The sequence below is a fragment of the Microcoleus sp. T3_A4 genome (assembly GCF_036700465.1).
GTDB lineage: Bacteria > Cyanobacteriota > Cyanobacteriia > Cyanobacteriales > Microcoleaceae > Microcoleus.
The window spans coordinates 1-57,671 of the sequence record NZ_JAUBOY010000013.1 but is presented as its reverse complement, the minus strand read 5'-3'; the positions used below and the strand labels follow the sequence as shown (position 1 = coordinate 57,671).

Annotated in this window: 46 protein-coding genes and 1 tRNA gene (1 of these 47 running past the window's edge); 30 read left to right on the top strand and 17 right to left on the bottom strand. The window is 45.7% G+C overall.

Features of this window, described 5'->3' with window-relative positions; all coding sequences use genetic code 11:
• The 3 genes from QUA07_RS09590 to QUA07_RS09580 form a co-directional block, all read right to left on the bottom strand.
• On the bottom strand, positions 1–1,307 hold the 5' portion of the coding sequence (locus QUA07_RS09590) for a branched-chain amino acid ABC transporter substrate-binding protein (protein WP_333086166.1). The gene continues 55 nt to the left of window position 1, outside the view; only the first 1,307 of its 1,362 coding nucleotides appear in the window; it begins with the start codon at positions 1,305–1,307; its stop codon lies off the left edge, out of view.
• A gap of 190 nt (positions 1,308–1,497) precedes the next feature.
• Positions 1,498–1,764 (bottom strand): type II toxin-antitoxin system RelE/ParE family toxin, encoded by a 267-nt coding sequence (locus tag QUA07_RS09585; protein ID WP_333324460.1) that lies wholly within the window; start codon positions 1,762–1,764, stop codon positions 1,498–1,500.
• 83 nt (positions 1,765–1,847) lie between these two features.
• Positions 1,848–2,102, bottom strand: coding sequence for a hypothetical protein (locus QUA07_RS09580; RefSeq protein ID WP_333324458.1), 255 nt, complete (start codon positions 2,100–2,102; stop codon positions 1,848–1,850).
• 165 nt (positions 2,103–2,267) lie between these two features.
• On the opposite strand from QUA07_RS09580, the gene QUA07_RS09575 reads away from it, so the two are divergent.
• From QUA07_RS09575 to QUA07_RS09565, 3 genes are read left to right on the top strand one after another with little or no spacing between them, the layout of a single operon-like run.
• On the top strand, positions 2,268–2,615 hold the full coding sequence (locus QUA07_RS09575; RefSeq protein ID WP_333324456.1) for a nucleotidyltransferase domain-containing protein: 348 nt from the start codon (positions 2,268–2,270) through the stop codon (positions 2,613–2,615).
• Entirely contained in the window at positions 2,593–3,027 is a 435-nt protein-coding gene (locus tag QUA07_RS09570) for a HepT-like ribonuclease domain-containing protein (protein WP_333324454.1), read from the top strand. The genes QUA07_RS09575 and QUA07_RS09570 overlap by 23 nt, the downstream gene beginning before the upstream one ends.
• The gene (locus QUA07_RS09565) at positions 2,981–3,202 is read left to right on the top strand and encodes a hypothetical protein (protein ID WP_333324452.1); all 222 of its coding nucleotides are present in this window, start codon (positions 2,981–2,983) and stop codon (positions 3,200–3,202) included. Before QUA07_RS09570 ends, QUA07_RS09565 begins: the two co-directional genes overlap by 47 nt.
• 142 nt (positions 3,203–3,344) lie before the next feature.
• Here the strand turns inward: QUA07_RS09565 and QUA07_RS09560 are convergent, their stop codons facing one another.
• Positions 3,345–3,659 carry a hypothetical protein gene (locus tag QUA07_RS09560; RefSeq protein WP_333324450.1) on the bottom strand — a complete coding sequence of 105 codons (315 nt, stop codon included), beginning with the start codon at positions 3,657–3,659 and terminating at the stop codon, positions 3,345–3,347.
• Positions 3,660–4,460: 801 nt separating this feature from the next.
• Here QUA07_RS09560 and QUA07_RS09555 point away from each other — a divergent pair.
• The gene (locus QUA07_RS09555) at positions 4,461–4,907 is read left to right on the top strand and encodes a hypothetical protein (protein WP_333324447.1); all 447 of its coding nucleotides are present in this window, start codon (positions 4,461–4,463) and stop codon (positions 4,905–4,907) included.
• A gap of 225 nt (positions 4,908–5,132) precedes the next feature.
• On the opposite strand, the gene QUA07_RS09550 is transcribed toward QUA07_RS09555, so the two are convergent.
• Complete coding sequence (locus QUA07_RS09550) at positions 5,133–5,687, bottom strand: cyclic nucleotide-binding domain-containing protein (RefSeq protein WP_333324445.1); 555 nt, start codon at positions 5,685–5,687, stop codon at positions 5,133–5,135.
• Positions 5,688–6,016: 329 nt separating this feature from the next.
• Entirely contained in the window at positions 6,017–7,000 is a 984-nt protein-coding gene (locus tag QUA07_RS09545; RefSeq protein WP_333324444.1) for a DUF1517 domain-containing protein, read from the bottom strand.
• A gap of 300 nt (positions 7,001–7,300) precedes the next feature.
• On the opposite strand from QUA07_RS09545, the gene hemB reads away from it, so the two are divergent.
• Complete coding sequence (hemB, locus tag QUA07_RS09540; protein ID WP_333324442.1) at positions 7,301–8,284, top strand: porphobilinogen synthase; 984 nt, start codon at positions 7,301–7,303, stop codon at positions 8,282–8,284.
• Between the two features lie 627 nt (positions 8,285–8,911).
• Complete coding sequence (locus QUA07_RS09535) at positions 8,912–9,400, top strand: GNAT family N-acetyltransferase (protein ID WP_190656314.1); 489 nt, start codon at positions 8,912–8,914, stop codon at positions 9,398–9,400.
• 192 nt (positions 9,401–9,592) lie between these two features.
• Here the strand turns inward: QUA07_RS09535 and QUA07_RS09530 are convergent, their stop codons facing one another.
• From QUA07_RS09530 to QUA07_RS09505, 6 genes are all read right to left on the bottom strand, one after another.
• Complete coding sequence (locus QUA07_RS09530) at positions 9,593–10,528, bottom strand: HAMP domain-containing sensor histidine kinase (protein ID WP_333324439.1); 936 nt, start codon at positions 10,526–10,528, stop codon at positions 9,593–9,595.
• A 25-nt stretch (positions 10,529–10,553) separates the two neighbouring features.
• Positions 10,554–11,147, bottom strand: coding sequence for an L-threonylcarbamoyladenylate synthase (locus QUA07_RS09525; RefSeq protein WP_333324437.1), 594 nt, complete (start codon positions 11,145–11,147; stop codon positions 10,554–10,556).
• 53 nt (positions 11,148–11,200) lie between these two features.
• Positions 11,201–12,181, bottom strand: coding sequence for a HemK/PrmC family methyltransferase (locus QUA07_RS09520; protein WP_333324435.1), 981 nt, complete (start codon positions 12,179–12,181; stop codon positions 11,201–11,203).
• A gap of 140 nt (positions 12,182–12,321) precedes the next feature.
• On the bottom strand, positions 12,322–13,182 hold the full coding sequence (locus QUA07_RS09515) for a Tic22 family protein (RefSeq protein ID WP_333080993.1): 861 nt from the start codon (positions 13,180–13,182) through the stop codon (positions 12,322–12,324).
• 152 nt (positions 13,183–13,334) lie between these two features.
• Positions 13,335–13,408 (bottom strand) — tRNA-Pro (locus QUA07_RS09510).
• Positions 13,409–13,734: 326 nt separating this feature from the next.
• A complete protein-coding gene (locus QUA07_RS09505; protein WP_172187348.1) occupies positions 13,735–14,286 on the bottom strand; it encodes a GNAT family N-acetyltransferase in 552 nt (183 codons plus the stop codon).
• 246 nt (positions 14,287–14,532) lie between these two features.
• Between QUA07_RS09505 and QUA07_RS09500 the strand changes: the two genes are divergently transcribed.
• From QUA07_RS09500 to QUA07_RS09440, 13 genes are all read left to right on the top strand, one after another.
• On the top strand, positions 14,533–14,709 hold the full coding sequence (locus tag QUA07_RS09500) for a hypothetical protein (protein WP_333324432.1): 177 nt from the start codon (positions 14,533–14,535) through the stop codon (positions 14,707–14,709).
• Between the two features lie 110 nt (positions 14,710–14,819).
• Positions 14,820–15,911 (top strand): RNA-guided endonuclease TnpB family protein, encoded by a 1,092-nt coding sequence (locus tag QUA07_RS09495; RefSeq protein WP_333324430.1) that lies wholly within the window; start codon positions 14,820–14,822, stop codon positions 15,909–15,911.
• Between the two features lie 152 nt (positions 15,912–16,063).
• Positions 16,064–16,789: a hypothetical protein gene (locus tag QUA07_RS09490; RefSeq protein ID WP_006631881.1), complete on the top strand. Its 726-nt coding sequence runs from the start codon at positions 16,064–16,066 to the stop codon at positions 16,787–16,789.
• A 127-nt stretch (positions 16,790–16,916) separates the two neighbouring features.
• On the top strand, positions 16,917–17,786 hold the full coding sequence (locus tag QUA07_RS09485; RefSeq protein ID WP_333324428.1) for an alpha/beta hydrolase: 870 nt from the start codon (positions 16,917–16,919) through the stop codon (positions 17,784–17,786).
• 251 nt (positions 17,787–18,037) lie between these two features.
• Positions 18,038–19,183 carry a heat-inducible transcriptional repressor HrcA gene (gene hrcA, locus QUA07_RS09480; RefSeq protein ID WP_445305880.1) on the top strand — a complete coding sequence of 382 codons (1,146 nt, stop codon included), beginning with the start codon at positions 18,038–18,040 and terminating at the stop codon, positions 19,181–19,183.
• 386 nt (positions 19,184–19,569) lie between these two features.
• Positions 19,570–19,698, top strand: coding sequence for a hypothetical protein (locus tag QUA07_RS09475; RefSeq protein WP_333324424.1), 129 nt, complete (start codon positions 19,570–19,572; stop codon positions 19,696–19,698).
• 321 nt (positions 19,699–20,019) lie between these two features.
• Entirely contained in the window at positions 20,020–21,612 is a 1,593-nt protein-coding gene (gene metG / locus QUA07_RS09470) for a methionine--tRNA ligase (protein ID WP_333324422.1), read from the top strand.
• 105 nt (positions 21,613–21,717) lie between these two features.
• Positions 21,718–22,323, top strand: coding sequence for a LabA-like NYN domain-containing protein (locus tag QUA07_RS09465; protein ID WP_006631885.1), 606 nt, complete (start codon positions 21,718–21,720; stop codon positions 22,321–22,323).
• A 176-nt stretch (positions 22,324–22,499) separates the two neighbouring features.
• Positions 22,500–23,696, top strand: a complete 1,197-nt coding sequence (lptC, locus tag QUA07_RS09460; RefSeq protein ID WP_333324420.1) for an LPS export ABC transporter periplasmic protein LptC — start codon at positions 22,500–22,502, stop codon at positions 23,694–23,696.
• Between the two features lie 85 nt (positions 23,697–23,781).
• Positions 23,782–24,012 (top strand): hypothetical protein, encoded by a 231-nt coding sequence (locus QUA07_RS09455; protein ID WP_333324418.1) that lies wholly within the window; start codon positions 23,782–23,784, stop codon positions 24,010–24,012.
• Between the two features lie 19 nt (positions 24,013–24,031).
• Positions 24,032–24,364, top strand: a complete 333-nt coding sequence (locus QUA07_RS09450; RefSeq protein ID WP_333324416.1) for a Uma2 family endonuclease — start codon at positions 24,032–24,034, stop codon at positions 24,362–24,364.
• A 1,166-nt stretch (positions 24,365–25,530) separates the two neighbouring features.
• Positions 25,531–28,326, top strand: coding sequence for an ATP-binding protein (locus QUA07_RS09445; protein ID WP_333324414.1), 2,796 nt, complete (start codon positions 25,531–25,533; stop codon positions 28,324–28,326).
• Between the two features lie 4 nt (positions 28,327–28,330).
• Positions 28,331–30,223 carry an EAL domain-containing protein gene (locus tag QUA07_RS09440; protein ID WP_333324412.1) on the top strand — a complete coding sequence of 631 codons (1,893 nt, stop codon included), beginning with the start codon at positions 28,331–28,333 and terminating at the stop codon, positions 30,221–30,223.
• Between the two features lie 70 nt (positions 30,224–30,293).
• On the opposite strand, the gene QUA07_RS09435 is transcribed toward QUA07_RS09440, so the two are convergent.
• Both QUA07_RS09435 and ffh read right to left on the bottom strand, forming a co-directional pair.
• The gene (locus QUA07_RS09435) at positions 30,294–30,428 is read right to left on the bottom strand and encodes a hypothetical protein (protein WP_333324410.1); all 135 of its coding nucleotides are present in this window, start codon (positions 30,426–30,428) and stop codon (positions 30,294–30,296) included.
• Between the two features lie 167 nt (positions 30,429–30,595).
• Positions 30,596–32,044, bottom strand: a complete 1,449-nt coding sequence (ffh, locus tag QUA07_RS09430; protein WP_333324408.1) for a signal recognition particle protein — start codon at positions 32,042–32,044, stop codon at positions 30,596–30,598.
• Between the two features lie 447 nt (positions 32,045–32,491).
• Here ffh and QUA07_RS09420 point away from each other — a divergent pair, with 447 nt between their 5' ends.
• Positions 32,492–32,719, top strand: a complete 228-nt coding sequence (locus QUA07_RS09420; protein ID WP_333324406.1) for a type II toxin-antitoxin system HicB family antitoxin — start codon at positions 32,492–32,494, stop codon at positions 32,717–32,719.
• Positions 32,720–33,241: 522 nt separating this feature from the next.
• Here the strand turns inward: QUA07_RS09420 and QUA07_RS09415 are convergent.
• Positions 33,242–34,024: a calcium-binding protein gene (locus QUA07_RS09415; RefSeq protein ID WP_333324403.1), complete on the bottom strand. Its 783-nt coding sequence runs from the start codon at positions 34,022–34,024 to the stop codon at positions 33,242–33,244.
• 538 nt (positions 34,025–34,562) lie between these two features.
• Here QUA07_RS09415 and QUA07_RS09410 point away from each other — a divergent pair.
• The 3 genes from QUA07_RS09410 to QUA07_RS09400 all read left to right on the top strand — a co-directional run bounded on the left by QUA07_RS09410 (position 34,563) and on the right by QUA07_RS09400 (position 43,401).
• On the top strand, positions 34,563–36,947 hold the full coding sequence (locus QUA07_RS09410) for a GAF domain-containing protein (RefSeq protein WP_333324401.1): 2,385 nt from the start codon (positions 34,563–34,565) through the stop codon (positions 36,945–36,947).
• Positions 36,948–37,249: 302 nt separating this feature from the next.
• Positions 37,250–42,709 carry an AAA family ATPase gene (locus QUA07_RS09405; RefSeq protein WP_333324399.1) on the top strand — a complete coding sequence of 1,820 codons (5,460 nt, stop codon included), beginning with the start codon at positions 37,250–37,252 and terminating at the stop codon, positions 42,707–42,709.
• A 266-nt stretch (positions 42,710–42,975) separates the two neighbouring features.
• Positions 42,976–43,401 (top strand): hypothetical protein, encoded by a 426-nt coding sequence (locus tag QUA07_RS09400; protein WP_333219933.1) that lies wholly within the window; start codon positions 42,976–42,978, stop codon positions 43,399–43,401.
• A 41-nt stretch (positions 43,402–43,442) separates the two neighbouring features.
• Here QUA07_RS09400 and QUA07_RS09395 read toward each other — a convergent pair whose 3' ends face one another.
• Both QUA07_RS09395 and QUA07_RS09390 read right to left on the bottom strand, forming a co-directional pair.
• Positions 43,443–43,868, bottom strand: a complete 426-nt coding sequence (locus QUA07_RS09395) for a DCC1-like thiol-disulfide oxidoreductase family protein (protein ID WP_333324396.1) — start codon at positions 43,866–43,868, stop codon at positions 43,443–43,445.
• A 103-nt stretch (positions 43,869–43,971) separates the two neighbouring features.
• Complete coding sequence (locus QUA07_RS09390) at positions 43,972–47,043, bottom strand: PAS domain S-box protein (RefSeq protein ID WP_333324394.1); 3,072 nt, start codon at positions 47,041–47,043, stop codon at positions 43,972–43,974.
• A 532-nt stretch (positions 47,044–47,575) separates the two neighbouring features.
• Between QUA07_RS09390 and QUA07_RS09385 the strand changes: the two genes are divergently transcribed.
• From QUA07_RS09385 to QUA07_RS09355, 7 genes are all read left to right on the top strand, one after another.
• On the top strand, positions 47,576–48,769 hold the full coding sequence (locus tag QUA07_RS09385) for an NAD(P)/FAD-dependent oxidoreductase (protein WP_333324392.1): 1,194 nt from the start codon (positions 47,576–47,578) through the stop codon (positions 48,767–48,769).
• 178 nt (positions 48,770–48,947) lie between these two features.
• Positions 48,948–50,861: a S9 family peptidase gene (locus QUA07_RS09380; protein ID WP_333324390.1), complete on the top strand. Its 1,914-nt coding sequence runs from the start codon at positions 48,948–48,950 to the stop codon at positions 50,859–50,861.
• Positions 50,862–51,030: 169 nt separating this feature from the next.
• Positions 51,031–51,750, top strand: coding sequence for an HAD-IA family hydrolase (locus QUA07_RS09375; RefSeq protein WP_333324388.1), 720 nt, complete (start codon positions 51,031–51,033; stop codon positions 51,748–51,750).
• Between the two features lie 274 nt (positions 51,751–52,024).
• Positions 52,025–52,648: a DUF3859 domain-containing protein gene (locus QUA07_RS09370; protein ID WP_333324386.1), complete on the top strand. Its 624-nt coding sequence runs from the start codon at positions 52,025–52,027 to the stop codon at positions 52,646–52,648.
• A complete protein-coding gene (locus QUA07_RS09365; protein WP_333324383.1) occupies positions 52,649–54,382 on the top strand; it encodes an asparagine synthetase B family protein in 1,734 nt (577 codons plus the stop codon). It abuts the gene before it with no gap.
• A gap of 233 nt (positions 54,383–54,615) precedes the next feature.
• The gene (locus QUA07_RS09360) at positions 54,616–55,836 is read left to right on the top strand and encodes an alanine racemase (RefSeq protein WP_333324380.1); all 1,221 of its coding nucleotides are present in this window, start codon (positions 54,616–54,618) and stop codon (positions 55,834–55,836) included.
• Between the two features lie 243 nt (positions 55,837–56,079).
• Complete coding sequence (locus QUA07_RS09355; protein WP_333324378.1) at positions 56,080–57,399, top strand: hypothetical protein; 1,320 nt, start codon at positions 56,080–56,082, stop codon at positions 57,397–57,399.
• The last annotated feature ends 272 nt before the right edge of the window (positions 57,400–57,671 follow it).

Below are 57,671 nucleotides of genomic sequence, written 5' to 3'. Positions count from 1 at the left end.
CCTGACATTGTAGTCAAGCTCGTGTCGCCGTTGGTGTCAAAACTCCAAGTGCCGAGTACCCCGTTAAAATCTTTAGTTGCCAAGACAGCTTCGCGGATAGCAGCACGGTCATTTTTGCAAACTTTATTAATTGCGCCGATCGCAACTTTAGCAGCTTCATAGGCGTAAGCTGCATAAGCTTCCGGTTCAGCATTATATTTTGCCTTGTAACTTGTGTACCACTTCGCACCCGCACCAGTCAATTCTTGAGGAGGCAAGCCACCAAAAGTAGCGTAAACTCCTTCGGCATCTTTGCCTGCCGCGTCAATTAAAGCTTGCTCTTTAATGCCGTCGGGCCCCATGAACTTAACTGCATCAGGCGTCATTCCGACATTTCTCATGTCTTTAATTATTTGTCCCGCATTGCTTTGAGTAGTGCCTCCAAGGTAAATCATGTCGGGATTTAAAGCTTTGATTTTATTCATTAACGCCTTATAGTCGCTAGCTTTAATATCAATTCCCTCTCTTCCGAGGACTTGAATTCCCAACTTTTTAGAAGTTGCTTCAAAAACATCAGCGATGCCTTTGCCGTAGAGTTCTTGGTCGTCGAGAATGTAGACTTTTTGCACGCCCAAAGACTTCGCCCAGTTGCCAGCTACAGCACCTTGAAGGTCGTCAGCGGGGACAACGCGGGTGAAATTCCGAGTACCAGCGGGATAATAAACGTTGGGTTCTTTGGCTTCGCCTTTTCCTGGTTTAGTCAGTCCCGGATAAGTGTTAGCCGGACTGATCATGACGATGTTAGCTTGGTTGAGCACTGGAATGGAAAGTTTGGCTGCACCGGAGTTATAGTGACCGATGACGGCAACTACCGAACCGTCAGCCACGGCTTTGTTGGAGTTTGACGTTACTTGGGCTGGGTCCCATTTGCCGGCGGCGGCGGTGGCGTCATCATAAACTTCGTATTGGATTTGGATTTTGCCGTCGCAAGCTTTCGAGTTGGTTTCGGCGAGGGCTTGTTGGATGCCGTTGACCATTGTTTGAGCTTGACCCAGGGCGCTGCCTGTCATGGGCAGCATGGAGACAATTTTGACAGTATTTGGGTCGCCGGGGCTGCTGACTGCGACGGGAGTGGCTGCGGGACTGCTTCCGGGGCTGCCTCCGGGAGTTGTGGCGGTGGGTGCTTCAGGATTTTGACAGCTAGCGCACAGAGAGGCTATTCCGGCGGCAAAAAGTAATTTCCGTAATCCTGCGGCGGTGAGATTCTGTGTTGAGTTGATTTTTGGGGGTGTGGCACTTTTGCCGCCTGACTTCTGGGAAAAGTTCATAGGTTGGTTTGTTTGTTGCTTGCGTTTTTGCATATTTTTCACTCTAGTCAGTATGTAGTCAAGAGTTAGCACAAGTTTAAAAAATTTGTGTCAACTCTCAAAGATACACTGCTGCCGCAAGAAGTTCGGGACTTGGGCCATATGTGATATCAATGTCGGCGATATCCAAAGTTTAGACTTGAAAAATGTCTTATTCGCCTGGTTCTGCGTGGTATTGTGCGATCGCAGTTTGGATTTCCTCGGCCGAGACGTTTGCTTGTTCTGATTTCGAGTAAATCAGGTGTAAAACAACCTGAGTCGGTGATTCAACTTGATAAATCAAACGATAGCCACCGCTCTTACCAACTTGGGCATCGCTGTTTTTAGTCCGGACTTTGTAAACGGTGTATGGGGTGCCTGTAATCTGGTTTCCGATGAAGTTTCCTTGGATAATCTGAATCGAGGACGGGCTTAACATCGGTTTGAATTTGGCGATACTTTTTAGCGAGTCCTTTGAGGCGACATTTGAAGAGTGCGGTGAATTTGAGTTGGACTGGCATATCAGACATTGATGCCGTCCCAGAGCTCATCGATGGGGAAGGTTTGTCCCGCTTTGGCTTGGTGGAGGGAGGCTTTCAGGTCAGCGAGGATTTTGTCGTTGGAGTCGGTGTCTGAGTCAAAATCCGAGTCGAAGTCTGGGGCGAGGGCGGTCTGTGTCCGACTGGTCAAAAATTCCAGGAATGTCAGGGTTTGCTCTAAAAGCGATTCAGGAGTCCGTTCGATCGCTTCTAGAAGGCGTTGTTTTATCGGCGACATAAGATGACCTCTCAATCTAGCTCCTCTCATCTTATCAGTAAGTCTAGTAAATTTTGTTTGCATCGAAAACTTAAATGTGTCTGGGATGCTCAAGTGTGGTAAATTAGCGGCTGCTATAGCAATGCTTGGATTCTCTGAATTTTGTAGTCTGAGGTTGACTCGCCCATGATTGAGTTACAAGCGGATTTACAATATCTAGTGAGCGATCGCCTAAAAGTTTCTTTAGATGCGATCGCGCAATTTTGCCAGCGCTGGAACATTGTCGAGTTTGCCCTGTTTGGATCGGTGCTGCGGGATGATTTTCGCCCTGATAGCGATGTGGATGTATTAGTTACTTACGAGCCCTCGCACCGCCTCACGCTGTCTCATTTATTGAGTATGCAGGAAGAGATAGAGGATTTATTTCACCGTTCTATAGATTTGGTGGAAAACAAGCAGTTAAAAAATCCCTATCGGCGATCGAACATTTTGAAAACGCATCGAGTGATTTATGCCAGCGAACGATCGGGATAGCGCTTCACTTTGGGACATGGCGCAAGCAATCCGTCGGATTCAACAGTTTACTGCTGATGCTTCTTACGACACTTACCTGGAAAGTGTTTTTATGCAAAGTGCCGTAGAGCGGCAGTTGGGGATTTTGGGCGAAGCAGCTCGCAGAGTTTTGATCGAGTTTCAGCAGTTTCATCCCGAAATTGATTGGCGAAATGCGATTAACTTACACAATATTTTAGTTCACCGTTATGACCAAAGTCCAGGAGCTTCTAGCGAACGAGAAAATCACCTACGACCAAAGCATCTACACACCGATAGTCACATTGTGGGTGATGATATCCCAGGTACTCGCTCCCGACAAAAGTTTGAGTGGGGCCGTGAAGCGGATGAGTACGTGGCTCAGTGCCGCCGGAGTCCAGCCTCCTTCTTCTGATACCGGGGCATACAGTAAAGCTCGTCAGCGACTACCAGATAAACTCGTTCAACAGTTAGTACCCATAGTCGCAGAGGAAGAGAGAAAAGCAAGTTCCCATAGAACAACAATGGTGTGGACGACGGGTGCGGGTACTAGATGGGACAAAAGTGTTGATGAATCATACTGCTGCTAATCAAGCCGAGTATCCGCAACACAGCAATCAAAAAGCTGGGTGTGGATGAACCATCGCTAAAATAGTGGTACTCTTTTGATTGCTCACGCTTGGCTGTGGTATCCGCTGGCATAGCTGACGCAGGTGAGCAGTGAGATTGTGATCAGCCGTTTGATTTATGCAAATTTAGTTCCCGACGATGTGATATTGCCAGAGCAAGCTTAGGGTAATTATGTCGATTTATTTGTGGTGAAACAGCCAGGAGAATATGCTGTTTGCCGTAAAAATCATTTCCGTAAAACTGACTTAAGGGCGGGGAAAAAAGTTGGAAATTGGCGCTCAAAAAGTCGTCGGGAATCAGCCCCAACATTGTCCCAACCCACATGACTTTGGAGGAATTCGAGGCATTGCCGTCTAGTTTCATCGTCCGGAAAGTATGGCGAATTAAGCGCCCTGGCTTCAGAGCTGAGCCTATCATTGTAGTGACAATATTGGTGGATACCAAACGCTATACTGTTGAAAAGTTGAATTGTTTATCTGGGTTTCGTTTGTCGGCAGCAGCAGTTAATTGACCCTATCTCAAAACTACGTTAAAAATGGAGATTTTAACAGCTAAAACTCCGGTGATGGTGAGAAAAGAAATCTGGACATACTGATTAGCTTACACTTGATTACGTGCCATTATGTGGCAGGCTGTATCTTTGTCAGAAAATACAGTTTTTCAACTCTCATTCCAATCAACTTTCGCAGCAGTTTAATCTGTTATTGATGCTGTTGGCAACTACAGGAAAACGCCAACAGCGACAATGGCGTCAATTACTTTTGGAACAGGTGGCAACTAATTTACTCACGATTCAACCTGAGCGTTCTGAATCTAGTGTTTGGAAACCCAGGCCGAAACCGTATCCTCGAATGCAGGAACCTCCCTCTGTCTTGAAAGCTAAACGGAGGGCGTGATTAAGCCTTTTTCTGTGCCATTGGACTTTAGTCATGATAAAAATCTGAAGACCCAAGTCCTCACTACAAACCCCTTGATTAGAGGTAATTGACCTGAAAGGATATTATCTGTCTTTAGATAGATGTCAAAGAGTAGGAAAATGTAAAGTTTTCAATAAAAAGAGAAATTTATCAGTCTTGAGGAAGACTCACTAAATGTATGGGAGATTGCAGCAATTTCTCGCAAACTATAACCAAAGATAGTTTGTTAATGAGTTAGCTTACACTTATTATTTAAACATAAGCCAAAGACCTTTTTGAAAAGATAACTCAGGAATAAATCATGACTAATCGCCAACCAATACCCCCCAAAAAAGAAGTTAGCAAATCAACACCTGCCGACGAACAAATCGAAGCCAATATGGAAGCCCCCCACTACGACAGGGGCATTACTCCTGCTGAGACAGCAGCGCGGCAAGAACGGGAAGGTGCTAACTTCATGCACACAACCACCGAAGGGAAGCAGAAGAGTGCAAAAACTGATGACCAAACCGATGACGAAAGCATTCACACTACAGATGGTTATACAGTAGACAAAGAAGGTCTAGTTAACAATTACGCGATAGAACCGGAAATGTACATCAACGAACCGGGCGATTTGAGAGCAAAAGAAGAAGCCGAAGCTGAAGAACGCGCTCGAATTCTCGCAGAAATCAAAGATAAAAAAGGCGAAGAAGGAAAACTGACAATGGATGCAGACACCCGCGGCAAAGGGCCGGGCATTATCTAGATTGTGTGCTTGGTAGTTGCATTTGGGCGCGCGAGGTTGCAACGGCAAAGCACAGGGGCGGGTTTTTATAGTTCCGGCAATTATCGATCGATATTTCCGGTACGACCCGCCCCTATTTCGTTTTGCACATCTGTTTTTTGAGTTGAGAAGTTACATCGTACATCTCTCAATGACCGTATCAATCGGCAAGTTTTCAGACCCAGCTTAAAAACGCCTTAAAATTGCTTAAGCTTTAACATTTTCCCTCAGCCAATTAAACTTAGCCTCAGCTAGCGCCAAATTTTCCATAACGTTAGGATTGATATCCTCTCGTTCAAATTCTGGTTGATCTAATTCTATATTGCGACCATATTCTATATGTCGGATCGTACCGCGCATTCTGTCTGCCAGACACAGTGAAATTCCATAATAAAACCGGGATGCAAAGCCCATATCGTTTTGAAGTTTGATGACTAACTGCCGCCTAGGAATTGCCAGCAAGTGAGTTTCTTCTATTGCCTTCACCGTTGCCAAAGGAGGGCGAGCATCAATGAAAGAGACTTCTCCCACCAGTTCTCCGCTGGCTATTTTAGCGAGTTCTCTAGTCCGCTCAGCCTCGATTAAAACGCTCAAACTCCCATTCAAAACAATGTAGAGCGCATCTATCTGTCTCCCTTCATAGATCAAAATCCCGCCCGGATCTAGAACTTCCTTTTTGCCTTTTTGGACGATCCAGTTGATATCGTCATTATTTAACTGGCTCAAAATAAAAAGTGCTTTTTTTCTGCTGCTGTCGGCCATAAGTTTTAGCTCTCGATCGCTTCTTATTTATATAAAATTTAGATGACGCGCGAGCGCAACTTCTTCCGAAGCAGTCCTCGCTTAATACATTTTTTTTATCCTGCCTAACTTCTTCGCAAAACCCATATTGGGCAGGCTTTGCCAATAGCAGATGAATCACGCTGAAACATAATCTCTCAATACTAGCATTTGTTAAACAATCTTTTTTAACTCGATCGACCTCCCCAACATCCCGCGAAATTCCCGTCTCAAAAGCAATGGGGTTAACCCGCCCAGCTTGGCTCCAGGATGGGGCGCGGCAGACAATGCTCCGCGCCCAGTCTTGCTCACTAAATCGATCGCAAATCAGGATAGCCGGCCAACATATCGTCAGCAGTCAGAGTGTCCCCGTTGGCTTGAGGAGTCCACAGCACCTCAACCGCCAGCAACTGCTCGCTCGATACTCCCCCAATCTGACGCAAAGCTTGGCGCAAATCTTCAGAGTTTTTCACTGCTGGCAATTGCAATTTACCTTGAGTACCGACAATCACCGTCACCACAATAAATTCCCCAGGATCTGAATTCAAATCAGAAGCAACCAGCGCCCCATTTTCCTGCAAACCTGGCAGGATATTGCTGCTCCCTGCTTGCCGGAGCTGATTGTTATAATTCGAGAGCGTTTCTTCAGTAAATTTGCTGCGTTCTGCCAAAGAAAATTGATTAAACTTAGCTTCGGCTGCTTCCAAGCGAGTTTGCACAGATTCAGCGCCCGCGTAAGCCCAGTATTCAGGATGCCGCAGCAGCGCCAGAGTAGATTCTTGCAGCACTTGAGCGCGACCTGCTGCGGTATCGGTATCCGCTTTTAGCGCTAGGGAGTCGAGTTCGGTCTGCAAACCGCGGGCCTCTGCTAGCAAACCGACTTGCAAGCGGGCGACAGATACCGTGGTAGTGGAGGCGCTGTTGCCGAGTTCGTCAGTTCCGCCCCCGGCGCGGCGGAAGCTTTGGACGAGGAAATTAGCAATCGAGATAAAAATCAAAATCGAGAACAGGCCGCCAAACCCACCCCCAAAGCCAAAAAACGGCAGCAAGAACGGGAAACCGAAGCCACCTCCAAAGCCACCACCCGGATAGTAGCCCCCTCCCGACGGTGCGTAAGTGCGACTAGGAGACGAGTAACTGCGCGCCGGAGCTCCAAAAGATCCGCCCCCGATGCGTCCTCCGCTGCGGGCCGCCAGAGCTCCATCAGCGTTACCGAGGGCTAGCGTCAGTACCAGACCGATCGCAAATAGTGATTTCAAAAGCGGTTTGATCTTTGAAATTAGTTGCTTGTACATAAGACCGTTACTATTCGATACATTTATAATTTACAGTCTATCCTCGCTTCTGGGCAGCCTGGTTATAGGTATGAAGCCAGCGAGATATCCGTACCAACCCATCCAACCACAGTTAGGCCTGAGTCTGCAAACGAGAAACCCTAGAAAGGACTGGCATTCCTGACTACGAACAATGGACATCGCGGGTTTTACAGAAGTTTACTTATGTAAAGGGCGATCGGCCAACAATAAGCTCTAGACTTTTAAAGAAACGCCGCGAGTCCTCAAAAACAGGGCTTTATCTACCGTAAAAAAAACATTATGTTTCCAACTCACCGCCCCCGCCGCCTCCGCAACCATCCCCAACTCCGCCGGATGGTACGCGAAAATATCTTGACAACCAGCGATTTAATTTACCCCCTATTTGCTGTACCGGGGGAAGCTTTTGCTAAAGAAGTCACATCGATGCCGGGAGTTTACCAGCTATCGGTAGACAAAATAGTAGAAGAAGCAAAAGAAGTCTACGACCTCGGCATTCCCGCGATTATTTTATTCGGCATTCCCGCAGATAAAGATACAGACGCAACAGGTGCTTGGCACGATTGTGGCATCGTCCAAAAAGCGACGGAAGCAGTTAAAAAAGCCGTACCAGATTTAATCGTCATGGTCGATACTTGTCTGTGCGAATATACCAGTCACGGTCACTGCGGCTATTTGGAAGTCGGAGATTTAAGCGGCCGCGTCTTGAACGATCCCACACTAGAATTGCTGAAGAAAACCGCAGTAGCTCAAGCTAAAGCCGGTGCAGATATTATCGCACCTTCGGGAATGATGGACGGTTTTGTCGGCGCAATTCGCGAAGGATTGGACAGTGCTGGATTTGAAGATATTCCCATCATGTCTTACGCGGCAAAATACGCCTCAGCTTATTATGGCCCGTTCCGGGATGCTGCAGATTCTGCTCCGCAATTTGGCGATCGGCGCACCTATCAAATGGACCCCGGAAACGGCCGCGAAGCTCTGAAAGAAATTGCTCTCGACATTGCCGAAGGCGCAGATATGCTCATGGTTAAACCGGCTTTAGCTTACATGGACATCATCTGGCGCGTGAAGGAAGCAACTAACCTGCCAGTTGCTGCTTACAACGTTTCTGGGGAATATGCGATGGTGAAAGCCGCCGCCCTCAACGGTTGGATAGATGAAGAAAGAGTAGTGATGGAAACTTTGACAGGATTCAAGCGTGCTGGTTGTGATTTGATTTTGACTTATCACGCCAAAGATGCCGCCCGCTGGCTGCAAAACTGATTCACTTGATTAGAGATTAGAGATTAGAGATTTGACTCCACCGCACAATCTTCGGGTGTTTTCGTGGAGTCAATACCTCTATCGATAGATGGTTTTTGAGCAATTAGGCAAGACACTAGCTATAGCTTACGCTTACCGATACACGACGCATTGAAACCGGGTTTTTACCGTTTCAGTGGGCTGTAACTGAGATATGGCACCATTCTCAGGAACAGGCTTTCCCGCCTGTTCCCCAAGAAAATTCACTCTTTGTGGAACAGGCCGGAAAGCCTGTTCATAAAAAGCTTATTGAGAATGGTGCAACATTTTAGTTGTAACGAAGTATTGCTAGGAAAAAACCCGGTTTCTCTATAGACAAACTCCAAACCCCTAAAAAATCAGTCATTCCCATCTAAAATCTCAAATAGTATGAGTTATAAGTTGGGAATTTTGACTCAAAGACTTTTTTACAAAATTTACCCCAAAAAGTATTAATAATCACCGAAATTAGTTAGAAAATATGTATAACTAAAAATAGTTGTGTAAATGGGAATTCAACCATTGATCATTCCCAAGCAAAATCAACTTTCACTCCTGTAAAACAGTAAAAGTAACACAGTTTAGATACAACTTGAAGGCAGATTGAGCATGACATCAACGACTAGGGATTCCAGTCACATTCAATTTTGTATAGGTCGCGATCGCGCCGACATCGCACAGATCCAAGAACTATTTAAAGCCGCCGCCTTTTGGGCGAGGGAACGCAAGATAGAAGATTGGGAAATTGCGATCGCCAACAGCGAACCAGTTGTTACAGTTTGGGACGGCTCACGGGCGATCGGCTTTGCCAGAGCCACCTCAGATGGGATCTATCGAGCTACCATCTGGGATGTCGCCATTCACCCGGATTACCAAGGTGCAGGACTCGGCCGTAAATTAGTGCAAACCGTCTTGAGTCACCCTCGGATGTGCCGAGTAGAGCGAGTTTACCTGATGACAACTTACAAACAAAGCTTCTACGAGCGCATCGGTTTTCAACAAAACGCTAGCACCACAATGGTACTTGAAAATCAGCTTCTAGAAGAGAATCTCGAATTAGAAATTAGCAACGGCGAATTGCTAACTGCTAATTGTTAAATAATCACCAGATTGGCATCAAAATCTATAATATGTAGGGTGCGTAAGGGCGCACCTTACTCCCTATAAATAATTTCCTTCTTTCATCTTCCCTCGAACCTCTTCCCGCCCTCCCTTAAATCTGTTAATTTTTTTGCCCTCTTCCCCACCTCCGTTAGATCCCGTACATTGCGCGTGGCCGAACTTTCTTCATCACAAAGTTGCCAAAGGAATAGAACACTGAGTCCGGTTAAAATTGCACTCTTCGGACTCAGAAGGCACAGCCAGAACCTCCAACTTTCCGCTCATCAAACTTAAAAGAGTCTGATTCATCAATAACCTCATTCCAGAAGACACCTGAGAATTATCGCTGCTCTTAGTAACATCACACTCCAAATCGTGCTTCAGCAAATCCCAAGACTCGCTCCAAGCACTCACGGAACGCTGATCATCCACCCAAATGTGAACGTATCCAGATTCCGGCGAAGCATGGGCAGACACAGAAATACTCCCCTCCTCCATCTGAGCCACAGCAGTATCTACCAAATGGACTAAAACTTGCCTAAACCTCGGCAAATCTGCCAAGACATAAATCTCCGGATCAGGCGGCAATATCTCCAAACGAATGCCGCGATTAGCAGCTTGCAAGTAAGTTAAATCATCAACCTCGTCAAAAACCTTAGCTAACTGAATCGGCTCAATATCCATCCTGTCAGTGCCGTGTTCAGTTTTAGCAACAGAGATAATTTCATCTATCAATTTCACCAGCTTGAGTGCCGCGACGTGAGCTTGCTCGACAAACTCTCGTTCCTCAGCAGGATCGTCGCACAAATCCGAGAGAATTAATTGCAGCGTACCAATCATAGTGCTCAGGGGCGATCGCAACTCGTGAGAAGTTCGAGCCAAAAAACCCGCCTTAAATTGGCTCATCTCCGATGCCATCTGATAAGCCAATTGAGTTTGCTTAAGTTGCTCGGAAAGGGCATCAAACTTCTCTAAGTGAATTTCTTGAGGAGGTGGGGCTACTTTGGGCGCCGGTTCGGGCTGTTGCGAGCTTTTTTGCCGCAGGCGCCAAATCAAACTGCTTCCCAAACCCAGCCCCAGTCCCATACCTAAATATATAAAGTTGCTCCAGCCGATCGGCGCCATATTGCTTTGCCTTGGAGTTTAGCTTTTAGCATTCTAACTCGATCGCGCCTTGTCGCAATATTTCCCACTCGCTGCCCGTCCATTTAGCCACAGTCGAAGGCAAACTCGAAGCTGTTGTCACTGTTGCTAATTCCGAAGGAACTAATGTCAAGACTTCAGGAAACTGAGCCTCAATTTCTGCCACCGATTCCAGAGGCGGCTGGCCGGATAAATTAGCGCTGGTAGTAGCCAAAGGGCCTGTCTGCTCTAGAATCTTGAGCGCAAGGGGAAAGTCAGGCACTCGTACTCCGATTGTAGTTCGATCAATGGGATTGAGAGCCGCCGGGACTTTGGCTGAAGCCGGCAGCACCAAAGTTAACGCCCCCGGCCAATAGGATTCGGCTACTTGCTGCCACAAGTTTAACTCTGCTGGACTTCCCTGCACGTAAGGCCACAAGGCCCTCGCCGATGCTGCCATCAAAATCAGCGGTTTGTCTTGACTGCGACGTTTAGCTGCAAAAATCAACTCCGAGCGATCGGGACGCGCAGCCAAAGCGGGTACAGTATCTGTAGGAAAGCTGACGATATGATTGCCAGAAATTGCCCCTTGAATCAAGGAGTCGATCGAAACTTGTGTCATGCCATTTTAGATTTTAGATTTTAGATTTTTGAAGTACGACATATTCTTGAAACCTAAAGACGGTAGGCTAAGGCAAACCGATCGACTCCTGCTAAATCAGAAAATATCTGAACTTTGCCATAACTCCCGTGACTTTGCAGCATATCAGCTACCGCCTCAGCCTGTCCCGACATCATCTCAATCAACCAAACTCCCCCCGATTCTAAATAATCGGGAGCCGTTTCTACCAAATGCCGGATGTAATCTAACCCGTCAAAACCACCGTCTAAGGCCAGATGAGGTTCGTGCTTCAAAACTTCCGGTTGTAGAGTCAGAACCGTGTTGCTGGGGATGTAAGGCGGGTTAGACACCATGCCGCTAACGCGACCTTTGAGAAATTCTAGCGGTTCCCACCACGAACCTTGATAAAAATTAATTCGCGATTCAAAGCCCAAATTCTCAGCATTCAGTCGAGCCACTGCCAAAGCTTCCGAACTGCAATCTACCGCATAAACCCTAGCATTTGTCAACGCAGAAGCCAAGCCGATCGCGATCGCCCCGCTGCCCGTCCCCAAATCCACCCAATGCGATTTGGCAAATTCTCCCCCCCGAAGCTGGGAGAAGTTTAAATCTTCTCCCCCCCTTAGTAAGGGGGGGTTGGGGGGGGTAGATTTTTGATTGATATTTTCTGCTTCTAAACGGCTTTTAACAGCTTCTACAGCCAAATCGATCAGCAATTCCGTTTCAGGACGCGGAATTAGCACCGCCGGCGTTACTTTGAGCGAAAAATGCCGCCAATGTGCAACTCCCGTTAAATACTGCACCGGCACCCGTTCCTGTAAGCGCCGCTGCCACAATTGAGCAAGTTCAGATAAAGACAACTTTAATTCAATTTTTGGCAAATCTTTAAACGACTCCAAACGCAGAGCCAACCTATCCAAACCAGCCAGCTCTTGCAGCAGCCAGTCGATTTCTGCTAGGGGAATGTCATAGGTAATCGCCTCTGTTTTAGCTTGATTCACCCACTGCCAAAGCTCTAAACCAGAAACAAACATAATACTTTTTTGGAAGGGGTAATTGTTAATTGCTAACTGGTAATTAGTAATTAGTAAATAGTAGGTTGAGTCGAGAAACCCAACCTACTATTTCATGAGTAATAACTGATGACTGATGACTAATGACTGCTGACTAACTATTAGCGAGCCGGCCGAGCTGGAGCCGGAGCTGGAGCCGGTCGAGCTGGAGCCGGAGCTGGAGCTGGTCGAGCTGGAGCCGGAGCAACCTGTGGATTTTGGCCCGCACCGGCAGGTTGGAGCGATCGCACAAATTCCAGAGACTCCCGCGACGGAATCAAAATCATTTGGCTCAAAAACGGGTCGTTCTCAGTACGCAAAGCTTCCAAAACCCTCTCCAAGTTCACCACCTCAATCTTAATTGAAGTAGTTACATTCGGCTGCTGCTGCTTGAAAAGTTCCACCATTGCCTGCAATTCCTCCTTGTTAAAAAACAGGGGAATTTCCTCTTTCTGACCCTGCTGAATCGTCAAATAGCCATTTTCCGGGCCCCCAGTGGCAAAAAACAGAGGTACACCGTTTAACTCGTTAACTTGTTGCCCAGCTTGCTGGAGTACAGTTTTAGCCGACTGCACTTGCTGCGGAGTCGGAACAAAAGCAAACTGCACCTCATCCGGCTTGCCTTTATTTGCTTGAGCGATCTGATAAACTGCTCCCAGTGACAAGGGTCTCACGCGCGCCAACGCCCCCAACTGAGGATCTGTCGTTTTTAGTTTTTCGGCGTAAGCTTGAGCATCTTTCTGGCTGATAAAAATTACCACTACCGAAGTATTGCCGCTTTGACCTTGACCTTGTTTGGGGACAGAACCCGTCAGGAACGCACCCTGAGCATCCGTAATCGTAAATACCGGCACAGATTGCAACTTTTCCAAAATTTGCGCCTCGGGGATTGCTAGCGCCGACATATTGTCTGTTGCTAAGGAACCCAGCAGAGTGCTGCCGACAATTCCCAATATTGCGCCCAAACGAACTAATGATTTCATGTTTTTTCCATCAGGAGCGATCCTGAAACACATTAACGCAAAGACTGGCGACTTAACACGATCGGCAAAAACTGCCTCAATTTGTTTTCATTTTGACGAAATGTAAACATCAGAGACAGTTCTGCTTCAATCTATTCTTTAACATTGTGCGATCGGGATGACAGGATTTGAACCTGCGACATCCTGCTCCCAAAGCAGGCGCGCTACCAAGCTGCGCTACATCCCGGTGTTATAGTTAGCTAACCTCTAACAATTAACGCACAAAACCGCTTGCTTGTCAAGCTTTATTAAATATTTAGTTCTCGATGCAGCTAAGGCGAAGTTTTTTTTAGGTTGTGCGGTTTGATCCCACCCAAAAACCCATACCAGCCCCTAGCTCCTATCGTGCTCTGCTCAAATCGACTGACAATACTTGCAGAGCTTCATAACGGCCCTGATGCCGAGATACATCCACGCCTCACTGACCGCAGCGCACAGGTGCATTCGGTGTTGGCAGCGTCAATATTGTATTGTATATCCTCAACAAATCAACGCCGACCTGCACCTCGCTTGCTAATCTGGATACCAAAACATACCTTTAATCCCCTCTGGATCGGACATAAAGCCCAAATTGCGGTAAAAATCCACCACTTGAGGGTCAGCAAATAAGGTAATGTTGCTGATATCTTCACTGCGGAGTTTTTTAATGATGTATTTCATCAGCGCCTTGCCCATGCCTTTGCCCTGGTAGTCAGGATGAACTACCACATCCCAAAGCGTGGCATTAAAAGCGTGGTCTGAAGTCGCTCTGGCGAAACCCACCAGCCGTCGCTGGCTGCCCCGCATCTCCCACATAGAGACGACTAGGAAGCTGTGCTGAATAGCTTTTTTGACTTTACGCAGGGGACGGCGGGACCAACCCACTGCATTACAAAGTTCTTCGAGTTCGTAGAGGTCAATGTCCCGATCGCAACTGAAAAAGATGCGAGCGTTGCCGCTGGCGGGTTTGCGAAACGTTGGGGAAAGCGGATCGCCTAACCCAACAGCCACATCTTCCTCAAAATCCGCTGTTTGGGGTACAGAGGCAGACTCAGAACTACTAAATAAGTTTTTCCAAAAACCCATGCAGGCGCGGTTAAGGTAGTAGAAGTTGGACGACGAGAAAGAGAACCAGACAGATAAACCCACTCCGATCGGCGTAGGATCAATTGCCGGTAGCTTCTTGAGGAACAGTTTACGGTACACTCATCTTACGCCGAAAACAGGGATTTGTCGTCCAACATTGAGTCTGCGCTTTTTTGATTCTGTCAAGTTTGGTAGAACTGTTCTGCTAGCCAGTGCCCGGACAACCCGCTTTTAAGGTAAAATTTGTTGCCGAACCAGGACAGAGGCATTTTGGGAAATGCTTCTTTTGAGTGCCGCCGATCGCGCCGGAACTTATACCCTTGGTGGGAAATACCACTGGAATGGCGCCACGGTGACATTCTCGTGATAAGTTCTCTGACAGATTTGACTTTGGCTTTTAGTGAGGAGACGGGCACAATTTAAGTCGAATCGTCGAATCGAAAATCCCATTGCCATAAGGCATGGAAGAGCAAGACTTAAGTACCAAATAGTTCGCTAAAAATATCCATACTTAATCGTTGAGGAGAAGTTTTGTGTTTGCCGTCAAGCGAGCGCTCAAATTGAATAACCGGGAAGCGACCTTGATGGCAAAACACGCAGGATTTCGGCGGGTAGTGTTTAACATGGGGTTGAGCTTGCTGACTCAAATGTATGGCGAGGGACAATTCACAGACTCAAAGGTACTTAACGAAGTCAAAAAAGTTCTCACCAACTACGTCAAGAAACAGCCTGAATTCGCTTGGATGAATCAATTATCTAGTCGCGTTTATCAAAATGCTTTGATTGACTTGAAAGATGCTTTTAGTCGGTATCGCTCTGGAAAGGCAGGTCATCCAAAATTTGCTAGTCGCCGAGACGGTCAATCTTTTACAGTTGATTCGTCTAACGGCAAAGTTTTACTAAATGCTGGCAGCACTATCAAGATTCCTACCTTGGGAACTTTTCGACTCTACGAGGCCTTAGAATGCGGTTATGTGTCTCAAACTTTTACGATTTCCAAAGAAGGAAGTCGTTGGTTTCTTTCCTTTGGCGTTGATGCCGAACGTTTGCCAGTGCAACAATCTGAAAGCTCTGTAGGAATCGATGTAGGCATTAATTCTTTTGCCACGCTGTCTACTCAGCAGGTCTTTGATGCGCCGAAGCCGTTAAAACAAGCGAAAACCAAGCTTGCTACCTTGCAGCGCCAAGCATCAAAACAGGTAAGAGGCTCCCAAAATCAGCGCAAAACCTACCATAAAATCCGTCGGCTCCATGCACGGATAGCTCGTATTCGCTTAGACTTTCTTCACAAGCTAACAACTTATTTAGCCCAAACTTTTAAGCTAATTAAGATTGAAAGTTTGAACGTTCAGGGCATGATGGCGAATCACAAGCTGGCTGGGGCAATATCGGATCTAGGTTTTTACGAATTTAAGCGTCAACTCGATTATAAGTGCAAAATGTATGGGGCAAATTTAGTGCTGGTAGACCAATGGTTCCCCAGCACTAAAACTTGCTCGAATTGTGGCACTAAAAAAGATATGCCACTAAGCATTCGGACTTTTGACTGTCCTGCTTGTGGCATATCTTTAGATCGTGATTTCAACGCCAGCATCAACATTTTAAACTGGGAACCCTCGGCTTGAGGGGGATAGCCTACTTATCTTGGGATTAGCCGTCTACCCAACAGCGTAGGAAGTAAACTCCGAATTGTGTCTAAAGATGGCTTTAGGTAAGTTTAAATAAGTTTTACAAAGCAGTCCATACCTATTATATTTCCCGCACCTTCTCCTCAATTATGGCTTCGGGTTTAAAACCATCTACACTAGAACTTCTCAAGCGCTTTAACCGAGCGTTTCCGCAGTTTTATGAGCAATTTGTCAGCAGCGAAATCCAACTGCAAAACCTCAAATTAGCTTACCAACTTTACAAAACTCGGCAAGCAGTCATCGAAATCCGAGCCGAAGGTAATAAAAGTGCGCTGCATTTTGCTTACCGGAACCAGTCTTTTCTACTGAGCGATATTTTTGGAGTGCTCGCGGCCTACGGACTGACAATTCACAGTCTGAGTCTGTACGGTCAAATTTACCCGCCCATGCTGGTATTTATCAAATTGGTAGTATCTCGCGGTGGCAAGGTACTGGCAGATAAAACAGCAGAAAATGTCTGTAGAGCCGTTCGAGAGGCATTGGCGGGGCATTTTGAGGTTGAAGAGATGTTGGCGGTGGAATTTAATTTAGACGCGGGTTTGGAGGATGTGGCAACTGAATTCTACGTCGATCCGGTTTTCCACTTGCCAGCTTTGCTGATTGAAGCAGATAATCAACCTGGACTTTTTTACAAAGTTATGTATGCCATCTGGCAAGAGGATTTGTTGGTCGTAAATGCTAATTTGTTGGTTTGGCGGGGGCGAACTCGCCTGATTCTCTACTTGTTGGGACCCAATGAAAGTTTAATTCCTGAGTATCTGGGACAGAAAATCGCTGAGGGGGTGCGACAAAGATTGCTAGGCGAGCGATTTTAGGGATACCACTGACTAGGCGTGAAACCTGGTTTTTGGTCAAAACCTTAGTGTGGAGAAAGTTAAACCAAGCCGATCGCCCGATCGAACTACTGATACCTCTGTGTTGATTTCGGGATAGGATAAAATTATGGCAACCATCGACATCCTAGGGGTTCGGCACGCTTACGATTTGACGGCTCCGACTGCAACTTCCCCGGTTCTGGTATTTGTCCACGGCTGGCTGTTAAGCCGTCGCTACTGGCAACCTTTGACCGATCGCTTGGCATCAAACTATCAGTGTCTTACCTATGATTTACGGGGGTTTGGCGATTCTCAATCGGACTCCGGCGACGATCGCCCCTGTTCCGAACCGCTAAATTCCTGTTACACTCCCGCAGCTTACGCTCGCGATTTGGAACTTTTACTGGAAAAACTCGATATATCTTCTGCTTGGCTGGTGGGACACTCTCTGGGCGGTACGATCGCTCTATGGGGAGCCAGCAAATTGTCCGATCGCGTTAAAGGCGTGGTCTGCATCAATGCAGGGGGCGGCATCTATCTTAAGGAAGAATTCGAGCGATTTCGAGCGGTCGGCAAGCAGCTAGTGACAATGCGTCCCGGCTGGCTGCCTCGCTTGCCCTTAGCAGATTACGTGTTTGCCCGCGATTCTGTAGCCCGCTCGATCGGCAGATCCTGGGGACGGCAGCGCTTAATAGATTTCGTGGGAGCTCATCCAGAGGCAGCTTTGGGGGCTTTGTTGGATTCCACCACAGAAGCGGAGATTCACCTATTGCCACAAATTGTCTCCCAACTCAAACAACCTGTTTATTTTATTGCCGGTACTAAAGACAAAATTATGGAACCAAAATACGTGCTGCATTTGGCTAGCTTTCACTGGATGTTCCAAGGTTGTGGCGAGAATGTCCTTCAGCTTCCCGATTGTGGCCATTTGGCAATGGTGGAACAGCCGGATGCAGTGGCTAGTTATCTGCAAAATATTCTGAAAGAACATGATTAGAGGGCATGGGGCATGGGGCATGGGGCATGGGGCATGGGGCATGGGGCATGGGCATGGGGCATTAAAACTTACAAATAACCAATAACAAATAACCAATAACCAATAACCAATAACCAATAACCAATAACAACTGACTTCTTCCTTAATCTAAAATCTGTTATGTTAAATAGATAAGTCTGCCCGCTCGCCCTCTTCGGACAGACGTTTCAATTAAATAGTGGCTTTCAACTCTAAATTCTAATTCTGCTTAAATATCTGTGCGCGTTAACCTCACCGATCGGCAACAACACATCCTTTGGGCAACGGTTCGCCACTACATAGCTACAGCGGAACCCGTTGGCTCAAAAGCTTTGGCTGACGAATTCAACCTCAGCGTCAGCCCAGCTACCATTCGCAATGCGATGGGGACTCTTGAAAAAGCTGGACTGCTTTATCAGCCCCACACTTCGGCAGGACGAGTCCCCTCTGACTCCGGCTACCGAATTTACGTAGACCAGTTGATTCAGCCGTCTGATACGCTGGCCCGCAAGGTGGAACAGGTACTAGACAAACTCAATTGGTCGGATGGTCGCATGGACACGGCACTCCGTGGCGCTGCTCAAATCCTGGCAACTATCAGCGGTTACATAGCAATGATCACCATACCGCAAACCAATATGGCTTGCTTGCGCCACTTGCAACTGGTGCAGCTAGAGCCGGGAAAGGTGATGCTGATCGTGGTGACGGATGCCTACGAAACTCAGTCGGTTTTGGTGCAGTTGCCGAGGGACGCAGAAGGTAACACGCCTGATGTCGAAATCGTCGATCGCGAATTGCAGATTTTGTCAAATTTTTTGAACACCAAGTTGCGGGGACGATCGCTCTCGGAACTCTCGGCTGTAGACTGGAGCGAGTTAGACCGGGAATTTGAGCTGTACGCTGAGTGGATGGGAACCATGCTGACTGCTTTGAGCAGCCGCCAAAGCCATCCAACCTACACGCGGATTCTGATCGGCGGTTTGGCAGAAGCGCTGCGCTTGCCTGAGTTTTCGCAGTTGCAGCAAGTTCAAACCCTGGTGCAATTGCTCGAACAAGAGCAGGAACTGCTTTGGCCTTTGATTTTTGAATCGCCTGAGTTAGACACCCCCGGCAAGCGGGTAACTGTGCGTATTGGTTCGGAAAATTCCTTGGAACCAATTCGTGGCTGTACTCTGATTTCTTCGACTTACCGCCGGGGATCGGTACCGGTGGGTAGTGTTGGGGTTTTGGGGCCGACGCGGATGGTTTACGAAAATGCGATCGCGGTGGTGGAAGCTGCGGCCGATTATTTGTCAGAAGCTATTGGCGGAAATCGAGTTAGTTTTCCTGATGGAGATCGAGGAGGGCGATCGGATCATCCCTTGTTAGATGCACCCTAATGTGATAGCCCCAAGCTTAACTGGCTTGGGGTTTTATTGTCTGTGGATATACTCGCAACCTTTAAAAACCGGGTTTTATGACAAAAAACCTAGGCTTTTATCCCACATTCCACACCCTGGGATGTCATATAGCATAATTACGCAGAAAACTATATCTTCAAAGTAACAAATTATGTATTCAAAAAGTTCTTTATCCGTTAATCTACGGTATTATAGTATAATTTATAGTTTTATTGCTGGCTCAAAATAAGTAAAAACCGATAGTAACAGTTGAGGGTCCGGAATGCGGGTTTGATACTCTTTTTGGGGCAAGAAACTAAAGCTTCGCGCTTGACAAGAGAGTTTCGTAAACAACCCTGTTTCTGCGTCCATGAGCGGCTCGGAAAGTGGCAGGAGTTAGGGGGAAGCGACTTTCCGGCGATTGGGAGAAAAAGATTGCGATGGGGAGCGATCGCGCATTTACAGAAAGTGGTCGCGGAATGTTAGTAAAATGGCAGGTTGAGCAGCCGAACTGATGAGTTCTGTTGCAATCCTGGTGGGCGATCGCCCGCTCTAGGGATAGCGGCTGCGACAAATAAATTGAGGAGGCGCGAACCCCGCGCTCGTCGCTTCCCAAGGCAGCAGAATGTCAAAATATTAAGACATTTTAGAGAGTTCGTCAAAAACAACTAAAAAAGATTAGTGTGGAGATGAAAGCAATATTTCTTTTGGGAATAGCCCGGGTTAGACAATTGCACATAACTTGCAGTAAATTTGGCTTGATTGCCACTCCATAAAAAATTTAACCGCTGAGTTAAGATCGAAACGAAATTTAGGGAATTTTCTTTTAACATTCAATGAAATCGACTGATAAAACTAAGAATACCTTTGCGATAACAACGCCTCTGTATTATGTAAACGATTTACCTCACGTTGGCAGCGCTTATACGACTATGGCTGCGGATGCCCTAGCCCGATTTGAGCGGCTGCGGGGCAAATCTGTTTTGCTGGTGACGGGGACTGACGAACACGGGCAGAAAATTCAGCGCACAGCCGAGAGTTTGGGACGATCGCCCCAAGCTCACTGCGATTCAGTGGTTCCGGCGTTTGAGGCGCTGTGGGAGCAACTCGACATCCAGTACGATCGCTTCATCCGCACAACTTCGCGGCGTCACGAGTACATTGTCAAAGAATTTTTCCAGCGCGTCTGGAACTCCGGCGACATCTACTTGAACCAGCAACAAGGGTGGTACTGCGTCTCCTGTGAAGAATTCAAGGATGAACGGGAATTGTTGCCGGGAAATCGGTGCTCCGTCCACACCAGCAAGGAAGTTGAGTGGCGCGACGAGGAAAATTACTTTTTCCGTCTGTCCCGGTATCAAGACCAACTGCTGGCCTTGTACGCAGAACGTCCCGACTTCATCGCGCCGGAAAGCCGACGCAACGAAGTGCTCAGTTTCGTCAACTCTGGACTGCAAGACTTTTCGATTTCTAGAGTAAATCTCGAATGGGGTCTGCCAATGCCAGTTGACCCCAGTCACAGCATCTACGTCTGGTTTGACGCTTTGCTGGGATACGTCACCGCCTTGCTAGATCCGGACAGCGACCCGATTTTGGAGAATGCTTTATCTAAATGGTGGCCGGTTGACTTGCACTTGATCGGCAAAGATATTCTTCGCTTCCACGCTGTTTACTGGCCGGCAATGCTGATGTCAGCAAATCTACTGGTGCCGGGTCGCGTCTTCGCACACGGGTTTTTGACCAAAGACGGCAAAAAAATGGGGAAAACGGAGGGTAATACTTTAAACCCTGTCGAATTGGTCAACAAATACGGCGCTGATGCAGTGCGTTACTATTTTCTTAAAGAAATTGAGTTCGGAGAGGACGGCGATTTTAACGAAACTCGGTTTATCAATATATTGAATGCTGAGCTAGCAAATGATTTGGGAAATCTGCTTAATCGTACCCTAAACATGGCTCGCAAATATTGCGGTGGCTCCGTACCGAATGTGTTGGCAGAAAACATTGACGGCGACAACCTTCTCAAGGCTATGAGCCTGGATTTGGGCGAGCAAGTAGCGAGTTTTTACGAAGAGTTGGCTTTTAGCAAGGCTTCCGAAGCCGTGCTTGCATTAGTTCGAGCCGGGAACAAGTTTATTGACGTGCAAGCACCTTGGAGTTTGTACAAGCAGGGACAGATCGAAAGTGTCGAACAAGTGCTATATTCTGTTCTGGAATCTGTTAGACTAGCATCTTACCTTTTATCGCCGATTATTCCGAATATCAGCAACGCTATCTATCAGCAGCTAGGTTTTTCAATTGACTTTAACGATCGAGTTACAGTTAACAGTTTAGCGAATTTTGCAGCTCATGCTGCCTGGGGCGCTTTGCCGGCAAACCAAACTCTGGGGGAACCCCAACCTGTTTTTAAGCGGCTCGAACTGCAGTAAACAGTACCTTCATAGTTGGCAGCCAGCGCTCTGGGTGTGATGAGAGACTACGAATTAGCAGTTATTTCCTTACCAATCTTTCATAAAAATTGAGGCATAACAATCATGTTGAATAGAATAGAAAGCAACGACCTTTTTACGCCGGAACAGGTTCTAGAAAATCGCGGTAGAGTGGCAATTTTTATTGACGGTTCTAACCTTTTTTACGCGGCTTTGCAGTTAGGAATTGAGATTGATTACACTAAGCTGCTGTGCCGTTTAACTGCGGGTTCACGGCTGCTGCGCTCTTTCTTCTACACGGGTGTCGATCGCACTAACGAGAAACAGCAGGGGTTTTTGCTGTGGATGCGCCGCAACGGCTACCGCGTGATTTCTAAGGATTTGGTACAGTTGCCAGATGGTTCTAAGAAGGCGAATTTGGATGTAGAAATCGCTGTGGATATGATGGCTTTAGTGGGGTCTTACGACACGGCGGTTCTGGTCAGCGGTGACGGCGATTTGGCTTATGCTGTAGACGCTGTGAGCTATCGTGGCGTGCGGGTTGAGGTGGTGAGTTTGCGATCGATGACGAGTGACAGTTTGATTAATGTAGCCGATCGCTATATCGATTTGGAAATGATTAAAGACGACATCCAAAAAACATCGCGCCCTAATTATGCTTACCGCCCTTTATCGGGTCTGAGCTTGATGGAGGAACACGACGACAGATAGGGATTTGGTAAGGGGTAATTTGTAAGGGTTAATGGGTTGAATTCGGGAGAATTAGAAGTTAAAAATTTAGACAAAGCATAAGACATTTTTAATTTTTGATTAAGTGTTTTTCACTACCAAATTATCAATTACCAATTAACGATTACCAATTACCGATTACCAATTCCCAATTCCAAATGATTAATCTCACATCCCCAAATCCCCATCTCAAATCCCCAAAATTGAGGCTGCTATTTTTAGCAGCACTGATTTTGGGGATTAATGCTTGTGCCGTTCCGCAAGAGACTCAAAAAAACAAATTAGCTGAGGATCTCCAAACTGCTCAACAGTCAAACAGCACTTTAACTTTAAACAAAGTAACTCTAGAACAAGCAAACGAAAAGGGCGAGACGTTCTGGAAAGTAAACTCGCAAAATGCTGTTTACAGCAAAGACAAAAAGATAGTTAACGTTCAGAAACCTGTGGGCAAATTGTTTCAGGACGGCAAAGAAATTTACGACATTCAGGGAGAAACCGGGCAGGTATTTCAGGAAGGCAATCAGGTTTTTCTCAAAGGTAACATAGTCGCTACAGACCTAAAAAATGGAGTGGTTTTGCGCGGAAATGAGTTGGAGTGGCGGCCGAAAGAAGATGTTCTAGTTGTCCGCAACAATTTGACTGGAGAGAACAAACAGGTAACTGCTTCAGCGAAGGAAGCGCGGGTTTTCAGTAGGGCTAAGAGGATGGAGTTATTCGGATCTGTAGTGGCGAAGGTTAAAGATCCGGTTTTGCAATTGCGAACCGAGCACTTAGTGTGGTTTGTGGAGCAACAAAAGGTAAACAGCGACCAACCGACTCAAATTGACAGATACAAAGATAAAATAGTAACAGACAGCGGTTTTGCCGACCAAGTAGATGTAGACTTAAAAACCAAGATTGCGACGCTGACAAAAAACGCTCAATTGATGCCATCAGACCCGCCGCTGCAAATAGAAAGCAGTTTGATGAGTTGGAATTTTCCGGCGCAATCTGTGGTATCGCCTGGGCCTGTGAAGGTTTTTCACCGCGTGGAAAAGGTGACGATGACTGGGGATACGGGGCGGGGAGATTTAGAGAAAAAAATTTTTTATTTGACTGGGAATGTGGTAGGAATTGGGGAAAAACGTCAAGCTCAATTAAATACCGATCGCGTAACGTGGTATTTAACTAATCAGACTTTCGACGCCGAAGGAAATGTCGTTTACAAGCAACTAAATCCGGTGTTTAATTTAACTGGGCCGAGGGCGGCGGGAGAGTTGAAAAATCAAACTGTGATTGTCAAAGGCGACGGTGGCGGCGGCCAAGTGGTTACGGAATTTGTACCGGACGAGTACAAGGGAAATTTGGGACAGTAGATGGGATTGCAACCGCTGATAAAGGCAGATGAGCGCAGAGGAACGCAGATATAATTAAGATTGGATTGAGTAAAGAGGGGTTGGGATGACGACAACTTTAGAAAAGTTAGAAGGACTCGATGAACCTATCTTAATTGACGAGCTGAGTTGGAGAGAGTTTAAGGCTGTTGAAGAGTTGCTCTCGCGTCCGGGGGTGAAGCTGTCGTTTTTAGATGGGGTATTGGAGATTAGACGTATGCCTGGAAGAAAACACCAAACTGCCAAACAGCGGATTTCAACGCTGGTGGATATGTATTTGGAATGCGCAGGGAATTGATTTTACGCCAACTGGCTCGGTGACGCTGGAAAGTGAAACGGGAATGGTGAAGCGAGAAGCGGATTTGTCTTACGAATTAGGGGCTAATCGAGAATTTCCTGATGTGGCGGTGGAAGTGGTGGTGACTAGCGGCGGTATTAACAAGTTGGAAGCTTACAAACGTCTCGAAATTCCTGAAGTTTGGTTTTGGGAAAATGGTAGGCTGCGTTTGTATTCGTTGGGCGAAGATGGATATGCAGAGGTCGATCGCTCTCAAGTTCGGCCAGACTTAGATATTGTATTATTGACCCGGTGTATCCATATTGAAAATCACCTTCAGGCAATGCGGGAATTCAGGCAAGCTATTCAATAGAAATTGATTGTGCAATTAATTTTGTAATAATGATTTCTGCCTTTTCTTAAACCTTTTAGTTACTAAGAACTAAAGTTCCTTACTACAACACATCCCAACGGGCAGCATACACTGCAAGAGCGGAGCGAAGTCGATCGTCCGAGACAGTAGTAAGTAAAAATACTTGGCGGGGTGACAACGCCTGTGAAACCTTGATGGTAAAAGCATTAAAGCCCCTGAGTATCAAAAAAGATAGGGGATTATGGACAGGCTGATTGACTCATAAGATCCTCCAAGCTCGCCTTGAACCTGATTCAAGGGAGCTCGCCACTCTCTTTTATTAACTCATATCAAATCCGTTAGCATCGGAATAGTAAATTCGAGTTCACTGTTGACTGTTGACGGTTGACTGTTGACGCCGTGAACAGTCAACCGTCAACCATCAACATCATGTATGAGTGTAACCGGAAATTATATCACGCCCGCAAAGATCTTTTTGCTTGGTCAATCAACTCAAAACCTTGACGCAGCTTTGCTTTTAACCTGCTTGTCACCCCGTCAAAGTGTTGAGTTTAGGGTTGGTTTAGGCAGTATGCACGATAGACTATTAAGTTATTGTGCATCTAGGTTCCCATTTCCTCTATTTGAGAATCCTTGTGCCACGGGTCAGAGAACCCCTTGAAAAAAAAAGCGCAATTTAGCTGGCGTAAGCTTAAGACTTACGGATAGAACCCCCAAACCCTTTTTCCAAGAGGGCTTTCAAGTTCCCCCTTTTTTAGGGCAGCACGGGGAAGCATGGTTTCAGACCCTATAGTTCGTAAGTCCTGACTATAATTGTATGCTTAGATCAATTAGTATTGAGGTCAAGACCTAGAAGTCAATGAAGGTGTACTCAATATCCCTGAAATCGGCAGGTAGGCTCACACTACAACCCCAAGCAAAATATAGCACATTTGACATTTATGGAGATGCCGTCTCAAATGGGGGAGCTGTTTTTTTTCATCAATTGGCAAACTGTATCAGTATTAGCAGCGCACTTCAGCCCGGTTATTCAACCATAAGATATCATTAAACCTATTGGCGTTCAAGAGAGACGGAATCAATAATTTCCCTAGAGCTGACTTTAAATGACCAAGGGTGAGCGACTGTTGTTATTGAAATAATCCAAATACTAAAATGACTCCGCCATGACACTGATCGCAAGTGAGAATGAACTTGCAAAAAGCCCTCAAAAAATCCCACTGCGCCTTGTGTTAGTCGTACCATTCGTCCTGCAAATCTTTGCCGCTGTGGGACTGACAGGTTGGCTCTCGCTACGCAACGGCAAAACTGCCGTCAACAACGTTACTAGCCAATTACGAACGGAGGTACTCGCCCGCATCAATCAACAACTAAACACTTATTTGGAAACGCCCCATTTGGTCAATGCCATCAGCGTTGACGCCATTGGCCGCTTTGGGTTGTGGAATCCAGACAATATGAGTTCTATGAGAAGCTACTTCTACTGGCAGCTCAAGCAATTTCCCACAGTTAGTTACATCAGTTTTGGAGGGGAAAGAAAAGAATATGCGGGTGCTGGATATAAGGATGATGGCAGTGTTGTTGTTGAAATAACTGATCGATCTACTAATTTCATTAATACGATCATCAGGGCAGATAAAGAGGGCAACCCGACTCAGTTTAAGGAAACCCACCCAGAGTACGATCCCCGCATTCGACCCTGGTATAAAGCCGCAAAAGTTGCAGGTAAACCCCAATGGAATAAAATTTATCAATATTATATTCAACCCAGCCTAGGAATCTCCGCTAGCCAACCTGTTTACGACCAAAATGGCATTTTTCGAGGAGTTGTAAGTACCGATCTGTTTCTCTCAAAAATCGGCGACTTTCTGCAAACTTTAAAAATTGGTAAATCGGGAAAGACTTTCATCATCGAACGATCGGGATTGCTAGTGGCTTCTTCCACCGCCGAGAAGCCCTTTATCAGCAGCCAAAATCGCCAAGAAACGCAAAGATTAAAAGCGATTGAAAGCAGCGTGCCTTTGATACAGGGAACAGCGCAACATTTAATAGAACGCTTTGGTAACTTTACCGAAATAGACAGCAACCAGCAACTAGACTTCATGCTAGATGGTCAGCGGGAATTCGTGCAAGTATCCCCATTCCAAGATGGTAGAGGTCTTGATTGGCTGATTGTTGTAGTCGTTCCAGAAGCCGACTTTATGGAGGAAATCAATGCCAATACCCGCAGCACTATCTTACTCTGCCTTTTAGGGTTAGTGCTAGCGACGTTGTTAGGAATCCTCGCCTCCCGCTGGATCACCCATCCTATTTTTCTTTTGAGTAGAGCGAGTAGAGCGATCGCTAGCGGTCAATTAGACCAAAAAGTAGAGGTAAATGGCATAGATGAACTGGGAAGTCTGGCTCAATCTTTTAACCAAATGGCACAGCAATTGCGCGAGTCTTTTGCTGCTTTAGAAAAGACCAACTCCGAGCTAGAAAATCGAGTAGAAGAACGAACAATTGAGCTAAAAGAGGCAAAAATTGCCGCTGATAGTGCTAACCACGCCAAGAGCCAATTCCTCGCCAACATGAGCCATGAACTCCGCACACCCCTGAACGGAATTCTAGGATACTCTCAAATTATGGAACGCGATAAAACTACCACTCCTAAACAAAAAGATGCTATCCACATTATTCACCAGTGTGGTTCGCACTTACTTACGCTGATTAACGATATTTTAGACCTTTCTAAAATTGAAGCCAGTAAAATGGAACTTTACAGCTCAAGTTTTAATTTTTCTTCTTTTTTGATCGGGGTTGTGGAAATGTGCCGCATCCGAGCTGAACAAAAAGACATTACATTTAGTTATCAAGCTTTAAATCAACTTCCTAACGCTGTAAGTGCTGATGAAAAACGACTGCGCCAAGTTTTGATTAACCTTTTGGGCAATGCTATTAAATTTACAGAAAAAGGAGGTGTTATTTTTAAGGTAGGCGTAATAGGTACGGGGGAAGACTCCGACCAATCACAACTTACTAAAATTCGTTTCCATATCCAAGATACGGGGGTTGGAATGGCACCCGAACAGTTAGAAAAAATATTTTTACCGTTTGAACAAGTCGGAAATAGCCAGCAGAAGGCAGAAGGCACTGGGTTAGGATTAGCGATCGCACAGAAAATTGTTCAAATGATGGGAGGCGAAATAAAAGTCGAAAGTATACTGGGTCAAGGCAGCAGTTTTTCCTTTGATTTAGAGTTGACTCAATCCTCTGAATTTATTGAGCAAACTTCGCTAAATAATTCAATTAATTTAAGGGGTTTTAAAGGAACTAAAAATAAAATTCTGTTAGTAGACGATCGATTAGAAAATCGAGGTTTTATTAGAAGTTTTTTAGAACCACTAGGTTTTAAAATCCTGGAAGCTTGTAATGGACAAGAGGGTTTAAATAAAGCCATTGATTTTCAACCAGATCTGATTATTACAGACTTGGTGATGCCAGTAATGGATGGATTTGAAATGTCGCGGCGCTTCCGAAAGTCATCAGAGTTTAAGGATGTAATATTGATAGCATCCAGCGCCAGCGTGTTTGAATTCGATCGGAAAAATAGCCACGAAGCAGGTTGTAACGAGTTCCTAGCCAAGCCTATCCAAGTAGAAGAATTGCTAGAAGTCTTAAAAAATTATTTACAAATAGAATGGATCTACGACTACCCTGCGGATTTGGCGATCGCACGCCAGGAAGGTTTCACGGATTTATTAAACGTTCAGAGTGATGAGCTTGTGATACCGCCATCAGCAGAGCTGGTAGCGCTGTTTAATGCGGCTCGGATCGGCGATATTGAAGTGGTTGAGCAGGAAGCCAATAGACTCAAGCAGATAGACGGCAACTATCTACCCTTTGCTAATAAAATCTTGCAATTTGCCAAAAATTTTGAAGAAAAAGAACTACTAGCTTTTGTAAAAAAACATTTGGGCTAATAAAATGGTTAACCAAAAAGACAATGTAATTTTAATTGTTGACGATAACCCGAATAACCTCAAACTTCTGTTCGATTTTTTGAAGGAGTCAGGCTTCAAGGTTTTAGTAGCTAAGGATGGGGAAAGTGCTATTGAGAAGTTACAAGAAGTTTCGCCAAATATCATATTGTTAGATGTGATGATGCCGGGGATGGATGGCTTTGAAACTTGCTACCGCTTAAAAGCATCGGTAGCAACGAAAGATATCCCTGTGATTTTTATGACAGCTCTTACGGATCGCGTCGATAAGGTTAAAGGTCTGTCAATGGGGGCAGTAGATTATATTACCAAACCCTTTCAGCAAGAAGAAGTCCTAGCCCGCGTGCAACTACACCTGAGACTGCGAAATTTGACTAAGACCCTGGAAGAGCAAAATGTGCTTCTCAAACAGGAAATTGAAGCGCGAAAAGAGGCGGAAGCGGCCTTGCAGAAACTCACTTCTGAGTTAGAGGAACGGGTGGCTTCTCAAACGGCTGAACTTAGAGAAGCCTGCAACGAGCTTCAACAGGCTCAAGTTCAGTTGTTGGAAAGAGAAGAAAAATTAGGACATGATGCTTTTCACGACGCGCTAACTGGTTTGCCTAACCGCGCTTGGTTTATGAATCGGCTGCAACAGGCGATCGACTTGTCGTACAGACATGAAGATTATCTATATGGGGTGCTATTTATTGACCTAGATCGCTTTAAAGTAGTGAATGATAGCCTCGGACATTTGGTTGGGGATGAATTACTAAAAAGCGTTGCTCGTCAACTGCAAGTTTGTTTACGCCACACAGATGCAGTTGCGCGGTTTGGAGGAGATGAATTTGTGATCTTGCTGGAAGATATTAAAGATATTGATGAACCAAACAGGGTGGCTGAACGCATCCAAAATCAATTAAGGCAGCCGTTTAATTTGAATGATTATGAAGTATTTACCGAGATCAGCATTGGAATTATCGTTAGCACAATGGGTTACGATCGCCCAGAAGACGTACTCAGAGATGCGGATATCGCTATGTATTATGCTAAAGCTCAAGGTAGAGGGCGTTACGAAATTTTCGATCCAGCTATGCAAACTGTGGCGATGACGCGCTTGCAGTTGGAGAACGACTTGAGAAGGGCAATGGCGCTACAAGAATTTTGCGTTCACTACCAGCCAATTGTCTCCCTTTCTACGGGGCAACTGAGTGGCTTTGAAGCTTTGGTGCGATGGCATCACCCATCTGGCATCATCTACCCGCCTGCTGAGTTTATCCCTGTGGCTGAAGAAACTGGTTTGATCAATGAATTGGGGTGGTTTGTTTTGCAGGAAGCTTGTCACCAGATTAGTATTTGGCAGCAACAGTTTCCCCAAACACCTCCCTTGGCGATTAATGTCAATCTTTCCCCCGTGCAGCTCAAACAAGCAAACCTACTCAATCGAATTGAGGAGATTTTGCAGCAGACTGGCTTTCCCAGCTACAGTCTAAAACTAGAGATTACTGAAAGTTGCATTTTGGAAACAGTATCCAGGGAAGAAAAGATGTTGAAGCAGCTAAAAGCTCTAGGCATTCTGTTGTGTATCGATGACTTTGGCACGGGCTACTCTTCTTTAAGTCGCTTACATGAGTTTCCCATTGATACCTTAAAGATTGACCGGTCTTTTGTGAGCCGCATTGGCTCAGACAACAGTGGCGTAGAAATTATCCAGACAATTGTGACGCTGGCTCGCAGCCGAGGTATGGATATTGTGGCAGAAGGCATAGAAACGCCAACCCAGCTACAGAAACTGCGAGAGTTGGGGTGTGAGTTGGGGCAAGGATATTTATTTTCTAGGCCTGTAGACAGCGAAAAGGCAACCGAACTATTAGGCATAAAAGTAGAGGTAGTAAGCTAGCCGGCCATCTAGTTTAGCCGCAATAAATTTTATGAATCTCTTGTAGGAAAGGCGCAAAAGCCTACTCTCCTTATACATTTCTCTCTAATCTCAAGCCGGGATTTGCCAATGCTAGGGCCTCGAATTGCTCGCGACTGACAAGAAGTCCGATCGCGTTTGGCAATTCTATAGATATGATTTCTGATTGAGTAATTGTTTGTACCATATTTAATTACAGGCTTTTTTAGATTGAACTCGGTAACAATAAAAGAGTTAAATAAGAACTATCGCGGGGGGTGGGGCGGGTTTACGAGATGATCGGTTTTAGGCAATTATTTTTGGTGAACCCGCCCCTACAAATTTTTGACAATCGTGCAATAAGTTTGATGCTTTCTACAACTGTCCGAAACCTTTTTTTGGCTTATCTTTTTTCTTTTTCTTCTTCTGCTGGGCTCCCATATAGCCACGGGAACCGGGCTGCATTCCGGGGCCACCCATTCCGGGCATTCCGGGCATTCCGGGCAATCCTCCCATGCCGGCAAAGTTGCCTTGACTCATTTGCTGCATCATTGTACGCATTTTCTGGAAATCGCTCACCAGCTTAGTTACGTCGTTTTCAGCGTAGCCTGCGCCTTTGCCGATGCGGCGGCGACGGGATGGAGAACTTGCTAAAAGTTCGGGATTGCGGCGTTCTTCAACTGTCATGGAATTAATCATGGCTTCGGTGCGTTTTAGCTGCACTTCTCCCTGCCGCATTTGTTCGTCTGAAAGTTTGTTCATCCCCGGAATCATTTTCATGATGCCGCCGAGGGAACCCATATTTTTTAACAGTCTGGTTTGTTTGAGAAAGTCGGTAAAGTCAAACTTTGCCGTGAGCATTTTCTCTTGCATTTTCTCGGCATCGGCGATGTCGAATTCTTCTTGCGCTTTTTCTACTAGCGTCAAGACATCGCCCATGCCGAGTATTCTCGATGCCATGCGATCGGGATAAAATGGTTGCAATGCTTCCACTTTTTCGCCGACGCCGACAAATTTAATCGGCGCGCCGGATATTTGCCGCACGGATAAGGCTGCACCCCCGCGGCTGTCGCCGTCTAATTTGGTTAAGATTGCGCCGGTAATGCCGATTTGTTCGTGAAAGGTGCGGGTTAAATTTGCTGCTTCTTGGCCCGTCATGGCATCAACAACTAACAGCGTTTCGTGGGGTTGTACTGTTTGTTTGATGCGGCCCAATTCTGCCATCATGTCTTGGTCGATTTGCAGGCGACCTGCTGTATCGACGATGATGGTATCAATGCCGATTTGTTTGCCGTGTTCGATGCCTTGGCGGGCAATTTCTACGGGGTCAATGTCTTTGCCTAATTCAAATACGGGTACGTCGATTTGTTTGCCGAGGGTTAGCAATTGGTCGATCGCGGCTGGTCGATAAATGTCGGTTGCGACTAGCAGTGCGGTACGATTCTGTTTGCGGAGGTGCAGCGCTAGTTTGGCGGTGGCGGTGGTTTTCCCGGTTCCTTGCAAACCTGCCATCAGGATCACTGTGGGCCCGGATTCGGCGGTGGCGAGGGGTACGTTGGTTTCCCCCATGACACGCACGAGTTCGTCGTGAACGATTTTGATGAATTGTTGGTCGGGACGGACGCCTGAAACGACTTCTGCGCCTTGTGCTTTTGCCGCTACCTCTCCGATGAAGTTTTTGACGACTTGGAGGTTGACATCGGCTTCCAGGAGGGCGCGGCGGACTTCTTTGAGCGCGTCTTGGATGTTGGACTCGGAGATTTTATTTTGTCCGCGCAGTTTTTTCCAGGTGGATTCGAGTCGATCGGCAAGGGCTTCAAACATAGGGCAATTTAGGCTAGTCAGTATTTTTAATTTTAGGCTAAATGGGAGTTTTTGGATTGGGGTTTTGCTGAAAGTTGAATGTTTTTATTTTCTAACCGCTGAGGAACGCGGATTGATGCTGGAACTAATTCAAATTCATGTAGTAGGGTACGTTTGGACAAACCCTACTTTCGGGAATATGATTAAAGTATTTCCGTCACCTTGCGACAATTTTTATGTCTGCTTAGGCGCAAAAAGATTCGAGAACTCAAAAGCCTGCTGCTAAAAGCTGGGTTTACTTATCGTTCGGCAAAAGGCAGCCATACAAGATGGGTTCATCCTTGACTACTATCATGAACCAATTACCATTGCTGGAAATGATGGCGATGATGCGAAACTGTATTTAGAGAGAGAAGTTAATCGAAAAATTGGAATATTGAAAGCAATTGAAGAAGAGGAACCTGAATCATGAAATTACCTTATATAATTGTTATTCAATGGTCGGATGAAGATAACTGCTACCTAGTTCACTTACCTGATTTTCCATCTCAGCAGTTCCACACTTATGGAGATACCTACGAAGAAGCTTTGCAGAATGCAGTAGAGGTATTAGAGCTTTTAGTTGAAGAATATCAGGTAGATGGTAAATCTCTCCCAGAACCTAAAACTATAGTAGAAAAGTTGCTGTTTGCTTGATTATTGATTTGAAGCGCTCGCCCTTCCTAAAAAAACAGGCGATCGCTCTTTTCTGTAGAAGGGCGATTGTTTTTATAGTTGGATGTTTTGAAGTTATTTTATCTTGGTTTTTATGTATCCGCTCAATAATCCGGGGTAAATCGCTCAACGATGCACGTCAAATGACGCAAAATCGTTCCTTAGTGGGTAGTCGGCCCCGAATTATTGAGCGGATACAATATATAAGTAACCACACAAAATTAATTACATAAAGACTCCTTGCTAGGCAAGGGTTTCAGTAGAAATATTGTGTAATTAATTCGGAACTACTACTTACTTTCCCCGAGTTTTAATTTCTACTTTTAGATTAGCCTAAAAAATATTTAAAGGAAGAACTGTTTTACTATCAATTTTCCCAAGTACGGTTGCGTATAGATTAATTGCCCGCTATCTGTAGGGACACGGCAGTGGCGTGTCCTACGCCAAACTGCCGTGTCTCGTACCCGGAACTAACTTTATAGCCAGTATAATTCCTACAAATAACTAAGCTAAAAACTGGAATTGAGAACCATTAACTGCCAATGCAAACGGACTAGCTTGTTCAAATGCACCCGTAAGTTCAAAGCTGTTGGTATTTAAAACTACCCCCACAATTTGTCCATTAGTTATGTTTTCAATCACCATGTCATTGATAATTCCGTCGTTATCGTAAGCAATCAAATTGTCGTCTTCAAAGAAAAGGTCTAGTTCTGTTAAACCGTCCGTCAAACCGATGCGATCGCCCTCGTCAAAGTTAAAATCCGTAATGACATCTGCTCCATTTATACCAAATGCTTCCTCGTTGCTTCTGAGCACGAATATGTCAGCACCGAGGCCTCCCGTGAGCACGTCAACTCCCCGATCGCCCGCTAAGAAATCGTTGCCCTCATTGCCCTCTAAATCGTCGTCTCCTTGCCCTCCCCGCAGGATATCGTTCCCGAACCCTCCGAAGATAAGGTCATTTCCGGCGTCGCCCCTAACTACGTCGTTGCCATCATTTCCATCCAGGCGATCGTCCTCTTTCCCGCCGTAAATTATGTCATTTCCGCCACCACCACCGATAATATCATTGCCGTTATTTCCTAACAGCCGTTCGTTAGAATCCGACGAACCTCCTATAGTATCGTTGCCGTCGAGTCCCCAAACTCCCCAGGGAAAAGACGACAAATTTCCATTCCCTACGTTAATCTCATCGGGTGTAGCAAATCCCAAAAGACGTGGCCCGCCCCCAGCAAATACAGGAAATCCCGTCACATCGGCAATGAGATTGTTAACCGTTAAAGCCATAACTATGTCCTTTCAAAAATCCTGTTAGCTGTATTATACATTTTAATTATTTCCTTGCCAAATCGCAAGGATGTTGGGATTTTGGGTGCAACTTTTATTTTCTCAATTAATGACAAGCAACCTGTTGGTCTATCGTCAATTACAATTACCAATACTTCGGCTAGGCGATCGTATAAGTTACCAATTCCCAATTCCCAATTACCAATTACCAGGGCTGTGCTTCATTCAACCCAAACCTGCTATAGATCTCGCCTTTGAGTCAAATAGCATTAGTTGCTGACACTATCCGCTACAGTCTACCGCTTATAATGGGTGTTACCCCCCAGGCAGTAAACACGTTAATATCACCTATAACGTCGAGACTGAGAGGTTGTTTGTGAATAAAAGTAAAAGTCCCTGGGCCCATCCTCCGAGAAAAAACCCAGTTTCCGATACCCATACACAAACTTTACAAACAGGATATAAGCTCTTTACAAAGTCATAATCGCCGATCGCTGATATTCTTTGGCAAAATCCACTGCTTTCAGGTGTTTTACTCATGTCTACTCCTAAATCGTCTTCCCATCAAAACAACAACTCCGTAAAATCACTGCCAGCGACAGATATCGTCCCAACAAAGCAAGACAGTAACAATCTGCCCAGCGAACCAAGTATAGAACAGCTACTGGAAGCTTTGGCGGGCCAAGTACCCAGTCAATCTTCAGAAATTGAACCCTTGAAAACGTGGAAACAAGATTTACAGCGATTGTTTCAATTTCTCGGCGACCGCCGCGTTTTAATCGCAGTAGTGGAACCGGGAACTTTTGCCCTGCGTTATGCTAACGCGGCATTTTGTCGCTTGGCGGGTTGGGAGGAAACGTCTTTGGCAACTCAATCTACCAACGGTTGGTTTGCAGAAACCCACCTCACTCTGCTGGAACTGTTCGAGGATTGGGGGGGCAAAACAGCAGAACAATTGTACCGTCGCCACCTTTTGCACTGGGTATTTAAGCAATATTATCAAATTGACATCGACGGTTTACGGGTGCTAGACGAACCTGTCACGGCGAGTGTAAAAAACCCCCAACATCGAGAAGCCAGATTTATAGAATTTTGGCTGGGTTCGGAACAGTTAAAAATTACTCGAATTAACTCAAAAATAGATGAATTTGCGGATGTTTCTTTAAGATTAATGCCTGTTGCGGAACGGGAAGCTTGGCTGATGCAGCCGAATCAACTGGAGAATTTAGCCGATCGATTGCAGTTGGATAATTATCGCGTAGAAGGCTTGCTGCTGCTAGAAGGTTTTGATGTCACCGTGCAGGAGCAAATTCGGCGGCTGACTCAGTTATTGATCGATCAAGATTCGATGCTGCGACCAGACAAATTTGAGAAAATCGATCGGTGTTTGCGATCGCTCTTCAATGCTGACGGCACTTTGCTGCTGCGCCCCGACGGCGAACAAGTACAGCTATTAGTTGCAAAAGACGGCCAACATTTGCAGCCGATTCTTTATTCAATGCACTCCCTAGAAGCTTCTCACTTTTTGAAGGCCACAGCAGCAAATCAAGTTTGGAACGTGCCAGACTTGCGTAGGGAGTGCGAAACCGAGTGCGATCGAACTTTGCGGAGAATGGGAACTCGATCGATGCTGCTGGTGCCCCTCGTAGTCAAATCCGTCACCCGTGAGGGGTGCGGGGTGCGGATTTTGGGTGTCGTGGGGCTGTTGTGCGATCGGCCAAACCACTTCAACGGCATTGACGCTAAACACGCCCAAGAACTCATTCCCGCCTTCATTGCAGCCCTGCGGCAAGCCATCCAGGAGCGGTTTACCCACATTCACAACATCCACCCCGCAGTCGAGTGGCGGTTCGCCCAAGAAGCAGAAAGGCGAAGTTGGGGACTACCTCCAGAAACAATCGTATTTGCTGACGTTCATCCGCTGTACGGAATTTCGGACATTCGCGGTTCTAGCGACGAAAGAAACCGAGCTATTCAAACTGATTTGCTCGAACAATTCCGCTTAGGTTTAGTCATAGTTGATGCCGTTTGCGAAACACAAACTACCCACCTCGGCGAGCAACTGCGGCTCGACTTGCTTGACTACATCCAGCATTTAAAACAAAAAGTAACAGTCGATATGGAGGTGCGAGCCGCCGAGTATTTAAACGAGCATTTAGAAGTATATTTTGACTATTTTGTGCAGTGCGGGCCCAAGGTTCAGGCAGCCGTTGAAGCTTACCAAGCAGCCTGTGAAAATGAACACAACTGCGTTTACAGTGATCGCAATCGCTACGACCAAATGCTGAACTTAATCAGCACCAAACTCCAAGAAACCTGGGCCCGCTGGCAAGAAAAAATGCAGCAAATTTTGCCCCACTACTGCGACATCGAATGCACCGACGGCATCGATCACATGATTTATGCAGGAAAATCGATCGACCCCACATTCAGCCAGTTTCACCTACACAGTTTGCGGTACGAACAACTGCGAGCAATTTGCGACTGCGGCCGCACAGTTTTTCGCCTGCAAGCCGAGTCTCAAATTAACATGGAACTCGCACATTTAGTATTAGTGCAGAATACGACGATCGACATTTTTCACAACGAAAACACTGAAAAAATGTTTGATGTCAAAGGCACTCGCGACATCCGCTATGAACTCGTCAAAAAGCGGATCGAAAAAGCCGTTGACAAAGACGCACAAGAGCGAATTACCCAGCCAGGAATGTTAACGGTAGTTTATTCAACCGAAGACGAATGGGAAGAGTACCAACAATACTTGCGCTACTTGTCTCGCGAAGGTTGGGTAGAGCCAAAAGTTCAGACGGGCATGGTAGAATCACTCCAAGGAGTCAGCGGTTTAAAATTCGCCCGCGTGCGTATTTTACCTGAACCGGAATCTATTGCTACTATCTGTGAAGTTACAGTAGTCAGCGATTGAGAACCCGTTGAATTGCCTGTTTTAGGCCCAGTGCGATCGCTCCCATCTCCTGCTGTTTGACGCAGAGTGCGATCGCTCCTATCCCCATGAACAACGCTGCAGCGAAAGCATTCGGGACTCACACACAAGACCGACATTACATTTAAGATGTTTGTTGACACCAACGACCAAGCCCACATTTTCACTTAGTGTATATTCCGTGTGATTGGGAATCGCCAAATACACGATCGGAATCACACAAGATTAAGATTAAGTAGTGTTAAGCTAATGAGAATTAGCTCCTGTAATTTATAACTTAAGTGATGTTAACCTTATCCAAATACCAAATAAATTCTACTCTGCACGAAGGCGTCGAAACAATAATCTATCGCGGACAAACACCGACAGACGCGCCCCCAGCAATTCTCAAAGTCCTCAAAGCCGAATATCCCACCCTCGAAGCCATTACCAGGCTCAAACACGAATATCAAATCCGCCAAAATTTAGACAGCGAACAAATCGTCAAAGCCATCAGTCTCGAAACATTTGACCACCGATTAGGAATCGTTTTAGAAGACTTTGGCGGCGAATCCCTCGCCCAACTGCTGGAAAGAGAAACCTTGAGCCTGCAAGCAAAGTTACACATCGCCATCCAAATAGTCAAAGCCTTACAATACCTGCATTTTCATCACATTATTCACAAAGACATCAAACCCAGCAACATCATAATTAACTCGCAAACAAAACAAGTAAAACTCACCGACTTCGGCATTGCCACAAAACTCAACAAAGAAAATCCGCAATTTAACAATCCCAACTCAGTCGAAGGCACCTTAGCCTATATGTCACCCGAACAAACCGGGAGAATGAACCGCACCCTCGACTACCGCACAGACTTTTATTCCCTTGGGATCACATTATATGAAATGCTGACAGGAAAATTGCCTTTCTGCAGCAACGACCCCTTAGAAATAGTTTATAGCCACATCGCAGTTCAACCAATATATCCCCATCAAATCAATTCAGAAATACCTGTCGCTATCTCAGAGATAGTGATGAAATTGATGGCAAAGAATGCCGAAGATAGATATCAAAGTGCGGCCGGATTGTTAGCCGACTTAGAAATTTCTTTGCATCAGTTAGAAATCAACGGACAAATTGCCGACTTCATCCCCGGACGCTTAGATATTCTCAGCCAGTTGTTGATACCCCAAAAATTGTACGGTAGGGAAAATCAGGTTAATGAATTGCTAGCAGCGTTTGAACGTGTAAGAGGGGGCTTAGCCAACAACTTGTCAGCAGAAAAAATAGCTACCTTTGAACAAAAATTGCCCCCGTCAGGAAGCAGCGAATTAATGCTAGTATCAGGCTACTCAGGCATCGGTAAATCAGCCGTAGTCAACGAAGTTAGTAAACCTATTACCAGGTCAAAAGGTTACTTCATTAGCGGCAAATTTGACCAGTTAAAACGCAACATTCCTTATGCCTCATTAATCCAAGCATTTAACTCATTGCTGCGGCAATTGCTAACAGAAAGTGCACTTTCATTAGAAATATGGCGCACTAAAATTTTAACAGCAGTGGGAACAGACGGCCAAGTAATTGCCGACGTAATTCCAAAAGTTGAATTAATCATCGGCAAACAGCCAGAAGTCCCAGAACTCGCCCCTGTAGAATCCCAAAATCGATTCAATCGGGTATTCAAAGAATTTATTCGCGTTTTCGCCCAAAAAGAACACCCCCTAGTTATCTTTTTAGACGATTTGCAGTGGGCAGATTCAGCAACATTAAAGTTGATGCAAATACTGATAACTGACCCTGACCAGGAATATTTGTTGCTAATCGGTGCCTATCGAGACAATGAAGTTAGTCCGACCCACCCCTTAATTCAGACTGTAGAAGAAATTGAAAAAACTGGTACAAGAGTCAACAATATCGTGTTGCAACCTCTGGATTTAGCAAAAGTGACGGAATTAGTCACTGAAACACTTAACACTTGCACAAAAAAAGTAACCAATCTAGCGAATTTAATCTGGAATAAAACGGGCGGCAATCCTTTTTTCTTGACTCAATTACTCCAAGCACTTTATCAAGACTCTCTTTTAAAATTTAAATTTAATCACATTACAAATGAGGAAAATCAAAGTGGTTGGTATTGGAGTATCGATGAAATCCAAGCCATTGGAATCACCGATAAAAGTGTGGTGGAACTGGTAGCTTCTCGCATTGAAAAGCTGCCCGCAGCCACGCAAGAAGTGTTGAAGCTAGCAGCTTGCGTGGGAGATAAATTTGCTCTAGATGTGCTGTCACTTGTTAGCGAAAAGTCAGCTAATACGACAGCAACTGAACTTTATTCAGCTTTGCAAGCCGGGTTAATTCTGCCCTTGAGCGATGCTTATCGCATTCCTTTAGTTTTCGATCGAGCCGAATCAATCAATCTTAAGTTAGACACTTCGCGGGTTAGTTACAGATTTTTGCACGATCGCGTTCAGCAAGCGGCATATTCGCTAATTCCCGAAGAGCAAAAGCAATCCACCCATTTAAAAATCGGTCAATTACTGTTACAGAATACTCCCCCCGACAAGCTAGAAGAAAACATCTTTGATATCGTCAATCAATTGAATGTCGGAATTGACACGATTAGCCAACAGTCAGAAAAAACTCAGTTGGCACAATTAAATTTAACTGCTGGACACAAGGCAAAAGCGGCTGCTGCCTATGAAGCTGCTGTTAGGTATTTGCGGGTCGCTATGGAATTATTGCCTGCGGATTCTTGGCAAAGCCACTATGACTTAACGTTAGCAATTTACGAGTCAACAGCCGAAGCTGAATACTTAAATATTAACTATGAAGCTTCAAAAAAGATGGTTGAAATTGTACTTCAAAATTCTAAAACCTTACTGGAAAAAGTGAATGTTTATGAACTTCAAATTCAGTCTTATAACGCTCAAAATAGAGTGGTAGAAGCACTCAATACAGGACTAGAGGTGCTGAAACTGTTAGGCATTTCTTTTCCTCAAAATCCCCACGCGCTACATATTATGGCGGGACTGAGTAATACCAAACTGAGGTTGGGATTGAAACGAATTGAGGATTTAGCTAACTTGCCAGAAATGATTGATCCCGAAAAAAAAGCAGCCATGCGGATTTTATCAGGGATTCTCAGCAGTGCTATTCAGGCAAAACCCCCACTGATACCGCTGCTGGCATTTAGGATGGTCAAGCTGTGTATTAAATACGGTAATTCGCCTTATGCCAGTATTGCCTACGTTTATTATGGCGTAGTTATGTGCAAGCTAGGGGACATTAGTTTGGCATACCAATTCGGTCAACTGGCAATTAGGCTGTTAGACAAATTTCCCTCCCGTTCAATCAAAAGTAGAGTTTATGCAACATTTGGTTCTTTTATTCACCACTGGAAAGCTGCTCTCAAGTCAGGATTAGGCGATCTCAAAGAAGGTTTTAAAAATGGGATGGAAACTGGAGATTTGGAATTTGCTGGTTATGCTATAGGTGCATATTGCTTAAACAAAATGTCCATAGGAGAGCCGCTAGATTTGGTGGATCAGGAGACTGGTAAATATATGAAACTAATGCAGCAATCTCAACTAGAAATGGCTGTACAGTATATAAGTATAGGCAGGCAGACAGCCCTCAATTTGCGCGGTCAAGCTGTCGAACCCTGTCATTTAGTCGGTGAGAGATTTAATGAAGTCAAAACGCTCCCCATTTTAATAGAATCTAAAAACTTTTTTTTAGTTGGTTTGGTTTATAATGCCAAAACTCAGCTTAATCTTATCTTCAGAAACTACGCCCAAGCCTTAGAGAATTCAAGGTTATTTGAGAAACATGAGGAGTCTGTAGCCGGATTTGATGTGGTTGCTCTGAATAATTTTTACTCCTCTCTCAGTATCATAGCTTTGTATCCAGAAACTGGCAAAAGGGAACAAAAGCAATATTGGGAAAAAGTGCTGCAAAACCAAAAGAAAATGAAAAAATGGGCAGTGCATGCTCCGATGAATTATCAACACAAATACGACTTGGTTGCAGCGGAAATAGCGCGAGTGTTGGGGCAAAATACCCAAGCAATGGAATTGTACGATCGCGCAATTGATGGAGCTGCCAAAAACGGTTATATTCAAGAGGAAGCATTAGCCTATGAATTAGCCGGAGAATTTTATCAAGGTTTGGGTAAAGAGATAGTTTCTCAAGCATACCTGACTAAAGCCTATTATGGATATATCCATTGGGGAGCCATAGCTAAAGTTAAACATTTAGAATCAACACATCCTTTCTTAGCAGCACAGACGCGCACAATTCCAACCCCAACCCTCGATGTCACCCGCACTGCCACGGGAAATACTACCAGTAGTAGTTTAGGCGATTTATTAGACTTAGCTACTTTTATTAAGTCGGCGGAAGCCATTAACGGTGAAATTGTTCTAGAAAAATTGTTGACCAAATTAATCAAAATTATTTTAGAAAATGCGGCGGCTCAAAAAGTAGTGCTACTGCTGCTGAAAAACGATATCCTCTGCATAGAAGCTACTGGCAGTTTTGCGGAGGATAAAGTGACACTTTTACCCTCTATTCCCGTAGAAAATTGTCAAGATGTTCCCCTGTCTGTGATTAATTACGTACAGCGCAGTCAAAAGCATCTGGTTTTAGACAATGCGACTGTCGCCGAACCTTTTAAGGTAGATACCTACATTGAGAAATATCAACCCAAATCAATTCTCTGTTTGCCGATTATTTATCAATCTCAGCCGCGCGGAATAATTTATTTAGAAAATGCTTTGACAGTAGGAGCTTTTACAGCAGAGAGAGTGGAAGTATTCAAAGTGTTAATTTCTCAAGTTGCTATTGCTGTAGAAAATGCTGGTTTGTACGCGCGGGAGAAAGAAAAATCTCAACAGTTAGAAAAATCTTTCAATGAATTGCAACAGGCGCAACTGCAACTCATTCAAAGCGAAAAAATGTCTGCTCTCGGCAATTTGATTGCAGGGGTTGCTCACGAAATTAACAATCCGCTCGGTTTTATTGCGGGCAATCTTGATGCTGCTGCTGAGGCGAGCTTAGATTTGATTGATTGCTTACAACTTTACCAAGAAAAATTTCCTAATCCTGGAGATGAATTACAGGATAAAGCATCGGAGATCGATTTAGAATATTTGATCGAAGATTTGCCGAAAATGCTTTTATCTATGAAATCAGGTACAGAGCGCATCCGCAATATTAGCAAGTCTTTGCGGACTTTTTCTCGCGCTGACAGTGCGAATAAAGTCTCAGCAAATATTCATGAGGGCATCGACAGCACTTTGATGATTTTACAGTATCGCCTCAAAGCTAAAGATACTCGCCCCGCGATTAAAATTATCAAAGAATACGGAGATATCCCGCCAGTTAAATGTTATTTTGGGCAACTGAATCAGGTATTTATGAATTTGCTGGCAAATGCGATCGAGTGTTTTGACGAATTCAATCAGGGTCGCACTTACGCTGAAATTGAAGCTTTACCGAATACGATCGCCATTATCACTCAAGTCTCGGAGGATAACAATAGCGTGGTGATTAAAATCAAAGATAACGGTCAAGGGATGTCATCGGAGCTCAAGTTGAAAATATTTGACCATTTATTTACTACCAAAGGAGTAGGAAAAGGTACGGGTTTGGGGTTGTCTATCAGCAGGCAAATTGTGGAAGAAACCCACGGGGGTAAACTAACTTGCGAATCGGTGCTGGGAGAAGGTTCGGAATTTGCGATCGCCCTTCCCCTGAATTAAAATTATGGAACTATGGCGTGTTTTAAAACCTGCAGATCCCCCCTAACCTCCTTTAATAAGGGGGGGACAAGAGCCTGCTCAAAGTCCCCTTTTTAAGGGGGATTTAGGGGGAGCGAGACTCGGATAAAAACAGCACAACACATATATGAAAATTTGTCAATGCCTAATTATTTCTGAAAAAGTCCGCTGTTCACAGTCTACATTCGGCAGTATGCAGTTACATTATTAGCTAAATGTAATAACTATATTTGATAGGAGTTTTTCGAGTGAACGCTGCCGAACAAGCCAAAAATATAGAAGTTGCCAGCAAAATTGCTGCGGTTGTTAATTTATTCAAGTCCGAATTCCCGGATGCAAAAGTCGATTTGAAACCTTGGATGAATGACCAGGATACCAGAGAACTTGTAGATCCAGATTCCATCGACATTGGCTTCCATTTTCCCGGTAGAAGCCGCTTGCTGCAAAGCCGCAGCATTTTGATTCAAATCCGATTTTACCAAGATCCGGTGGAAGGGTATCGGCGGGCGATCGGAGTTGAGGCAGCCGGTTACGATCATAGCGGTCAGCAGTGGCACTTTTCTACTGTGGAAAATTGGAATTTTCTCGGCCAAACCGAACCTGCGGTGGAGTCGGCGCAAAAACTCAAAGACTTTTGCCAGCAGATATTCGATTTGTTTAATCAATCTTTTTGAGGAATTCAGTTTTCACTGCGAACCTGTTTGTACTAAGGACTTTAGTCGTTGCTATTATCGCAATTGTCGATCGACCTACAGCCAACCGGATAAACAGATTTGTAAGTAGTCGATCGCTTGCCAAACAAAGTATAGCGGTTATCGCGGACTTGTTCGTACACGCGATCGCCCATCCACTTCATCCCCGGCATTGCCCGATAAGCAGCCACAAACACCTCGCCAGCAGGCAATATCCGTCCGATTTCCTCCGCCGCATCGCTGCCTTGCCAGCGACGTTCTGGGGTGTTGCCATCTATCAAAATCATCCCCATTTCGCAGTCTTGAGACGTAATCCCAAAGCGATTTAATTGCTCTAAATCTTGCATGGAAATATACTCAAAATTCTGGCCTTTGTCTAAGGTTTCTAGTAACTGTACCAAGGTAACGCAGAGATTGCAATTGCCGTCATAAATTACGTTATATTTCATGGTTATGGGGAATAAGGAATTGGGCATTGGGCATTGGGCATCGGGAATAGGTAATTGGTAGTAAATAACTACTGACTACTGACTACTGACTACTGACTACTGACTACTGACTACTGACTACAGGAATCTCGATCGCAAATTCCGTGCCTTGACCCGGTGCAGAATCGCACTTAAGCTGCCCGCCGTGTTTTTCCACCACAATTTGATAGCTGATAGACAGCCCCAAACCAGTACCTTTACCAGGTTCTTTCGTAGTAAAAAACGGATCGAACAGCCTTTTGTGAACATCTATCGGAATCCCTGGCCCGTTGTCAGCAATCCCAATCACAATATGAGAAGGATGCCGCATTGAATCATCAGAAACAGCAGAATCGGCTTGCATCAAAGCATCCTGTTCATATTTTACATCCGTACAAATCCGCAGCGTCGGTGAAGGACAATAAGGAATAGGCGCCAGTTGTCCCTCTGCCCACTGTCCAGTCTCCATTGCCTCTTCCAAAGCATCAATTGCATTGCCAATAATATTCATAAAAACCTGATTCAACTGTCCTGCATAACACTGTACGCGGGGCAAATTGCCGAACTCTTTGATCAGCACAATTTTAGGACGCCCTGCCGTTTCTTTCAACCTGTGCTGCAAAATCAACAAAGTGCTTTCAATCCCTTCGTGAATATCCACCTGCTTTTGTTCGGCTTCATCTAATCGCGAAAAATTCTTCAGTGACAGCACAATTTGGCGAATTCGCTCTGCTCCCATTTTCATCGAATTTAACAGCTTCGGCAAATCTCTGAGCAGAAAATTCAAATCGATATCATTTATTTCTTGTTTAATTGCCGGTGTTGGGTGCGGGTATTCCTGCTGGTAAAGTTGCAGCATTTTTAGCAAGTCTTTAAAGTAATCGTCAGCGTGCATGACGTTGCCGTAAATAAAGCTAACTGGATTGTTGATTTCGTGAGCAACGCCAGCGACTAATTGCCCCAAACTTACCATTTTTTCATTCTGAACCATCATGCTTTGAGTTTTATGCACGTCCCGCAGGGCTTTTGCCAATTCTTGATTTTTAGTCCTCAATTGACTTTCGGAAAGCTGCACCGCTTCTTCTGCGTGTTTGCGAGCGGTAATATCTTTACGAATTGCTACATATTGATGGGGTTCGCCGTTCGTATTTAAGAACGGTACAATCGTAGTATCCAACCAAAACAATGTACCGTCTTTAGCTTGATTTTTCATTTCTCCTCGCCAAACCTTTCCCTGGCGGATGGTTGACCAAAGCTGCTTGAAAAAATCGGCTGAATGATAGCCAGAATTGACAAGTCTGTGGGTTTTGCCGATCAGTTCTTCTCGGGAATATTTAAATTGTTCGCAAAATTGATCGTTGACATAGGTAATGGCTCCGAATTCGTCGGTATTCGAGACAATTGCCGATTGATCCAAAGCAAATTTTTCAAATTCCAACTCTTTGAGAGTTTGGCGCAATTCGGCTTCTGCTTGTTTGCGATCGCTAATATCGGTAATCATCCGCAACACCCCGGAAAATTCGCCCTCACCGTCGAACATCGGCGTCGCCGAGACGATCGCCCACAAGTGAGATCCGTCTTTGCGAGTAAACTTAAAATCGTGGCGTTCGCGAATGCCTTCCCGCCTGCGCTGCACGTAACTTTCTGCTATTTTCCTAGAGTCGCAGTCTATAAACTCAAATAGCGATCGCCCCAGCATTTCCTCCACAGTATACCCCAGCATTTCGGCCATCATGCTGTTAGCAAAAGTCGTGATACTTTCGCTGTCAAACATCCAAACGCCCTCCGAAGCCGTCTCGACAATGCAGCGATAATAACTCTCGCTTTCCCTGACTGTTGCCTCTGCTTGCTTGCGATCGGTAATATCAGTTTGCACCGCAATAAAACCTTCGAGTTCCCCATTTTCTAGAAAAATTGGAGCGATGGAAAGCGCCACCCAATAACCCTTTCCATCCTTGCTGTAATTGTAAATTTCCTGATTAAACAACTGTCCCGTTGCCAAAGCCGATCGCAGTTGAGCAATAGTTAGGGGGTCTGTTTGAGGGCCTTGCAGCACATCACCCGGTTTTTTTCCCTGCATTTCTGCCAGCACGTAACCGCTAATCCGAGTAAATCCTTCATTCACCCATTCAATGCAGCCTTGAGCATCAGTAATAATCACACCATTTTGCGTTTTTTGAGCCACAATAGCCAAGCGCGACAATTCTGTTTCTGTTTTTTTGCTTTCCGTAATATCTTGAGCAATACCCAGAATATACTTAGGCGCGCCAGAATCGTCAAACAAAGGAACTTTTTTAGTGTGCAAAATTCGCTTTCCTCGGCGCGGAAGTTGGATGATTTCTTCTGGCAAATCGACGCCTTTGTGTCTTGCGAATAATTCTAAATCTTGTGCTTGCAAGTAATTAGCCTGCTCTGGCTCCAACAATTCAGCAGCATTGTTTCCCAGCACTTCATCCCTCGAATAGCCAAACAATTCTTCGCTAGCTTTATTCCAATAAATAAATCTTTGTTCCACAGCATCTTTAATAAAGACGCTAACTGGCAGATTTTGCAGTACCGCATTCAGAAAATCTTGAGTGTTTCGCAGGTCTTCTTCAGTGCGCTTTCGCTCACTAATATCCAAAATCACTCCGTCGAGATAGACAACCCGATACAGAGAATTTGCGATCTGCGATACCGGCGAAACCACAGCCGACAAAAAGCCCTCAATTTCCCCTTGTCCTTCTTGTTTTCCTCTACCCTCCTCCGCCTCGCAGCCAATAGCTTTGCCTTTTTCGTAAACCCAGCTAATTCCGCCGTCCGCCCGGACAATCCGGTATTCAAGGATGTACGAAGTTCTGGTTGCTACGCTTTTTTTCACACTAGCATCCACCTTTTTCCGGTCTTGAGGATGGATAATGCTTGCCAAGGAACGGACGCGATCGTTGATAAAATCAGAAGAGGGATAGCCTGATATTTCTTGAACAGCCTCGCTCAAAAACGCCATTGTCCGTGTTAATTCCCCGTCCTCCGTATACTCGCAGGTACAGCGGTAGACAGCACCGGGAATATTAGCTACTAAATTTTTATATCGTTCTTCGCTTTTTAACAAAGATGAGTCGTCTTCGTTATTGTGATCGCCGTTCTTAAATTTAGAAGAATTGGAAGAAGTTTGCATGGTTTGTTTTTCACTTGTGAGTGCGGGGGCAAGTGGTAGAGTAGATGACCCTATAAAAAGTGAATTTAATGTGCGAAATTATTCATTATAAACTAATATAGTACAAAATTAGTTCTGCGAACCTTCAGAAAATTTGAGGGCGAGTAATAGGTAAAGCTAATCAAGGCTATAGATATAGAAAACAGTTCGGAAACGCATTGTCTAACGGCTTTAATGGATTTCACTCACGCCCAGAGCACCATTCTCGCTTAACAGGCTTTCCGGCCTGTTCCACAACAAGTGCATTTTCTTATGGGGAGTAGGGGTTGGGCCGAAGAGTCCGCCCATAAAAAGCTTATTGAGAATGGTGCTCTAGGTGTGAGTTTAACGGATTCAACAGATGGATGTTGAGATTCGAGGGAAAGATGGAAGATTTTCCCATTTTCCCATTTTCCCATTTTCCCAGTCTTCCACTCCCCCCTTCCCCACTCCCTCACTCTCGTTAGAATAAGATAAGTTTCCTTGCTACCGTGAGCCCCTCAAACAAAACACCATGACTCAACAACAACCCCGGATTTGTATTCTCGGCGGAGGCTTCGGCGGACTCTACACAGCCCTGCGCTTGAGTCAGTTACCCTTCTCCAAAACCGAAAAACCAGAAATTGTCCTAGTTGACCGCCGCGATCGATTTTTGTTCGTTCCCCTGCTCTACGAACTCGTGACCGGCGAACTCCAAACCTGGGAAATTGCTCCACCATTTGCCGAACTATTGGAAACCACAGGCGTGCGCTTTTGTCAAGGTACTGTCTCCGGCATCGATGTGGAGCAAAAGCGAGTGCAGTTGCACGACGGGCCAGAAATTCCGTGCGATCGCCTGGTTTTAGCTTTAGGCGGCGAAACCCCCCTAGATCTGGTCAAAGGTGCCGTTGAATACGCTTACTCATTTCGCACTCTCGACGACGCATACCGCTTAGAAGAAAGACTGCGGTTTTTAGAAGCCAGCAACAACGACAAAATTCGGGTTGCGATCGTCGGCGCCGGTTATTCGGGAGTAGAATTAGCTTGTAAATTAGCCGATCGACTCGGAGAAAAAGGTCGCGTGCGGTTAGTTGAGCAAAGCGACATGATTTTGCGGACATCGCCGGAGTTTAACCGCGAAGCCGCCAGCAAAGCTTTAGAAAAACGGCAAGTGTGGATCGACTTAGAAACAGAAGTAGAGGCGATCGGATCGGACACAATATCCTTACTTTACAAAGGACAATTAGATGTTCTACCCGTAGACATAGTTTTGTGGACAGTAGGAACTCAAGTTAGTCAAGCAGTGCGATCGCTACCCCTCAAACAAAACCGCCGCGGTCAATTAATAGTCAATTCGCAAATGCAAATTATCGACCATCCAGATATATTTGCCTTGGGAGACTTAGCTGAATGTCACGATGCAACTAATCAAAAAGTCCCCGGAACAGCCCAAACAGCCTTTCAGCAAGCTGACTACACCGCCTGGAACATTTGGGCCTCCCTCACCGGCCGCCCATTACTTCCTTTCCGCTATCAGCCGCTAGGAGAAATGATGACATTAGGAAATGACAACGCCACCCTGGCCGGTTTAGGAATTAAACTCGACGGACAACTAGCGCACATTGCTCGCCGCTTAGCTTATCTCTATCGGATGCCAACATTTGACCATCAACTAAAAGTTGGTTTCAATTGGATTAGTAAACCGATTCAGGATTTGCTTAAAAGTTAGTTGATTGTAGACTGTTAACTGTTGACAGTTGACGGTTTATTATTGATTGTAGGACTTATGAGGGCGGTTCCGAAACCGGGTTTTTTACGAAAATACTTCACTACTACGCGCATATTTGGTAAAAACCTGGTTTTTTCTGTCGGAGTGTAGATTCAGAGAATATTAGGCACGATAAAAAATGCAAAATTCCACATTTCAAAAGCCAAAAACTGAAATTCCACCGTTGATAGAGCGGGAGATTCTGTTCGGAAATCCTGAAAGAACCCGCCCCCAACTTTCACCCGACGGCAAGTATCTCGCCTACATTGCACCCGACGAAAACAACGTCTTGCAAGTGCGACTCCGTACCGTAGGTCAAGCAGATGACCGCCAACTCACAGCCGATAAAAAACGCGGCATCCGCATCTTTTTCTGGACTTACAGCGGCGAAGAGCTCATTTATCAGCAAGATATTGATGGTGATGAAAAATGGCATTTATTCTCAGTCAATATCCAGTCAAACCTGGTTCGCGATTTGACAGCATTTCAAGGTGTTCGAGCTCATCTGATCGCCTTTGACCGCAAATTCCCCAATGAAATATTAGTGGGAATGAACATCCGCGATCGCCGCAAACACGATCTTTACCGCATCAACCTGCAAAACGGTGCCGTTGAACTCGACACCGAAAACCCAGGTAACATCGTCGGTTGGACTGCTGACGGCGAATTTCAAGTGCGGGCGGCCACAGCCACAACTGCCGACGGCGGATCAGAATTGGTGTTTCGGGAAACTGCCGACAAGTCTTGGGAAAGCCTGCGAAGGTGGGGGCCCGATGAGGAAGGCGGTGCCGTCATGTTCTCAGAAAACGGCAAAATTCTTTACATCATGGGCAATCACGATGCTAACGCCGAACGTTTGATCGCCTTAGACTTAGAAACCAAACAAGAAACCGATCTCGCCTCAGACCCAGAATACGATGTCGGCGGCATTGTCGTACACCCCACCAAGCGAGAGATTCAGGCGGTTTCCTTCTACAAGGACAAGCAAGAGTGGCAGATTTTAGACCAAAGCATAGCAGAGGATTTTGAGGAGCTCGGCAAATTCCGCCCCGGCGAATTCTCTATCACCAGCCGCAACCTCGCCGATACCACTTGGCTAGTCGCTTACATGACAGACGACGGCCCAGTTTACTATTATGTGTACGATCGCGCCTCCAAAACCTTCACCTTCCTGTTCAGCAACCAACCCAAACTCGAAGGGCTACCGCTATCATCAATGGAACCCATTTCTTACACCGCAAGAGATGGTTTAACCATTCACGGCTACCTGACAAAACCGATTGGTGTCTCAACGCCCGTACCGACAGTCTTGCTGGTTCACGGCGGCCCCTGGTCCCGCGATACCTGGGGTTACAATCCACAAGCCCAATGGCTGGCAAACCGAGGTTACGCCATTTTGCAAATCAATTTTCGCGGTTCCACCGGCTACGGCAAAGCCTTTCTCAATGCCGGCAATCGCGAATGGGCCGCTAAGATGCACGACGACTTGCTAGATGGGGTTAATTGGCTTGTAGAAACAGGAATTTCCCAACCCGATAAAATTGCGATTATGGGCGGTTCTTACGGTGGTTATGCTGCCTTAGCGGGATTGACTTTTAGTCCCGATGTTTTTGCCTGCGCCGTCGATATTGTCGGGCCGAGCAATTTGATTACACTGCTGCAAACTATTCCCCCTTACTGGGAACCGAGAAAAGCAAGTCTGTATCACCGCGTCGGAAATCTGGAAACAGAACCAGAGTTTCTGAAATCGATCTCGCCTTTATTTTTTGTCGATCGCATCCAGAAACCTTTACTAATCGCCCAAGGTGCTAACGACCCGCGAGTCAAAGTAGCAGAAAGCGAGCAAATTGTCAATGCCATGAAGCAAGCCGGCAAACCTGTAGAATACGTGCTTTATACAGATGAAGGACACGGATTTGCGCGGCCGGAAAATCGCCTGCACTTTTATGCGATCGCCGAAGAATTCCTAGCCAAATATTTAGGAGGCAGATTTGAACCTGCGGGCAACATTGCCAATCATTCTGGTGTGGTGAATCCGCCAACAACTAATTAGAAGGAAGAAGGAAAAAGGAAGAAGAAAGAAGGAATCATTCAAATCTTTTTTCTCTTCTCTTCTCTTCTCTTCTCTTCTCTTCTTTTCCTCTGTGTTCTCTGTGGTTAAATCATTCCGATGCAACCGGATGTGCGATAAGTCCTCTTTCCTCTTCCCTTTTTCTTCTCAAATGACCAAAATTATTTTTCTAGATGCCGCAGGTACACTATTTGACGTTCGCGGTAGCGTCGGCGAAGTCTACGGAAAACTAGCCAATAGTTTTGGAGTAACAGTTAAGAGTGAAGAGTTAAATGCAGCATTTTTCCAAAGCTTCGCATCAGCAAGTCCGATGGCATTTCCAGGGATAGAAGCAGCAAAAATTCCCCAATTAGAATTTGAGTGGTGGCAAACAGTTTCCGCAAAAGCATTCCAAATAGCAGGCATATTCCACCAATTTTCAGACTTTTCCACATTCTTTGTGGAACTTTACGCTCATTTTGCCACCGCCGAACCTTGGTTCGTCTATCCCGACGTATTGCCAGCATTAAATAAGTGGCAGCAACAAGGAATTGAATTAGCAGTAGTATCGAATTTCGATTCCCGAATTTATGCAGTATTAAAAGCACTAAATTTAGCTGCATATTTCACATCAGTGACAATTTCCACCGAAGTTGGTGCAGCAAAACCCGATTCTAAAATTTTTACCACTGCTTTACAAAAGCACAACTGCACTGCCGAGAATGTGTTGCATATCGGCGACAGCTTTAAAGCAGATTATTGTGGTGCTAAAAAGGCGGGATTAAACGCAATTTGGTTGAATCGCCAACAGGAAAAACTAGATTTAGGCAAACTGCCTTTTTTAATGGAGTCTCAAAAAGTTGAGGAATTTGCCAGTCTGGATTTTATATAAGTCAGGATTTATTCACTCGGACAAAGAAACTTGGTTTTTTACCTAATATGCGGGTTGCAAGGAAGTATTTTTGTAAAAAGCCCCGGTTTCTGGGCACCCATGCTAAGTCCTATAAATATGATTTTTATGAGGTCAAGGTTATGATTTTTATGAATTGACTTTGAGAGCTATTTATTGAATAATATGGATAATTTAACCACAGAGAGCGCAGAGGGCGCAGAGGAAGAGAAGAGAGGGGTGATTTATATATCTAATTTTAACTGGAAAGAACTTTATGGAACCTCGACTTACTCAAACTCAATTAGCACAGGTGATCGCTGAGATCGACAAGTTATCGCAGCAGCGCGAGTTAGAATTGGCCCCGGATCAGGTAAGAGAAATTTTACGGGAGTTGAATCTTCCTGATGAGCTTTTAGAAGATGCGATCGCCCAAATGCGTCGCCGCGAAGTGTTAGAAAAACAGCAGCGACGCAACCGTTGGATCGCGATCGCCTCGACAGTTGTTGTCATTTCTGCGATCGGTATAGGCGTGCTGTTCGGGCAAAATCAGCAGCAGCAAACTGCTCAAATTGTCGCAGGAGAAGACCGAATTGCCCTATCTCAAAAGGGCGGTGACAGCCTCACTCAAGTCAACCGTCAAATCAATCCCCGCATCTACTACCAGGTGACGTTGCAAAATGCCCGGATCGGTCGTGAGTTGTCTTTACAATGCGACTGGATTAATTCTAGTGGTCAAACTGTGCATCAGGGCAGGTATCAAACTCGCACGATCAATACTGCGGTTTGGAATACCCACTGCTATTACGATCTCGGATCTGCTGCCGCCCCAGGCAAATGGGAAGTTCGGATGTCCCTGGATGGGCGCGTCATCAGTAGTGAACCTTTCACGGTGAAATAGATGGGTGCGATCGACAAACCTTCACATTTTATCGGCTATTGGGGACTCAACGATCGCACAAAAACGCTCAGCCGTTTAGTCCCAGATTACTGCATTCAGCAGGGCAAATTATCAGAGTGGGCGATCGCCTCTGCATCTGTACTCACGGCTGACACAGTGACGCTGAATGCTTGCGGGCGATTTAGGCCAACCGATTTACCGGGAGATGCTTGGGCGGCGGTAGAAGCGAAACAGCTAAGGCTGGGGCGCGATCCGTTTGGGCGAGTGCCGCTTTACTGGATGCAGTTGGGAGAAACGATTTGGTTTTCGACGCGGATGCAATTGCTGCTACCGCTGATTGCTTCCCCTCAAATTAGCCCGATCGCCCTACACAGTTATGCTTGTTTTTCCTACGTGCCCACGCCGTTAACTGCGATCGAGCAAATTGCATCCGTAGCAGCCGGAAGCGAGATGATTTGGGAAATTGCCGATTTTAACGATCGGCCGAAAGTGCGATCGCTGCCTTCAGCTTGGCAAGAAGCGCCCCAATTACTGCGGAGTGAAGACGAGGCGATCGCACAATTGCAAGGGCTGTTGCAACAGGCGATCGATCGACAAGTGGCCGATTTGCCGATCGACGAACCCGTAGGCGTTTTACTCTCCGGTGGCATCGATTCTTCCCTAGTGACGGCGCTGCTAGTCAAAGCGGGCTTGCAAGTGCGCGCCTATGCCCTCGATTTTGGTGTCGAAGCCTATTCCGAACTGCCCTACGCCCAACAGGTTGCCGACTTTTTCCAGATTCCGCTGATCCGAGTGGCGGCGACGGGCGATGCAGTGTTGCGGGCGATCGGGCCAACCGCCAAAGCCCTCGATTTACCCTATGGAGATGGCACGACGGCTGCGCTGTTTTTGCTCAAACAGGCGGCGGCACAAGACGTGCGAGTGGTTTTCAATGGCGAGAATGGCGATCAGCTATTTGCTGGATGGACGAATAAACCTTTGATTGCCAACGGAGTTTACAGTGCAGAACATCCAGCGGGAAAAGAAACCTTTGAACAGCAGTATTTGCGGACGTTTCAGCGATTTTATGGTTATGAAAAACAGATTTTTACGCCGGAAATGCTCGATCGCATCGAGTCTCACGATTTGAGCATTTACCTGCAAGACGCGATCGATCCCGAAACCTGTCCTTCCCTGCTAGCGAGGCTGCGGCGGGCTTCGCTAATGCTCAAAGGTTCCCAAAATATTCAGCCGAGGGCAACGGCATTGGGGTTTGCTTGCGGTTTGTGGGTGCGATCGCCCTTCTGCGACCCCGACCTCACAGCATGGACGTTTCAACTGCCAGGAGAGCTGCTGCTGCAAGGTGCGTGCGAAAAATACATCCTCAAAAAAGCGTCCGAACGCTGGCTGCCGCCGGAAATTGTCTGGCGGGAAAAGCGCGGGATGGGTGTGCCGTTGAAGGTTTGGTATTACCGGGAGTTTTGGGCTGCGATCGGCGATCGGCTGAATCCGAATCTGTTGCGATCGCAAAATTGCTGGCAACCTTATTTGCCCGACTCAATGTTATCGGGACAACTCGGAGTTGCTATGCGCGATCGCTATATTGGCAATAATCTCTGGCTGCTGCTGATGTGGCAGGCATGGCGAACCGAGGTTTTAGGCGAAATTCCGGGCAAGCGATCGCTGGATCATGTGTTTTGGTTGCCACCGGCGATCGGACAACGCATTTGGAAATATCGCAGGAGGCTAGAATGAACTCATCTCAAATCCGCGCTGCATCGGCATTCTTCATATCTCTCTTGTTTTTATCTGCGTAAATCCGCGTCTATCCCTTGTCATCTGCGGTTAATAAATTCTCTTTTTTTTAACCGCAGATGAGGGCAGATTAACATAGATTAACGCAGATTAATGAGATTGATTCCGGTTACACAATTCGTGATTATTAATTGTTGAATCGATTTTATCATTCTTATACTAACGGATTTAATATGACTGAATCTTTGCTACAGAATGAAACCAAAATACATTCGCCGCCGTTCTCGGAAGCATTAGCCCAGCGACTTTTGTCAACTTATGGTTCGCCCTTATATGTGTATCAGGCCGAGATCCTCAGTCAGACTCTTGAGCATATTACGCGATCGATCGACTATCCGCACGTTCAGTTTCATTTTGCTAGCGTCACCAACGGCAATATTGCTCTGTTGCAATTGATTCAGCAAGCTGGTTGGGGGCTACACGCGAATACACCGGGCGATGTGTTTTTGGGGCTGAAAGCGGGTTTTACGGGCGATCGCATTGTCTACACCGGCAGTAACCTCAACAGGGCGGATATTCAGCAATTGATTGAATGGAAAATCCATCGATTCAATTTCGATAGTCTGTCGCAACTCCAAGATTTTTGCGAATATTCGCGCAGTCAACCGCGATCGATCAGTGCCGAAATTGGACTGCGCCTCAACTCACCGGAATTGACGGGAGACAGTCGGATTGGAGTGCGTCCCGCCGAATTCGAGAAAGCCAACGAAATCGCGCAGCAGCAGGGGTTGAGGATTACCGGATTGCATTTTTATCGGGGGACAGGAACGAACGCCACGAGTGCTTTTACGCAGGCGATCGATCGCCTAATTGCGATCGCCCAACAGTTACCCGATTGGAAAACCCTCGATTTTGGCGGTGGTTTTGGCTATCCCTATCGAGGCGGTGCGGTGTTTGACTGGCGGGAGTTTGGTGCGGCGATTACTGAACGATTGAGTGCGCTATCTCGCCCGATCGAGTTGGTGATTGAACCGGGACGATCGGCGATCGCAGGTTGTGGCGTTTTGCTTGCGAAAGTTGTGTCGGTGAAGTGGTTGGCAGATCGGCAAATTGTCGGTGTGGATACGACTGTATCAAATCTATCGGTGCCTGCGGTGCACGGAGGCTATCGGGCGATCGCAACTTGGGAAACCGACGATGTATCGCGACACGAAACGGATATTTGTGGCAACACCACTTATTCGCGGGATTATTTGGGGCGCAACTGTTGGCTACCGAAACTCAAAATTGGAGATGCGATCGCGATTTTGGATAGCGGCGCTTACGGCTATGCGATGTCGTCACATTTTCTGCACCGCCCCCGCCCTGCTGAAGTGTTGATTGATGCTAAGGGCGATCGATTAATTCGACAGCGAGAAGACTATTCTATCTTGTTAAACGGGCAAATATTTTAATAGGGCATTGGGCATTGGGCATTGGGCATAGTTTCTTCCTTCTTGCGACTTCCATCGGACTGACATCCGTTACATCCGTTACATCCGTTACATCCGTTACAGAATCCGTTGCCGAACTTCCTTCTTCCTTCTACTTATTATCTCTCTTCTCTTCCTCTGCGCCCTCTGCGGCCTCTGCGGTAAAATCATTCCAAAACAACCGTCAACAATATAAATCCATTAAATCAATCAGGAGTAACCGAAATGGGAATGAAATGCGTCCAGTGTAATACCGACAACATTTTGAGCGATCGTACCAGGAATAGGGGTCGCTGTAAACGGTGCAACCATCCGTTTGTCTTTGAACCCAATACCGTCATTGATAAAAAGTTGGCATTCACCGATCCCTTTTTCAAAAAGGCGATCGAGAATATTTCGAGCCAAAATATGTTGTTTTTTACGCACAAACAGTTTTTGTATTTTATTGACCAAAAGCTTAAATCTCGCGCCCCACAAACCAGTTGGATTTTTTTCTACTTCTTTTTTCTTATATTTGCGGGAACCTTCGGCATTCCCTTCGCTCTTACTATTTTTCCCTCAGAATTTGCATTAATTATTCCCTTCGCTCTCTACAATTTGATGTGGATATGGCTATTTTACCACTACAGCAAATCTCCTGAACAAGGTAGTCGCCACAGAAGAACTAATGCTAAAAACCTCCAGATTTTAGGGGTAATTATTTTAGTGATGGGCATTTCAGGAAGTTTGATATTTAATTATTTCCCAGGATACATCGCAGCGACTGCACTAGGGCTATTTTCCTACTGGCTGGGCATTTCACAAAAAAATCGCCCACAGATAACGGGTGAAATATTGCTCGTTAATCAAGCCCAGACTAATGAGTGGCTGCAACGCTGGCAAACAGTGAATGGCACATTAGAAAAACTGCTCCCTGCTGCTCGTCAAGAGGCTTTGCCCGCCACCATCGATCGCGAAGTCAGCGCCTACAGCTTCGATCGCGCAATTATCTGTGACAGCGACGAAATAGCTCAATTCCTCATCGCTAACAACGTCCATTTTGAAAACAACTGCGCGATTCTTAGTATTAGTGGCTATCCCCAAAGCATCTTCAGTACCGTAATCGAAATGCTGCGGCGCAATGCCGATTTGAAAGTTTATGCGCTGCACAATGCCAGCCCTGCTGGAGTTGGCTTGGTACATCAACTGCGAACTAATCCAAACTGGTTTGCGAATCAAGCGGTGACGATTTTTGATTTGGGAATTTCTCCCCGTCAAATCTTAGCAACCCGCGATATGTTTGTGCAGCAATCTCAAACAATGGCACAAACAGCCCGTCAATTACCCGACGCTGTAAGGCAAGGTTTAACAGCCGAAGAACTAGCATGGCTGGAGGCAGGCAATTTTGTGGAATTAGAATCGTTTACGCCGCAGCGGTTGTTGCGCGTGGTCAATTATGGACTTGCTCAGAGTGGCGATCCGCAGGGTAACGAGGGCTTAATATTAGTGGATGATAATGTTGGATATGGCGGCGGCTATGTGTTTGTCTCCGATAGTTTTGGTTAGGGCGTGCTTTCAAACTTTGTAATCAGATAAGAAACATGAGCCCAAGAAGAAGTATTTTCATTTTGTGGCATTAACCTCCTGAATGTATCTTTTCATCCCATCCCTAAACTGAGGACTTTCAATCATGTCTGAGATATTATCATGCCCAAAACCTGGAATTAAAAGAAGTTGCTTGGGATGAGGTGCTGCATCATAACTGGAGTTTAGACTAAGACAGAATAAAGAGGCGCATTACTGTAGATTGAATGCACTAAAAGATGAGCGATCGAAAA

Excerpts from the sequence above, each read along its gene's own strand:
- QUA07_RS09365 (WP_333324383.1), top strand. The coding sequence starts at position 52,649 with ATGGGTGCGATCGACAAACCTTCACATTTTATCGGCTATTGGGGACTC.
- QUA07_RS09370 (WP_333324386.1), top strand. The coding sequence starts at position 52,025 with ATGGAACCTCGACTTACTCAAACTCAATTAGCACAGGTGATCGCTGAG.
- QUA07_RS09550 (WP_333324445.1), bottom strand. The coding sequence starts at position 5,687 with ATGGCCGACAGCAGCAGAAAAAAAGCACTTTTTATTTTGAGCCAGTTA.
- QUA07_RS09380 (WP_333324390.1), top strand. The coding sequence starts at position 48,948 with ATGCAAAATTCCACATTTCAAAAGCCAAAAACTGAAATTCCACCGTTG.
- QUA07_RS09405 (WP_333324399.1), top strand. The coding sequence starts at position 37,250 with ATGTTAACCTTATCCAAATACCAAATAAATTCTACTCTGCACGAAGGC.
- QUA07_RS09580 (WP_333324458.1), bottom strand. The coding sequence starts at position 2,102 with ATGTCGCCGATAAAACAACGCCTTCTAGAAGCGATCGAACGGACTCCT.
- QUA07_RS09360 (WP_333324380.1), top strand. The coding sequence starts at position 54,616 with ATGACTGAATCTTTGCTACAGAATGAAACCAAAATACATTCGCCGCCG.
- QUA07_RS09420 (WP_333324406.1), top strand. The coding sequence starts at position 32,492 with ATGAAATTACCTTATATAATTGTTATTCAATGGTCGGATGAAGATAAC.
- QUA07_RS09520 (WP_333324435.1), bottom strand. The coding sequence starts at position 12,181 with ATGTTTGTTTCTGGTTTAGAGCTTTGGCAGTGGGTGAATCAAGCTAAA.
- QUA07_RS09515 (WP_333080993.1), bottom strand. The coding sequence starts at position 13,182 with ATGAAATCATTAGTTCGTTTGGGCGCAATATTGGGAATTGTCGGCAGC.
- QUA07_RS09485 (WP_333324428.1), top strand. The coding sequence starts at position 16,917 with ATGGCAACCATCGACATCCTAGGGGTTCGGCACGCTTACGATTTGACG.
- QUA07_RS09435 (WP_333324410.1), bottom strand. The coding sequence starts at position 30,428 with ATGGTACAAACAATTACTCAATCAGAAATCATATCTATAGAATTGCCA.
- QUA07_RS09545 (WP_333324444.1), bottom strand. The coding sequence starts at position 7,000 with ATGTACAAGCAACTAATTTCAAAGATCAAACCGCTTTTGAAATCACTA.
- QUA07_RS09455 (WP_333324418.1), top strand. The coding sequence starts at position 23,782 with ATGACGACAACTTTAGAAAAGTTAGAAGGACTCGATGAACCTATCTTA.
- QUA07_RS09560 (WP_333324450.1), bottom strand. The coding sequence starts at position 3,659 with ATGATAGGCTCAGCTCTGAAGCCAGGGCGCTTAATTCGCCATACTTTC.
- QUA07_RS09530 (WP_333324439.1), bottom strand. The coding sequence starts at position 10,528 with ATGGCGCCGATCGGCTGGAGCAACTTTATATATTTAGGTATGGGACTG.
- QUA07_RS09525 (WP_333324437.1), bottom strand. The coding sequence starts at position 11,147 with ATGACACAAGTTTCGATCGACTCCTTGATTCAAGGGGCAATTTCTGGC.
- hemB (WP_333324442.1), top strand. The coding sequence starts at position 7,301 with ATGTTTCCAACTCACCGCCCCCGCCGCCTCCGCAACCATCCCCAACTC.
- QUA07_RS09465 (WP_006631885.1), top strand. The coding sequence starts at position 21,718 with ATGTTGAATAGAATAGAAAGCAACGACCTTTTTACGCCGGAACAGGTT.
- QUA07_RS09375 (WP_333324388.1), top strand. The coding sequence starts at position 51,031 with ATGACCAAAATTATTTTTCTAGATGCCGCAGGTACACTATTTGACGTT.
- lptC (WP_333324420.1), top strand. The coding sequence starts at position 22,500 with ATGATTAATCTCACATCCCCAAATCCCCATCTCAAATCCCCAAAATTG.
- ffh (WP_333324408.1), bottom strand. The coding sequence starts at position 32,044 with ATGTTTGAAGCCCTTGCCGATCGACTCGAATCCACCTGGAAAAAACTG.
- QUA07_RS09490 (WP_006631881.1), top strand. The coding sequence starts at position 16,064 with ATGGCTTCGGGTTTAAAACCATCTACACTAGAACTTCTCAAGCGCTTT.
- QUA07_RS09390 (WP_333324394.1), bottom strand. The coding sequence starts at position 47,043 with ATGCAAACTTCTTCCAATTCTTCTAAATTTAAGAACGGCGATCACAAT.
- QUA07_RS09395 (WP_333324396.1), bottom strand. The coding sequence starts at position 43,868 with ATGAAATATAACGTAATTTATGACGGCAATTGCAATCTCTGCGTTACC.
- QUA07_RS09505 (WP_172187348.1), bottom strand. The coding sequence starts at position 14,286 with ATGGGTTTTTGGAAAAACTTATTTAGTAGTTCTGAGTCTGCCTCTGTA.
- metG (WP_333324422.1), top strand. The coding sequence starts at position 20,020 with ATGAAATCGACTGATAAAACTAAGAATACCTTTGCGATAACAACGCCT.
- QUA07_RS09445 (WP_333324414.1), top strand. The coding sequence starts at position 25,531 with ATGACACTGATCGCAAGTGAGAATGAACTTGCAAAAAGCCCTCAAAAA.
- QUA07_RS09410 (WP_333324401.1), top strand. The coding sequence starts at position 34,563 with ATGTCTACTCCTAAATCGTCTTCCCATCAAAACAACAACTCCGTAAAA.
- QUA07_RS09440 (WP_333324412.1), top strand. The coding sequence starts at position 28,331 with ATGGTTAACCAAAAAGACAATGTAATTTTAATTGTTGACGATAACCCG.
- QUA07_RS09385 (WP_333324392.1), top strand. The coding sequence starts at position 47,576 with ATGACTCAACAACAACCCCGGATTTGTATTCTCGGCGGAGGCTTCGGC.
- QUA07_RS09535 (WP_190656314.1), top strand. The coding sequence starts at position 8,912 with ATGACATCAACGACTAGGGATTCCAGTCACATTCAATTTTGTATAGGT.
- QUA07_RS09575 (WP_333324456.1), top strand. The coding sequence starts at position 2,268 with ATGATTGAGTTACAAGCGGATTTACAATATCTAGTGAGCGATCGCCTA.
- QUA07_RS09585 (WP_333324460.1), bottom strand. The coding sequence starts at position 1,764 with ATGTTAAGCCCGTCCTCGATTCAGATTATCCAAGGAAACTTCATCGGA.
- QUA07_RS09415 (WP_333324403.1), bottom strand. The coding sequence starts at position 34,024 with ATGGCTTTAACGGTTAACAATCTCATTGCCGATGTGACGGGATTTCCT.
- QUA07_RS09555 (WP_333324447.1), top strand. The coding sequence starts at position 4,461 with ATGACTAATCGCCAACCAATACCCCCCAAAAAAGAAGTTAGCAAATCA.
- QUA07_RS09565 (WP_333324452.1), top strand. The coding sequence starts at position 2,981 with ATGAGTACGTGGCTCAGTGCCGCCGGAGTCCAGCCTCCTTCTTCTGAT.
- QUA07_RS09570 (WP_333324454.1), top strand. The coding sequence starts at position 2,593 with ATGCCAGCGAACGATCGGGATAGCGCTTCACTTTGGGACATGGCGCAA.
- QUA07_RS09355 (WP_333324378.1), top strand. The coding sequence starts at position 56,080 with ATGGGAATGAAATGCGTCCAGTGTAATACCGACAACATTTTGAGCGAT.